The following is a 56,200-nucleotide window of genomic DNA, read 5'->3' on the forward strand; positions in this document are numbered from 1 at the left end:
ACTGGAGCGGGCGGAATCGCGGACGTGGAGAGTGCGGAGTCGTTCCGCGAGACCGTCGCGAACAACGAACAGGTCGTCGTCGACTACTTCGCAGACTGGTGTGGCCCCTGTAAGCAGCAGACGCCCATCCTCGAAGAGCTCGCAGGTACCATCGACGCGCCGGTGCTCGGCGTTGACACCGACGAGCACAACGACCTCGCCGCGGAGGCGGGCGTCCGGTCGATTCCCACGGTCGCGATCTATCGCGACGGCGAGGAAGTCGAGCGGTTCGTCGGCGTGACGGGCGCCGACGAGATCCGGGCCGTACTGGAATAGATCGAGACGGCGCCGAATCGACGTCCTCCCCGTTCCGAAGCACGTCGAGAGGGATCCGCCGAGTCGGGGGACGAATTCCAGAAAGCGGTCCCGCCAAGGGGGGCTGACCGCCGCCCCCAACCGTCGAGGCTTCGGCTCGCTACCGTCGGGGTCGACCGACGACGCCGGCGGCCGCCGGTCGGGGACTACTTCCCCATCCCTAACGGGTTCTTACAGTTCTTACACAGGAACAGGTCTCTGTTCCTGAAAAGCGAGAACGAACCGTCGTCCTCGACTTCGATTTCGGGCACTTCGTGACCCTCTTCAAGTTGCTCGACCGAATCGACTTCCTCACCGCACTCGGGGCAGGTAATGGTATCAGACATTGGTAAACGTTAAATAAACAATAATAAAAAAGTATCGTGGACGTGTGACACTAACGCATTGTCAAGCGGCTGTCGCGACGACGCCCGCATCTGGACAGGTTTCGAGTTCGCAGACGAGTCCGACACCGACCTACGCGGGACGGTGACCGGCTGATACGAGTCTCACGTCAAACGACCGTCACGCCCATCGCATTCCCTTCCGGTCGCGGAATCGTTAAGAGACGGCGACCGGCATCGGACACTATGCCCACACACGTGGCGGTCGTCGGTGCGTACGGAAGCGCAGGCGCGGCTGTGGCCGAGCGGCTCGCGGACGACCCGGAGATCACGTTGACGCTTATTGACGACGGCGAGCCGGGCGGCGGCCTCTGTATCCTCCGCGGTTGTATGCCCTCGAAGGAGGTTCTCTCCGCCGCTGAGCATCGGTTCGCCGCCCGTCACGACGACCGACTCACGGGAGCGATGCCGGACGTCGACCTCGAGGCCGTCGTCAGCCGCAAGAACGAACACACGTCGAACTTCGCGGCGCATCGTCGCGCTGCGGTCGAAAGACTCACCGAACGCGACGGCGTCAGCTTCGTTCACGACACCGCGCGGTTCGTCGACGACGGTCGGCTCGCCGTCGGCGAGCGGACGATCGATCCGGATTACGTGGTGATCGCCACCGGCTCGACGACGAGGCTCCCCTCGCTCCCCGGAATCGACGACGTCGAGGTGCTGACGAGCGCGGACGTGCTCGACGCCACGTCGTTCGGCGACTCGGGCGTCGTCATGGGGTTCGGCTACGTCGGCATGGAGCTCGTGCCGTACCTCAGCGAGGCCGCGGGGATGGACCTGACCGTGATCGAACACGACGAGCGACCGCTCGACGAGGCGGACGCCCCGTTCGGCGACGCGCTCCTCGAGTATTACCGGGACGCCTTCGACATCGACGTGCTCACGCGGACCGACGAACAGCGGGTCGAACCCACCGAATCAGGCGGCGTCAGGCTTCACGTTACGCGTGACGGCGTCGAAGAGACGGTCGAGGCCGACCAGCTGTTCGCGTTCACCGGTCGTCGCCCGACGCTCGATCGGCTGGGGCTCGACGAGACGGGCCTCGGCCCCGGTCGGGGATGGGTCGAGGCGACAATGCAGGCCCGCGACGACGACCGAGTCTTCGTCGCGGGCGACGCCAACGGCAGGGAGCCGATCCTCCACGTCGCGAAAGAGCAGGGGTTCGTTACCGCGACGAACGTTCGAAACCACCGCGACGGGGAGCCACTCGAGGAGTACGCCAACGTCCATCACCACGTGGTGTTCTCGGGACTGGGCGTCCTGCCGTTCGCTCGGGTCGGTCACTCGGCGGCCTCGGCCGAGGCGGCGGACCTCGATCACCTGGTCGTCACCCGCGACGCGTCGAGTGACGGCGTGTTCAAGACGAAGAACGTCCCGGAGGGTCTCGCCCGGCTCGTCGTCGGGACCGACGGGACCGTCCTCGGCTATCAGGGCCTCCACTACCACGCCGACGCGATGGCCAAGACGATGCAGGTGATCGTCGAGACGGGACTGGACGTGCGGGAGGTTCCCGACCGAGCGTATCACCCGACGACGCCCGAGATACTCGACGGACTGTTCCGGGAGGCGGTAACTGCCCTCTCGGAGGAGTAAACCGGGTCGTTTCGCCGCTGTCACCCTCGCGATTCCGCGGAAAAATAATAACTCGTCGTTACTTAGTTGTGATACGGTGACAAACGACACATCAGACGAACCGTACGTTTGTGCGATCTGTGACGAACCGTTCGAGACCGAGTCCGAACTGACGCGTCACGTCCGTGACGTCGGTATCGTCGACTGAGCGAGGCTCTTCAGTCGGTCGCGATGGGATCGATACGAGAGACGAGATACACCGGCGTGCCGACGCGACCGACTGACGTTCACGGCGGGACCGACTCAGCCCTCGTGGGGCCCGTTATCGTCGATCTGCGTGGCGTACTCGCCGACCAGCCGCGCGTACGCCTCGGCGTTCCGCACGAGCGCCTCAACCGTCGTGTACTCGTCGGCCGCGTGGGCGGTATCCGTCCCGAAGCCGAACTCCACGGTCGGAATCCCGTCGTGACGGAGGTCCTTGGCGTCGCCGCCGCCGGTCGCGCTCCGACGGTACACCCGCCCGTCGACAACGGACGCCGCCGCGGCCGCAGTCGCTTCCACCAGCGGCGAGTCGACGGGCTCGTGGCTCCCGCGACTCCACGAGACGTCGGCGATCGAGACTCCCTCGATACCCCCGAGACAGTCCCGGATCGAGCGGAGCGCGTCGCGGGTCTCGACGGTCGCGGTCAGCCGCACATCGACCTCGGCGCGCGCCGACGCCGGGACGGCGTTGACCGCGCTGCCGCCCTCGATGGTCCCGAGGTTGATCGTCGGGTACCGGAACAGGTCGCGGACGGTCTCCGCGTCGAGCTCTCCCGCGTGGAAGCCGACCGACTCCTCGACGATCGGGGCGATCTCGGGGGCGACTTCCAGCTCGCGCGTCCCGAACTCGCGTTTCAGCCGGTCGACTGCGGCCGTCAGTCGGTCGATCGCGTTGACGCCGAGCATCGGCCGCGAGCCGTGTGCCGCCTCGCCGGTCGCCTCCAGCGTCAGCCAGATCGCGCCTCGGTCGGCGATAGACACCGCGCAACGCCCGTTCCGCGAAGTTGTCTCGCCGATGACGCAGGCGTCCGGCGCGAACTCGATCGACTCCCTGACGCTCGGCAGCCCGGCGTCGCCGTCGGTCTCCTCGTCGCTCACGAACGCGAACCGGAGGTCGACGGGCGGTTCCGCGTCGGTCCCCGCGTACGCGAGCGCGACGTGGACCATCGCGGTGACGGCGCCTTTCATGTCGGTCGCCCCCCGGCCGTAGAGCCGGTCGCCGTCGCGCTCGCCGAGCGGGTCGCGCGACCACTCGGACGCGTCGTACGGGACCGTGTCGAGGTGGCCGACGAAACACAGCGTCCCGTCCGTCTCTCCCGGCAGCGTCGCGACGAGGTTCGGCTTCTCCGGGTCGACCGCAATCTGTTCGACGTCGACGCCGGCGTCGGTCAGCCGCGACGCGATACACGAAGCGACCGCCGCGGTGTGACCCGGCGGGTTCGCGGTGTCGTGACTTATCAGCCTCTCCGCGGTCGAGACGAGTTCCTCTCGGTTCGCGTCGAGGTGCGTCTCGACGGCGTCAGGGAGACGTGACGACGGCATCGGCTCAGGGCACCTCCCCGTCCATCGAGCCCTCGTACCACCGTCCGGTCTCGGCCCCGCACTCGACGCACTCTGCGACGACGGCGTCCCGGCCGTTCTCGTCTCCGTCACCGTCCTCGTCCGAGACGGCGCGCAGGTCCGCGTCCGTCTCGGCGTCGCAGTCCGGACAGTACCGGAGCTTGACTTGGGTCCCGTACTCCAGCGGCGCGCCGATAGCGAGCGCCCGAACGGGCTCGTCGCCGCGGTTCCACCCGCGCTGGAACTCCCCGCGGTCGAACCGCACGATCTCGTTCGCTCCGACATCGACCGGGCCGTCCGCCGTCTCGAACGTCGCGACGCCCGAGACGACGAAAAACGCCTCCTCTTGAACTTCGTGGCTGTGGTACGCGAACGCGAAGCTGTCGCCCGGTTCCAGCTCGTAGTAGTTGACCGCGACGTCGGTCAGCCCTAACGCGTCGGTGAGCGGTCGCATCGTCGCGGCGGGCTGAACCGAGTTCTCGACATTGTCGACGCTGACGCGTTTCATGATCGGTCCTTCGTAGCCGGCCGACTAAACGGGGCGGGACGGACTGCGGGATCGGAGGGCCCCCTGCCGCCGGTCGTCCTCGACCGGTGGAGGTCGGTCACCGCCGACTCCCGCCACGTCCGACGCCCGCGTATTCGACCCCCGTCAGATCGGCGACGTCGCGCTTCCACGTCGTCAGGTCGCGGCGTTCGAAGCCGGCGAGGTCGTCGTGGCCGCACGCCCGGGCCATCACCTTCATGAGCTTGACCGTGGCGGCGAAGTAGTTCGCGAGCCCCTCCGCGGCAGAGTCGATCACGAGTCGACTTCGGAGGTCCTCCCGCTGGCTCGCGATCCCGACCGGGCAGTTGTTCGAGTCGCACGCACGCATCCCGAGACAGCCGATCGCCTGCATCGCGGCGTTCGCGACCGCGACGCCGTCCGCGCCGAGCGCGAGCGCCTTGATGAAGTCCGACTCGGTCCGGAGTCCACCCGTCGCGATCAGCGTCACGTCGGTCGCGTCGCGGGCGTCGAGGTGCCTGCGGGCCCGCGGGATCGCCGCGATCGTCGGCACAGAGATGTTGTTCTTGAACACGTCCGGCGCCGCGCCCGTCCCGCCGCCGCGGCCGTCGAGGATGAGGTAGTCCGCGCCCGCCTCTAACGCGAAGTCGATGTCGTCCTCAACGTGTTGAGCGGAGAGCTTGAACCCGACCGGGATGCCGCCGCCGACCTCGCGGACGCGGTCCGCCATCGCCGCGAAGTCCGCGGGCGTCTCTAAGTCGTCGAACCGCGAGGGGCTGACGGCGTCGGTACCCGGTTCGAGATCGCGCACCTCGGCGATCTTCCCTTGGACCTTCTCGCCCGGCAGGTGGCCGCCGGTCCCCGTCTTCGCGCCCTGGCCGGCCTTGAAGTGGAACGCCTGCACGTCGGCGACCTTCTCGATGTCCCAGCCGAACTTCCCCGTGGCGTACTCGTAGAAGTACCGCGAGTTGACCGCCTGCTCCTCGGGAAGCATTCCCCCCTCGCCGGAGCAGACCCCCGTCCCCGCGGCGTCCGCGCCCTTCGAGATAGCGACCTTCGCCTCCTCGCTGAGCGCGCCGAAGCTCATGTCGCTGACGAACACCGGGATCTCGAGTTCGAGCGGATTCTCCGCGTTCGGGCCGATCACCAGCCCGGAGTTGACGGGGTGGTCGTCGATCAGGGGTGTGCGGTCGAGCTGTGCGGTGAGGATCTGGAGGTCGTCCCAGCTCGGCAGCTCCGCCAGCGGGACGCCCATCGCGGAGACGCTCCCGTGCTCGCCGATCCCCTCGGGTCCCTCGCGGGCGAGCTTCTGGATGTGGTGGGTGTACGGCTCGGTCTCCGCCTCCGGCTCCCCGTAGAACTCGGGGTCGACGGACCCACCGTCAACGTCATCCGCCGCCCCCCGCATCGCGCCGTCGACTGCCTCGCCGGCTTCGGGGTCGCCGTACGACTGTGGGTTCTCCTCGGCCCACGCCGCCACTTCGTCGGCGTCGACGTAGACGGCGTCCTCGCTCTCGTCGACCCACGCCGTGAACGTCGCCAACACCTCCGAGTTGTCGTACTCGCTGACGCCCGTGTCGACCCGGTAGTCCCAGCCGTGAACGCCGCAGATGAGGTCGTCGCCCTCGACGTGGCCGTCTCCGAGGAGCACGCCGCGGTGGAGACACCGGCCGTACAGCACGGACACCTCGCCGTCGTACCGGACCACCACGAGGTCGACGCCCTCGACGCGCGCGTGGGCCGGATCGCGGTCGTCGAGGTCGCTCCAGGCGGCCACCCGGCTCGGGGACCCGACGTCGGCCGGCATCCCAGTCATCGGCCGATCACCCGAGTCCGGATTCCCCGCGCAGCCGGCCGAATCCTCCCGCGATAGGACCGTCGTTCCTCAGTCCTTCCGTTCGTCGACGTACTCACTATTGACACGGTCGAATCGAACGCCCCTGGGATTGTAGACGTTCCGGCGGTCGTGTAACCCGATTTCACACCCGAGGGGGAGATATATCCCGACGCGAGGTACTGACGTTCATGGCATCCACGTACCCGGACCGCCTGTCCATCGACGAGATAGAATCGACGGTCGGCTCGATCAAGACGATGCTGAAGGTCGGCGCCGTCTTCGCGGCGGTCGGCTACCTGCTGGTCGGCGCGGCGCTGTTCTTCGAGCTGACGGAGTTTCACCCGCTGTTAGAGAGCTTCTTCAGCACCTACGCGGACACGAGCCTTGCAGGCGGGAGCGGTGGCACTCGAGACGCCGCCGTCAACGGCGCCTTGACCAGCATCCACAAGTGGCCGTCGACGCTGATGTGGCTCAAGCTCGGCGGCGTCGCGCACGTCCTGGTCGGGATCTTCGTCTCCCTGGCCGCCATCGTCCGCGCCCTGAGCGTCATGCCCCACCGCCTGAGCTACGAGATGGAGCGCGCACAGGAGTAACGCCGAACAGAGATTCAAAGTGATGGCGCTGACCGCTCCCCCCCCCGAGACCGCGCCCCGGAGCGTGTCGTTCGTGAACGATCTCGACCGCGACGAGACGGGTGGCGGAGCGCTCGTTGTCGGCTATTCGATCGTGCTCGTCGCGGTCTATCGAACCCCGGCGAGTGCGTTCGAAACCACAACGGGGAGCCTCGGGGCCGCGCTGTATTTCCTCGTGCTCCCGGCCGCCGGAATCCTCGGGAGAATATACGCGTACCGCGGCGGCCCGTTCGGCGCGGTACCCCTGTTCGTCCTCGGGAGCTACCTCGGCTTCTTCGGGATCGCGTTGAGTTTCGGGGCGCTGCTGTCCGCCGCTCCGGTCGGTATCCCGCTCGTCGGCGGCCTCCTCGGTGTGCTGTGTGCGACCCTGGCACTGGTGACGGGGCTCCTACAAGTGACTAGGTTCCTTCCCTTCAGAGCGCTCCGCGTCGATGCCGACTGAACTATTTTGATGGAGAGGCGTAATGAAGGAGACGCAGTACCGCATGATGACGCCATACTCATATTCTCGATCCGGGGTGACCTCTTCTCGTGAATCTGTGTGATCATCGGTACGGAGACGACGGGGCCGAACGGTCGTGTTCGCGTCCGGTTGTCACGGATCGAGATCGGTGTGTGTTCCACCTCACGCCGGCGGAGCGCCGGACCGCCGACGTCACGTCGGCGACGTTGCGGGCGGCCTTCCTCGCGGACGTCGACGCGGACGACCCCTCCCGGAAGGAGTACGTCGACGTCCACCTAAAGGAGTTGGACCTCTCTCAACTCGTCGTCGACGGAAGCGACGTCGCCCACGTCACGTTCCGCGAGGTGACCATCGACGGGACGCTCGACCTCTCGGAATCGGTGGTCAGCCAGCCCGTGGCCATCGAGGGATGTCACATCGACCGTGTGGACGTGACTGACGCGGTCTTCGAGCGGACGGTCGACGTCAGGGGGACGGAGTTCGGGACGCCCTCCGCGTCGGCGACGTGTCTCCGCGCTCGCCGCGGCTCGTTCGAGCGAACGCTCCGAATCAGCGACACCCGGTTCCACGGGAGCGTGGAGTTCGCCCACTGTAGCGTCCGGGAGTGGCTGAACGTCGATAGCGTCACCGTCGGGGGACGGGCGCACTTCCCGAACGTCTCGTTCGGGACGGCGCAGTTCGTGTCCACGACGTTCCGAGATGACGTCGAGTTCGTCGGTGCTACTGGCGAATACGCGATCTTCGACGATATCGGCGTCGACGAGAGCGTGACGGGAATCGATCTGTCCGAGGGATCGTTCGAACGTCTCCGAGTGTATCCAGCGACCGACCTCGAGTGTCGTCTCAGAGACGCGACTATCTCGGCGGGCGATCTCGACCAACCCGACACGGGCGTTGCGACGTACGACCTCACGGACGCAACTGTCGGTGACGTCGACCTCGAGTGTGAACCGGACACGTTCGACCGGTACCGATTCTACCGAACGCGATTCGACGGCTTCCACTTCGCGGCCTATCGTGACCTGTTGCGATCGAACCGCTGGCGGATCCACGAGTATCTCGGCGACTCTGACGAGTCCGAGAGCGTCGAAGGGCTCGAACACACGTATCTGGAGGCCAAGCAGGGCGCGTCGGATGCCGGCGACAGCGAGACGGCGTCGATGTTCTTCGTCCGGGAGCTGCGATATCGGCGGCGCCGCTACGCCGCCCACGCCGGATCGACGGACCACTCGCTGACACACCGTCTCCATGCAGCGGTGCGCTGGATGACGAACGGCTTTCTCGATGCGGTCGCCGGATACGGCGAGCGACCGGGCCGGACCGCCGCGCTGGCGCTGGCCGTCATGGTCGGCAGCGCGTTCGTCTATCCGGCGTCGGGCGGCCTCTCCACCGGAGGCGAAATCGTGAACTACGGCAGTCACGGAGCCGACGCCGTGTTGAACGGTCTCTACTTCAGCGTCGTGACGTTCGCGACGCTCGGTCTCGGGGACGTGTACCCGGTCAGCGACGTCGGCCGGTTCGTCGCCGCGTCGGAAGGGCTTGCGGGCGCGTTTCTGACCGCCGTCTTCGTCTTCTCGCTGGCCCGGCGCGTGACCCGTTGATCCGTTGCCTCGCAGTGTGGACCGGGAGCGTAACGAAACCGATGCTTACGGTCCCATCTTGCTGCGAAGGGCCGTTATCCCACCCCGTCAGCGAGCTTGCTCGCGTCCGGGTGACGGCGCAGGAGTATCATCGAGATCGTTCCCAAGAGGGGTCCAACGACCAGCGGCGCGAAGGCCCACCGCCAGCCCACGATCTCGGCCACGGCCGGCGTCAGCTGGATCGATCCGATCGTCAGTAGAAACCCCAACGCCGTCTGTAGCGTGAGCGCTGACCCGACGTAATTCGGGTCTGCCAGTTCGGTGACTGCCGCGGAGAACTGTGCCGAATCAGCGACGATGACGAACCCCCACAACAGGACGAACGGTGTGACCAGCCATACGGGAGCACCGAAAACGATCCCGGCGAGTACGGTCGCCGAGCCGCTAATGACCATGCTCGTGGCAGTGACCGTCGTCCGTCCCCACCGGTCGGCTGCTGAGCCGACGAGCCACGCGCCGACGCCGCCGATAGCGATCGTTCCGAAGGTTAGTGCTGACGCGAGTTCTTCCGGGTTGCTCATCCCTCGATGGGCGAAACTGGCCGTCAGGTAGACTGGGATCCACGTCCAGACGGCGTACAGTTCCCACATGTGCCCGAAGTACCCGCCGTTGGCGAGGGCAACACCCCGGTCACGCAGGATGCGCCCGACTGCTCGCGGGTCGAACGGGGCCGGCTCGGACTGATAGGGCCCCTCCCTGTACAGCAGTGAGAGGGCGGCACCGACCAGCGCGATGACCATTGCCCCGTCCAGGACGAGTCGAGGGTTGCCGACGCCCCCCACGACACGTAGCAGGTGTGGGGTAGCCGATCCGACCGTCAATGCACCGACGAGAACGCCGATGGAGAGTCCGCGTCCCGCGTCGAACCAGCCGGCCATCATCTTCATTCCGGTTGGATACACGCCAGCGAGCGCAACCCCCGTCACGAACCGCAAGACGATCGCCGGGAGCGCGCTACTGACGAACGCCGCGATGGCCCCGGTTGCAGCCGCACCGAGAACGGTCGATCCGGCGAACACGTACCGAGGCTGATAGGTATCTGATATCGTCAGAGTGGCAGACAGCAACGCACCGACGACGAAGCCCAGTTGGACGGCGTTCGTCAGCCACGCCTGTTCCGCTTCCGAAAGCTCCCACAGCTGTGCCAGTTCCGGCGAGACGGCCGACGCACTGAACCAGAGTGTCATCGCGAACAGTTCGGCAACGCCGACTAACACGAGCATTCGCCACCGATCGTCGGTCGGTTGCTCCGTCATCGTGTCACTCTCCGCTCGCGTCACCGATCCCCAGTCGGGTCAGCACTCCCGGCAGCAGTAGTCCCTGAACCACGATACTGAGGATAGCCACGCCGAACACCATCACCTGTAGCTCCTCTCGGAACGGGAACTGTGCGGGGAGCGACAGCGCCAGCGCGACGGGGACGACGGTGTGGAGGCCGCCCCAGACCATGACGTGCTGGCAATACGCGGGGACCGGTCGTTCACCGGCGAGGTTGGTGACCGAAACCAGCGGATAGATAGTCACCGCACGGGCGAGGAAGACCAGTACTGCGGCCGCGATCACCAGTTCGGCGTATTCGAAAAACGCCCCGATCCGAACCTCGGCGCCGATGAGGAGGTACAGGATCGTCGAGACGAGAAACGCCGCCATCGTCCAGATCTCCTGGACGTGGGCCACGTTCGTACTCATCTTGTGATGCGTTTCCTCGTGTGCGCCCATCAACAGCCCGGCGCCGGCGACGGCGAGGATCCCGCTCAGGCCGAGCGCGTGTTCGGCGAGCAGAAAGCTCCCGTACGCCACGAGGACCGTGAGCAGCAGGACGCTCATCTCGTCTTCGAGGCGCCGCATCACGACGTGTGCGAGGTAGCCGATAACTCCGCCCAGCACGAGACCCCCGCCCCCGACGAGTGCGATGTCACCCGCGATAGCGAGCAGTCCGTTCGGCGTCCCGAGCGACGCCGTCGATCCGGACGACTCGTGGGCGGCCATGAGCGTCGAGAAGATCACGACCGCGACGCCGTCGGTCATGAGGCTCTCCCCCTCGATCGTGATCGCGAGCCGCTCGTCGACGTCCAGTCCCTCGAAGATGGACAGGACCGCGGCGGGATCGGTCGGGAGGATGATCGCGGCGAAGACCAGCGCCACGATCAGGGGGAAATCGAACGCGACCGTTCCGACGGCTCCGAGGAGGACGACCGATAGCGGTAAGCCGACCCCCGTGAGAACCGCGATCAGGCCGACGTTCCGCCACAGCTGACGGACGTTGAGGGTCGTCGTCCCGTGGAAGATGATGGTCGGTAGGAACACCAGCAGAATCAGATCGCTCGTCAGGTCGAGACCGAAGGAGAGCCCGAGCGCCGAGACGGCGACACCGATAGCCACGAGGACGCTCGCGAACGCGAGGCGATCCCGGTTTCGAACGAGGAGCCGAACGACCAGCGCCAGGGCGAACACTCCAAGGAGACTCGTCAACAGTGCGGTGAGATCTGTCATTTGTTATCGAGACGCCGTGAGAGTAGTGTAGTATAGTGGCGTTCGTCGTCGCGTTGCGATCGGAGCGACTCAGATGGGGTCGGCGTCGGTGCTGATCTCGACGAGCGCCGGGCCGTCGTGGGCGATGGCCGCTTCGAGTTCGTCGTCGAGGTCTGCGGCGTCGTCGACGTAGGCCCCGTACCCGCCGCAGTTCTCCGCGAACTCGGCGAACGCCGGATTCACGAGATCGGTCTGCCAGACGTCCCACCCGCCGGTGCGCTGCTCCTTGCTGATCTTCCCGAGCTCGTCGTCGTTCAACAGGACGTGCGTGAGGTCCATGTCGTACTTGACGGCGGTCGTGAACTCGCTCATGTACTGCCCGAAGCCGCCGTCGCTGGACACCGAGACGACCGGACGGCCGGCGAACCGCGACTCGGACTCCTGCGTGGCGGCCCACGCGCCGAGCGCCGCCGGGAACGCGAACCCGATCGAGCCGAGGTACCCCGACATCAGCACCGACTGATGCTCCGGCTCGAAGTACCGGCCGAACGCGTAGGTGTTGTTCCCCACGTCGACCGGGATGATCGCGTCGTCGGGGACAAGTCGGCTCATCGCCTCGAACACGGTCGCGTAGTTGACACCGCGCTCGGGCGTCCCCGCACGCCGGGTCGCCTTCTCGTCGCGCCAGATCTCCCACCGGTCGGCGAGTTCTTCGCGCTGGCTCTCGGCGGCGACGTCGGTGCCGTCGAGCCGATCGTTCAGTTCATCGACGGTGACCCCGATCTCGCCCCACACCGGCACGTCGACGCTGTGGTGTTTCCCCAGCGTCATCGCGTCGAAGTCGACGTGGATGATCGGCTTGTACTCCGCGATACCGGTGTGGTTCGAGAAGCTCGCGCCGAACACCGCGAGCAGGTCCGACTCGTTCATGAAGTGGCTCGCGATGGGCGTGCCCGATCGGCCGAGGACGCCCCCCGCGAGCGGGTGGGAATCGGGGATCTGACCTTTGGCCTTGAACGTCGTCAGGACCGGGCAGTCCAAGCGCTCGGCCAGCTCGACGATGGGATCCATGTGGAAGCGGGCGCCGTGGCCGACGACGATGACCGGTCGTTCCGCCTCCGCCAGCAGCTCCTCGGCGTCGTCTACCGCGTCCGCGGGCGGACTGATGTCTCGGTCGGTAATACGACCCTCCGGGTCGCCCGGCTCGACGCCCTCGGCGGACTGGGTCTGTATCTCGTCGGGGAAGACCAGATGGGAGACGCCGCGTTCGAGGACGGCGGTCTTCGCAGCCCGCGTGGCGAGCTCGGCGGAATCCGAGTCGTGCAGCACCGTCGCCTCGAACGCGGCGACGTCGCCGTAGGCAGCCTCGAGGTCGACCTCCTGGAAGTTGCCCGTCCCGAGTACCTGCGACTCGACCTGCCCGGTGAGCGCGATCGTCGGCGAGCGGTCGACGTTGGCGTCCCAAAGCCCGGTGAGCATGTTCGTCGCCCCCGGGCCGGCGATGGAGAAGCAGGCCGCCGGCCGGCCGGTAAGCTTTCCGTACGCCGACGCCGCGAAGGCGGCTGCGCCCTCGTGACGGACGCCGTAATAAGTGAGGTTCCCCGTCTCGGCCTCGCGGCGCAGCGCGTCGGCTAGCCCGAGGTTCGAGTGCCCGACGATCCCCCAGACCTGACGGACGCCCCAGTTGACCAGCGTCTCGGCAATGACATCGGATACCGTTCGCTCGTGGGGCTCCTCTTCGGGAAACCCGACGTAGATCCCGTCCTCGCGTTCCTCGACCGGGAATGTCTCCACGGAGTCGTCGTGCGATCCGGGAGTCTCGCCGGTCAGCGGGTCGAAGTCCCACCCGTGCCAAGGGCAGCGGAGGCAGCCGGTCTCGATCGACCCCTCGCCGAGGGGGCCACCCTGGTGTGGACAACTGTTATCGAGCGCGGCGTACTCTCCGTCGTAATGCGTCACCGCGACGGTGGTGTCGCCGCAGCTCACCGCTTTGACCCGGCCCTCGGGTAACTCGTCTGCCGAGAGCGCTCTATACCACGTGATCCCCTCCATCGATGGACCGGAGGAGGTGTCCGTTCCCATGGAAATCGACTTACGGGGAGCGGATTTAATTACACGGCACGTATGCGCGCTCGTCGTATACTCCCGCTGTTTTTATATACGGGCAATCCTGCCGATCGCGCTCGCTCGATCAGGAGACGCTACGGGACGACAATCAGGTGGCCGGTCGCGGCCTTGACGACGAGCAGATAGAACGCCGTCCCGAACGCGGCACTGGTGACGACGACGCCGTCAGGATCCCGGCGAGGAAGCGCGTGACGGACGACGGGAATGTCGGTCAGCTCCGGCCGCGTCAGGATGCGGTTCATCGCGATCCCGAATAGGCCCACGATGAGCGGACCGACGACGATACTGTTCACCAGTCGGAATAGCCAGCGGGTAGTGTCATCCCCGAGCGCGGCCGTCGCGACGGGACCGAGAACAGTCGCCGGATTCGGAAGCCACGGCGCTATCTCACCGTAGCTCGCGTAGAGGAACACGACACCACCGAGCACGAGCGCGAGAAACTTGACGTGGTTCCGACGAGTGATCGGCAGCAGTCTGGGAGCGAGAAACACGCCGACGAGGAAGACCGCGTTCATCCCGACCCACGGTCCGATATTCTGTATCGCGAGCGGAAGCCCCGTCGTCAGTATCCCCACGCTGAACCAGTCGAGACTCATCAATCGGGTGTTCGGACACGACCCCGAGAGAACCTGCTTCCGATGTACGGGGTGGATAAGGTGTACGACGATCCGCGCGAGGAGGAACGTCGGCACGACCAAGAGATACGCGAGCAGGCGTACCTGAAGGCCTGCCGGCGTTGCGACCGCACCGATGGCGATCGCAGTCGAAAAGTCGAGAATGCCGTTCACGAACCAGAACGCGAGCAGTGACGGCGCGAACAGACAGCCGTTGAGTATCGCCGTCATGTGGCCCGTCGAGTAAGAGAACTCCTGTGAGAGGAGATCCCGGAGCGCTGCTCGAACGCCATTTCCGATTTTGAAAAGGCGTGTTCGTAGGGTGTGTATTCGGTATCGACTCACTTGTCGCGAAACGACTCCCAGAACAGTTCGGGGAGTTCCTGATCCGGGTTCTCGTCGAGATAGTCCTGTTTGGTCACGTTTGCGTCCTCGATGAGGGCGGCAGCCTCGCCCGCCCAGACGTAGAAGCCGATCAGCGTCTCGCGTCGCATCCGTTCGAGGTCGACCGAGTGATAGACGTTGACCACACCGCCCTCTTCGCGGTTCAGTTCGGAGCGCCGTAGCAGTCCCATATCGACGAGCGTATTGAGGTATCGCGTGATCGTGCTCCGATCGTAGCCGAGCGACTCGGCGACCTCGTTCGCTGACAGGGGACCTTCACCGATGACGCACAGACAGATATCGAGCCCCGCCTTCGGCAGCCCGAAGGCCTGAAGCAGTACCTGCTTGACGTCCGGCGGTTTGACGCTCATCTCCACGTCGGTCACGCGCTCCATCGGCTTATCGTGACAGGACATCGGTGGTTCGTCCCGCCCCAGCGCGAGGACGACGTTATCACACTCGGGGCATTCGAAGAGATCGTAGCGGCTGGACATCGGATCGTACTGTACTTCATCGGGCTGTGCTTCCTCGGACTGACTCGCCTCGTGGTCTGCCATTAGTTATTCATCTCCGTTTGAGTGCCAATTACGTGGAGTGCGGTTAAACATCATCCCTCTCAGTACTCTCGCTGTGGCGTAGAGGCGTCGACAATCACTGCCTCGTCGGTATCGAGTTCGAGGAGTTGCTCGCCGGTGATCGTCACTCTCACGCGCCCACCGGTCTCGCTTCGAGCTAGCTCGCAGGCTTCTAATCCGTTCAAGTGTGATTCGACGGTGGACGCCTCGATCCCGAGAGCTGCTGTAAGTGCTTCGATAGACGTCGTTTCTTTCCGCTCTGCGTCGCTTGTGGCGGCCAGTTGCTGTAGAACGGCCCGTCTCGTGACGTTCATCTCACGCGGCCTATTCCTCCACCGTATTACTGATGTCGAGCGTATAGGCTTCGAGGACGTCTCGACCGAGCAGGACAGGATAGGTCATCTCCGTCCGATCGGTGATACTGGCCGTGACGGTCCGCCATCGCCCGTTCAGGCACAGATCCACGTCGACCAACGGGCGGGTTTCCGTCTCGCTTCCCGTCCCCGACCGAACCTGTGTCGTTCCGACGAGCGGCCCGGCACCGATTCGACCGGCGAGGTCCGTGTCGATACTGGTGCGTTCGGCCCCGGTATCGGACTTCGCGACCGCCTCTTCCGCTCCGTCACGGCCGTTGATCCGTATCCGAGAGGTGTAACCGAGCACGCCGTCGTCGCCGCCCCTCTGCACGAGCGGCGGTTTGCAATCCGGCACCGAATCGTCTAATGTCGATTCCAATTCGACGATCTGCGACTGATCAACGCCACCGCCAACTCGCTCGATAGCCAGGCGAGCGATATGCGGGGCCGCAGAGACCCCGGTCGCCGAGAACAGGCCTTTGAATCCTGCCGTCGCGTTGACCTCGAGAATGAACCACTCGCCGTCGACGGGCATCAGATCGACCCCGGCCAGATCCAACCCCAGAACGTCCGTTGCCTCTTTCGCTATCTGACGAGGCCGTACACCGAGTTCGTTCGTGATTCCTTCGACCTCACCGCCGAGGGCGACGTTGGTTCGCCAGTCCCCTGCGGGAGCGTGGCGTCGCATCGCGCCGACGATTTCCCCACCGACCACATAGACACGCACGTCTGAGGGCCGATTGTCACTGTCTTCTAAAAATTCCTGGACGAACGACTGTTCGTCGTCGATCTTGGGACCGATCGGGTCCGTCGGCGAGACGACCGACATCTGCTGGCCGTTCGTCCCGATCGTGTGCTTGTGTGCGGCGTTGGCAGGAAGGTACTCGGGCCACTCCTCGAAGGTTCGCGGAGACCGTCCGAAGTAGGCGTCCGGAACCGGGAGGCCGGCCGCCGCGAGCTTCGCCCCCGCTCGATACTTGTGTAGCGTGTCCGTCACGGCCTGCGAAGCGTTGACGACGGGTGTCGTCTCCTCGTAGAGCGCGGCCAGTTGGAGGTCTTCGAGTTGGTGATCGCTTTTTGTGAACAGCATCCGATTCACGAGGACGTCGACGCGCGGCGAGAAGTGGACCGTCCCGTCCTCGATCCACGAAGTGACGTTCTCGTTCCGGATCCAGACGGGCTCGTGTCCCAGCGCCCGAACGGCGTTGAGGATCGCCTTCGTCTCCTTGCTGTTGTGCGTGCTCAAGACGCCGACGCGAATTGCCCCGCTGGCGGTCTGTGACTCGTCGGCGCTCACGGATCGACCCGCTTCAGTCGTGTTTTTTCGGCCGGGTGAATCTGAGGAGGCAGTCATATGTGATGCTCACGTCTCTATTGGAAACGTCGGTCATTACGGGTTCTGGGAGCGTGTAACACGATTACACGCCCTCTGTAGGTTTACCCCGAACGGGGTCGCTATCTTCGTGATGATGACCGATCAAGAGGCTGAAGCGTTCACGTTCGATGGTGGTCGTGTCGATCCGGGAGAGACGGAGGAGTTCCGCTATCCGGTAACCGAAACGTATCTCGGTGATCCGGTTCGCATCCCAGTCACGATTATCAACGGACCACGACCGGGGCCGACAATATTTTTATCAGCTGCGATTCACGGCGACGAACTCAACGGCATCGAAGTCGTTCGGGAAGTCGCTCAGGAGTGGGACCACTCGGATATCTGTGGAACGCTCGTCTGTTTGCCCGTCCTGAACGTCCAGGGTTTCGTCACCCAAGAACGGTATCTCCCCATCTACGAGCGCGACCTCAATCGTGCCTTCCCGGGGAAACAAAACAGTACGGGGTCGAACCGAATCGCCTACCAAATATACCACAATTTTATCGAACCCTGTGATTTCGGCCTCGATTTCCACACATCGACGCGCGGCCGGACAAATATGCTTCACGTTCGTACAGACATGGACGACGAGGGTGCTGCCCGACTCGCGCGAGCGTTCGGGACCAACCTCATCATGGCCGGCGAAGGCTCCTCGGGAATGCTTCGTCGCGAAGCGACAGACGAGGGGATTCCAACGATCACCTTGGAGATGGGCGAGGCGCACCGCTTCGAACGGGAGCTGATCGACCACGCGCTCGAGGGCGTCCGGAGCGTCTTCGCTGAATACGGTATCTATCAACAGGAGACGGTTCGGTGGCCGGGGTGGCGAACCGTTATCGGCGACTGGAGCGAAAAGACGTGGCTCCGGGCCGATTCCGGGGGAATTGTCGAGATGTACTACGAACAGGGCGAGTTAGTTCACGAGGGCGAGGTGATCTGTCGGATTACCAATCCGTTCAAGTCGGACGCGACGGTCGTCAAGGCGCCGTTCACCGGGCTCCTCGTGGGTGTCCTCGAAAATCCGGTCGTCTATCCGGGGAACCCCCTCTGTCACTTCATCAAGATCGAGGAGACACAGGAGCGTATCATCGAAGCGGGCTCCGGCGCACACGGGTAGCCGTGGACGTCGTTCGCTGGGACCGGGTCGGCGAGTGGAACCGGACGTGGCCGCTCGCGGCGGTGTTCGGCGCGGCCTCGGTGCCGTGGACGTACGCGTTCGTGGCGGGCCTACAGATTCCCCTGTGGCCGTCGTTCATCGCCTCCGCGACCTTCTACGCCGCCGGGGAGGGACTGGACGGACTCGCACGCGGCTACGCGAGCAACGCCGCGGGGATCGCCTACGCCGCGCTCACGCTCGCCGTCGTGGAGGGACTCCTCGGCGGCGGCGGCGTCGCGCTCAGCCTCGTCGTCGGCGCGTTCATGTTCCTCGCGAGCCTCCACGAGTTCGTTCCGCTGCTGTCGTTCACGCCGGGCGCGTTCTTCGGGTACGCGACGCTGTTCAGCGTCCACGCCGCCGGAGCGACGGCGCTCGGTCTCACCGGACTGCTCGGCGAAACGGTCGCCGCAGCGGTATCGATGCTCATTGGAGCCGTTATCGGCCTCGTCACCGCCGAAGCGAGTTCGGCGCTCGACGAACGGTGACAGCGCACTTTCGATCCGGCGCGCGGTCCCGGTGAGGTCGACGGGTTTCGACGACCCCCTGCGAGCCGGCATCGACGTCCTCTCCCGCGGAAGTACAGCGAGACGCGACTACCCCGCGGGCCGTTCGCGTCGAACTCGACGTACCCGCCGGACCGCGTACATCGCGGTTGACGGCGAGGGCTTCGAGCCGGTTTCGGAGCGCCTCCGACGCGTACTAACAAAAACCGGCCGGCGTCACGGGCGTACGGCGGTCCGACGTCAGTCTAGGGTGTCCGTCCGTCCGGGGACGCCGCGACCCTCGTAGAAGTCACCGCTCCACTGGCTGATCCAGATCTCCTGGTTCGAGAGGTACAGCGCCATCTCGGTGTCGAAGGTGTCGTCCGTGACCGACCACTCGTCGGCCTCGGTGTCGTACTCGACCTCCCGGTTGTAGACGGCCGCCTGCCCGAACTCGCCGCCGGCCATCGGCGGCAGCGGGAGCGTGAACTCGGCGTTCTCGTCCCGAGAGTTGGGTCGTTCGGCCCGCTGGAGCCGCCCGCGGTTGAACGTCTGGTTGAAGAAGGACGCGTACTGCGACTGGACCTCCGGTCGGTCAAGCAGCACGTCGGCGGCATTCAGTCCGCCAGTGATGTCGCCCGCGTCTCGGGCGGTGATCGTGTACGTCGAGTCGTCCGGCCCGGATGCGAAGGTACCGGCCTCGTCGTCGTACAGCTCCTCGGTGAGGTAGCCGAGCACGTCGTCCGCCGTGCCCGCGTGGTCGACGCCGTCAATCTGTGAGGCCCACAGCAGTCCCTGGCCGACGACGCCCTGCGTCGCGGCCTGGTTTTCGGCGCCGTTGTCGACGCGACCGTTGCCGTCGAGGTTCGACTCGATGCGACCGGCGAGGCCGTCGGCGTAGTCCGCGGCCGCGCTCCGGAGCTGGTCTTTGTTCGTCTGCGTCCCGAACCAGCCGATCGCGCCGAGCAGCTCGCCGGCCAGCCGCGTGTTCCCGATGTCGGCGGGATCGACGGCGTTCATCGTTGTCTGTCCCATCCCGTTTGTGAGCATCTGGATGTTCTCCGCGGGGATCAGCGGCTCGGGGTTCTCGTAGCCGAACCAGCCGCCCTGTGCGAAGCTGTTGAGGTTCGAGAGGAACCACAGCATCGCGGAGTGATGGCGCGGGCGCGGCGTCTCGTCGACCAGTCCCTCGCCCGGTCGGAACGCGGAGCCGAGTAGGAGGTTCTCGTCGTTCAGCCGGAAGTTGCCTCCCTGCTCGGGGACGAGCGAGAAGGCGGTCCCGACCTGCGCCATCGTCGAGAGCACCATCGCCCGGAACAGCGGAGCGAGGGCGGGCGGGAGGACCTCCGCGTGGTCCTCGAAGTTCTTCGCCCAGGTGATCCCCTTAAGGTGGGTCCATCCCAGCGAGGAGGGGCTGACCGTCATCGACGACCGCGAGCGGTCCCACGTCAGCGTCCGGGCGTCCGGTCGCCCGCCGTCGCCGTCGAAGACCGGTTGCTCGGTGAAGTGGGGGTCGCCCTCGGTGAACGGCGCCATGTTGAGGTTCGGCTCGATGACCGGCGGCCGGTCGGCGTCGGCGGCCCCGACGATTGCCGGGAACCGCTGCTCGAACTGCTCCTGCTGCTGGTCGTTGGCAGGGAAGATGATCCCGTTGCCCGACAGCGTGATCGTCGTGCTCATGTTGTACAGCGAGTACCAGTACGAGTCCCACGTGCCGTCGGTCCAGCCGTAGCTCGCCGTCGGTGCCTCGACCTCGACGCCGGCCAGCTCTAGCAGGTCGGCCAGCCCGTTACCCTCGGCGCTGTCGAGGTCCTCGATCGGGGCCGTCCCCGGTCCGGTCGTCGCCTCACCGACGATCACCAGTCCGACCATCCCCAGCCCGCGGTGCGGTCGACAGTAGTAGTCGTAGACGCCCGGCGTCTCGAAGGTGTGCTCGAAGGTTCCCTCGGACATCGTTCCGGAGTCGAACGGTTCGGCCGCCTCGGGAATTCGCAGCACGGCGTCCGTCTCCGGGTGATACGCGGTCGCCGAGTGGCTGCCGCTCGCGATCTCCCACGTGACCGTCGCACCCTCTTCGACCCACACGACTGCGGGCGAGAAGACGTTCTGACCCGCTCCCTGGTCGGCATCGAGCGACAGCGCCTCGACCGTCGCCGACCCCTGGAGGTCGTCGGGACCGCCGAGCACGTCCGCACCCGGCACCGACTCGTCGTCGGCGTCGTCCATCCCGTCGCCGCCGTCCGACCCGTCCGTCTCGTCATCACCGTCCGACCCGTCGGCGCCGTCGGCACCGTCGTTGTTGCCGCCACACCCGGCCAACCCGACCGCCGCGCCCGCACCGAGTATTTGTAACAGCCTTCGCCTGTCAGTGTCTCGTATGGTCCGTGTCATACGATAACAACTTCGGGAACTGGGCGTATGATGCTGTGTTCGTCGTGTACCCTCACCGCCTATCGGCGATAGAACTATTAACACGAAACGGACAGCGGTGTCGTCTCGACCACGATCGACGATGAGTTCTACCGTCGTGCTCGGCTCCCGGTCGTGGCCGACCCGAGAGTTCGGTCGTTTCCACCGACCCGATGCTGCGTCTCGGATGAACGGCCGCCAAACACTCTTTATAATATCGCGTCTGTAATCGGTAGATGACCGACCCCGACTCACTGCGGTCCGAGCGGCTCTACATCGACGGCCAGTGGCGCGAGGGCGCCGACAGTATCACAGTTCGTGACCTCGCAGACGGCGGCGAGTTCGCGCGCGTCGCGGCCGCCAGCAGCGAGCAGGCCGAGGACGCCCTCGCCGCCGCGGCCGACGCCCAAGCGGCGTTACGGGAGACGACGCCGGTCCAGCGAGCCGGATGGCTGGAGGCCATCGCCGACGAACTCGAATCGCGGGCGGACGAGTTCACCGACTCGATCGTTCGCGAGGCAGGGAAGCCCGTCTCCTCGACCTGGGGTGCCCCGACGAGCGCGGCGCGTCGATTCCGGTTGGCGGCCGGCGAGGCCCGCGACCTGGCGCGGACGTACGGCGAGTACCGCGAAGGTGCGACCCCGGGACACGAGGACTGGACTGCGATCGTCAGGCCCGAACCGATCGGCACCGTGCTCTGTATCGCGCCGTACAACTACCCGCTTCAGACGACCGTACTTCAGATCGCGCCGGCGCTCGCCGCGGGCAACGCCGTCGTCGTCAAGCCGTCGAGCAAGACCCCGGCGACGGCGGCGCTCCTCACCGACGTCGTCGTCTCCGCCGCCGACCTGCCCGACGGCGCGTTCAATTTCGTCCCCGGTCAGAGTCGAGAGATCGGCGACACACTGGCGGGGGACGACCGCGTCGACACCGTCGCCATGACGGGGTCCTCAGGCGCAGGAAAACACGTCGCCTCGGAGTCCGGCATCACCAACCTCGTGATGGAACTGGGCGGGAACGCGCCCGCGCTCATCTTCCCGGACGCCGACCTCTCGGACGCGGCGGGCGCCTGCGCGACCGGCTCGTTCAAGCTCAGCGGCCAGCGCTGCTCGGCCGTCTCGCGGGTACTCGCCCACGAGTCGGTCCACGACGACCTCGTGGAGCGGTTGGCGGCGACCATGGACTCGTGGGTCGCCGGCGACCTGTTCGACGAGTCGACGAACTTCGGGCCGCTCATCGACGAGTCTCATGCCGAGGAGGTCGCGGGGCTCGTTGACGCCGCAGTCGAGGACGGCGCGGACCTGGTCGTGGGCGGTGAGCGCGACGGTGCGTTCCACGAGCCGACACTGCTCGCGAACGTCCCGCAGGACGCCGATATCATCCACCGGGAACAGTTCGGCCCCGTGGCCGCCGTGACCACCTTTGAGACGGAGGAAGAGGCGATCGAACTGGCCAACGACGACGAGCTCGCCCTCGACGCCTCCGTGTTCACGACCGACCACGACCGCGCGATGCGCGTCGCCGAGCGCGTCGACGCCGGCAGTGTCCGCCTCAACGGAGCGCCCTCACACGGGCTGGGCGACGTTCCGTTCGGCGGGAACGACGCCTCCGGAATCAACCGCGAGGGCATCCACGCGGCGATAGAGCAGATGATCCGGAAGAAGTCGATCGTGCTCTGAGCGGGCTCCGTATCCGAACGTCCCTCCGGCGAGACCGAAGCCGGTCCGGTTATTTCGATCGACCCATAGTCATGACCGTGAACGTTCGAGATGTCCTCCCACGCGACGCGATCCCGAGCGTCGACGACCCGACGTTCGGGGACGCGTACGACTGGCATCCAGACGACGAGGTCATCGCGGTGACGTTCGCCGACCCGCCCCGCGCGTACCCGGTGCGGTTCCTCCAGTTCCACGAGATCGTGAACGATGTCGTCGGCGGCGTGGTCGACGACGCCGACGGCGCAACCGATACGTCCGGGGAAGACTCGATCGTCGTGACGTGGTGTCCGCTCTGCGGGAGCGGGATCGTGTACGACCGGACCCACGCGGGTCGGACCCTCGAGTTCGGCGTCTCCGGGAAGCTCGCGGACGACGACCTCGTCATGTACGACCGCGAGACCGGAAGCGAGTGGAAACAGTCGACCGGCGAGTGTCTCGCCGGCGCGTTCGAGGGGGACTCGCTCGCCGTCCGACCGGCAGGGATGCTGTCCCTACGGGAGTTCCGCGAGTCGTACCCGAACGGCGTCGTCCTCCAACCGCCGGGCGGCGAGAGCGAGGCCGCGAGCCCCGACGACGAGCCCGTTCCGATCGACTATGACGCGTCGCCGTACGAGGAGTACGCCTCGGGCGAGGGGTTCGGCCTCGCGGCCCACCGGGGAACGGACGACCGGAGGGAGTGGGACCGTACCGACGATCTGCGTCCGAAGACCGTAGTGTTGGGCGTCGAGGTCGACGACGACGCGCTCGGGTACCCCGTTCCCCGCGTCCGGGCTGCCGGCGGCGTCGTCCGGACGACCGTCGGGGACCGCGACGTCGTCGTGTTCGCGACGGACGAGGGCGAAGCTCACGCGTACGCCGATCCCGGGTACGACTTCGCCGTGACCGACTCGGGTGTCGCTGCCGACGGGACGACGTGGGACCCCGCGACCGGCGTCGCCGCCGACGGTCGTCAGCTCGAACGACTGCCGACGCGCCGACTGTACGCGTTCGCGTGGCGGGACGACCACGGTCCAGACGCCTTCTATCGGGCAGACTGATCTCGTCTCCGACGCGTCACGCCCTCGACAGCGGGACAGCGAACTCGTCCCCGAACGGTGCCTCGTACTCGACGCCGACACGGTCGTACACCGTCGCCGGGATCGAGAGATCGACGAGCAGGAGGTCACCGCTGACCGCCGCGAGCCCGGTCTTCGGGAGCGCGAGCGTGGCGATGAGGTCGGGATCGACCGCGGCACCCGGGGCCTCGCCCGTCGTCGCGTCCACGCCGGAGGGAACGTCGAGCGAAACGACCGTCCCCGCCGCGTCGCTCGCGGCGTCGACCAGTTCTGCGACGGGGCCGCGCGGCGCGCCGGACAGTCCGTAGCCGATCAGCGCGTCGACTACGACGCCGTCGAGGGGGGCGTCGACGTCGAAGCTGGAACCGCCCCCGCCGGTCTCGATCGGCACGTCGGTTGCCTTCAGGATCCGGAGCTGTTCCGCCGTGACGCCGTCGATATCGGCGGGATCTCGGTCGAGGACGATCCGGACGGGTAGGTCTCGGTTTGCGAGGTGACGGGCGCACGCGAGCCCGCCGCCGCCGTTCCCACCGTTGCTGGCGAGGATCGTGACGGGACCATTCTCCCGGCGGTCGAGCACCGCCTCGGCGAGTCCGCGCCCGGCGTGTTCCATCATCCGCGGGAGGTCGAGACCGACCTCCTCGACGGCGACCCGGTCGACCGCGCGCATCTCTTCGGCGGTGACAGCTGGGACCCTTCGGCCCGTCGGCCCGACGAACAGCATCTCGTCCATGTTGACATGTCGGTCTCGACCGATAAAATACTCCCCTAGACCTGCGGACGGTCGAGTCGAGTGGCCTCTGACACCCCGTCCGGCCGGTTTTACTCCGGCGTGACGACCTCGCCGCACTCCGGGCAATCCGCGAACCGCCGTCGATCGCCGTTCGCACGTTCGTACTCGACGAGCGTCCGACCGCTCGAGATCGCCGTTCCGCAGGTCGGACAGCGACCGAGCGGCGAGTCACTCGACATGGGGAAAGCGGGAGCGTGTGCCGTCTCCCGTCGACGAATACGTCCGAGGTTCATTTAAAAACGTCGCGTCCGTGTAACGCGCTTACCGATCCGCCCGTCAGAACGTGATAATCTCGTAGTCGTCGTCGACAAGCGAGCGGATGCTCGGGTGCCCGTCGTACTCGTCGAGGGTGACGAGGCCGGCGTCAGCGACCGCCTCTTCGACGCCGAACGCTCCGGAACAGAAATCACAGACTGCGGCGTTGTCACGGACTGCCTGGTACAGCTCGTGGTAGTCGCTCTCCTCGTCTTCGAGCTCGGGGATCCACTGGGTCCCCGCGCCGTCGAAGATGAGTTCGAGCTCGTCGTCGTCGTTCTCGGCAAACTCCTTCGCCGCCTCCAGCGCGTTCGCGAGGCGACCGTAGTCCGAGTGCGATTCGTTGCCGGCGAGAATCACGATTGCTGCTTTTGCCATCGTGTTAAGACACAGGCCCCACTCACACATAACCCGTGTGCGGGTGTGTGTTCTGAACGTCGACTCGTCATGTGATGACGTGGCACGTATCTCTTGTCCCGTCACGACGCCCGGATATCACGGTGCCCGCATATCATGACACCCACGCGTCACGGACAGTCGCTCGCGTCGAACGAGCGCGGGTCGGCTCCCTGATCGACTCGTCGGACTGCGGCGTCGTCGACGTCGACCACGGCGGCGACCCCGCCGTACTCGTGCGTCTCGTCGTGGCCGCGAACGACGACACAAGACGCGTCGTCGGGAACGTTGACGGTCTCGGAGCGCGTGAACGGCTGCTCGGAGTGCGCGTGTAGCAGCTCTCGGCGAGCGAGCCGCGTCCCGTCGAGCCGCTCGACCTGCCACCAGTTCGCGTACCCCTCCTCGCCGTCGTCGTCGTGGTGGAGGCTCACATCGAACGCGTACCCCTCGTCAGTCACCTCGAACGCGACCTCGACGACGTTCGCTTCTCGGAGGTCGAGGTCCGGGACGTCCGCCTCATCCGCTTCGTCGTCCCCCTCGTCCGCTTCGTCGTCCGCGTCGTCCGCTTCGCTGTCCGTATTGCCTGTCTCGCCGTCGCCGTCGACACACCCGGCCATCGACGCGAGCGCGACTCCGGCGGCACCGGCGAGGAACCGTCGACGGGAGGGACTTCGGTGCCGGACCATGCGCGTCGTTCGGCGGCGAGCGTGAAAACGTCTCTCCCGCGGGGCGTCGACGGCGGTCCGCCGCCGGATCACCCGTGATGATGGTGGTCGTGGTCGCCGCCACGCGAGAACTGCCCCGAGAACGCGCGGTCGACGACCTCCGAGAGCGCCGGATGGATGTGGACCGCCTCACGGATGTCCGCGACGGTACCAGAGCCCGCCGTCATCGCGACGACGACCTCCTCGATCAGGTTCGACGCCTCAGGGCCGACGACGTGGCATCCCAGAATTTCGCCGTCTAGGTCGATGAGCACCTTCACGAACCCGTCGGCGTGCATCGCGCTCCCGCGGGCCGTCTCGTCGTACGCGTACGTGTTCGTGGCGTACTCGCGGTCCGTCTCGCGGAGGTCCTGCTCGCGCGCGCCGACACCGGCCACTTCGGGCGAGCCGAACACCGCGAACGGCATCGCCGAGTAGTCGACCGGCTCGGGTTCATCACCGAGCAAGTTCCGGACCACGGCCTTCGCCTCGTGGTTCGCGCTGTGTTTCAGCAGGTACTCGCCGACCACGTCGCCGAGCGCCCAGACTCCCTCGGCGTCCGTCCGGAGGTACTCGTCCGTCTCGACGAACCCGCGCTCGTCGGTCTCGACGCCGGTCGCGTCGAGGTTCAGCATGTCCGTGTTCGGCCGCCGGCCCGCGGCGACGAGCAGTTCGTCGCCCGTGACGGTCACCTCCTCGGCGTCCTCGGGCGCCCCGATCGTCTCGCCGCCCGCGCGGACGGAGTCTGCCTCGGGGTACGGCCGCGCCTCGACGGTCACCTCGTCGCCGGCCTCCCTGACCGCGACCGCCTCGTAGCCGGTGTACACGTCAAGGCGATCGGCGTAGCGGTCGGTGACGGCCTCGCCGACCTCCGCGTCGGCCTCGGGGAGCAGGTGCTCCCGGCGGCCGACGATCGTCACGTCGCTGCCGAACGTCTCGAAGAAGTGGCCCAGCTCCGCCGCGATATAGCCGCCACCGACGATCACGAGGTGGTCCGGCGCCGTCTCTAAGCGAAGCGCCTCGGTGCTCGTGAGGTAGTCGACGTCGTCGACTCCGTCGATCGGCGGGATCGAGGGGCGCGTGCCGGTGGCGACGAGGACGGTGTCGGCCCGCAATGTGGCGCCCTCGTCGTCGCCGTCGACGATCTCGACGGTCCGGTCGTCGACGAACTGACCGGTCCCCGAGAACAGGTCGTGGGCGTCCGACGACTCCAGGCCCCGTCGGATCGACTCGGAGCTCCCGGCGACGTCGTCGGTGACCTTCCGGACAATCTCCGCGAAGTCCACGTCCCTGACCTCGGCGTCGATCTCGAACTCGCCGGCCCGCTCGACCGTCTCCAGCACGTCGGCGTGATACAGCAGCTGTTTCGACGGGATACAGCCGCGGTTGAGACACGTCCCGCCGAGGCGCCCCTCCTCGACGACGGCGACCGAGTTCCCCCGGCCGGCCATCGCGTTCGCTACGTCCAGCCCTGATCCCGATCCGATCACGAGGAAATCGAACTCCTGCATGACTGGACCGACGGGACCCACGGTCATCAAGACCGGTCCGCCGTGGTGCGAGTCGCACACGACCGCGTCCCAGTCGGAACCGCCCGCATCAGACGCCGAACGTCGTCGCGAGGACGATTCCGCCGACGACCCCGAAGACGACGCCGAGCCCGCGTTCCATAAGACCGCTCGGGATGTGTCTGCCGACGCGAGCGCCGACCGTTCCGCCGACGATCACGCCCGGGATCGACCAGACGACCACGTACCAGACCGGCGTCGCAGCGAGCGCGTGGACGGCGGCGCCGGCGACCGCCGCGATCGCCAGCACGAACACAGACGTGGCGACGGCGACGCGCGGCGGCATCCGGCATCGCGCCACGAGCTGCGTGGTCACGATTTCGGGGAGCCCGGCGCTTATCAGTCCCGTGATCAGCCCGCCGAGGCCCGCGAGCGCGACACCCGGTGGACGCCAGCAGGTCGGGTAGACGAACCGCTCGCCGTCGGCGGCGTCGATGACGGTGGTGCCGCGCTCTGCGTTCTTTTGTTTGAGGAACTCGCCCTCCCTCTCTCCGGGTTCGGTCTCTTCCGGGGAGTCGGAGTACAGCAGGAACCCGCCGAGCGCGAACAGCCCGACTCCGAATCCACCGCGGAGGAGCGTGTCGGGGACGTAGTGGGCTGCGAACGATCCGATCACGATCGCCGGGAGCGCCCCGAGTAGCAGCCACTTTGCCGTCGCGTAGTCGACGACACCTTGCTTGACGTAGGATCGAAGCCCGTTGCCCATTCCGAACACTTCCGTCATGAGCCCCGCACCGACCGCTTGGGCGGGGCTGAGCCCGACGACCAGCAGGAAGAACGGGCTGAAAAACAGCGCGCCCGAGACGCCGGCGGCGATGGCGACCAGCGCGAACAGCACCGACGCGGGAAACACCCACCAGTGGTCCAGAACGCGATCGACCGGCACCGCCGAGAGCGACGGGACCGGATCGAGTCCGGACGTCGCCGCGATCACCTCACTCGTCGCCACGATAGCCCCCGCCATCGTTCACTCCGGGTGGTGGGCGCCGTGCCCGACCCAGAGGAGCAGCAGGTTCGCCGCGATCGCGACCGGTAGCCAGCCGGCCGGCAGGATCGACGAAACGGGCTCCGCGGCCCCGACGACGTACGCGGCCGGGAACGCGATCGCGGTCCAGAACGCGGCACGGCGGACGGTTGCCTCCGCTCCGCGACTGACTGCCGACCCGGCAGCTGCGGTACAGCTACGCACGGGCCGGTCGTCGCGCAGGCAGCGCGGTCGGTGCGCGTCGTCGGCCGTCTCGGTAGACGCGTTCGCCTCCACGGCTTACACCGGGAGTAGGGCAATCCCCGCACCGAGCACGACGCCGTAGACGACGTGGAAGAAGCCGAACGCGCCCATCGTCTTCGGGTCCGGCTCCATCGCGAGGACGATCCGCATCCAGAAGACCATTCCGCCGACCATCAGGACGAGCCCGAAGGCGAGCCCCCAGAGGACGCTTCCGACGAGGGCGCCTGCGCCGACGTCGAGCCCGAGCGCGGTCGCGCCGAGGGCGAACGCGACCCCCGCCCCGATCCCGTACAGCATGTGGAGCAGCATGCCCTGTTTCATGTACGCCTCCGGCCCCTCGTCACCCACGTACTTCGCCCAGAGGGCGGCCGTCGGCGGCGGCGAGTCGTCTCCCATCGCCATCATGAACATCGTCATGACGACAGTCGCAATCAGTCCAGCGATCAGTCCGGTGAGTATGCTTACCATGATGTGTTCTCGCGCCGGCGTGCCGACGTAGGTTACCTCTAGTAACCCAGATGCGAGGATATCAAATAAAGGCGCGCGAACGGACGGGTAACCAAGTTACCGACTGGTTACGGTGACCGGCGAGGGGTCGGCCTCACAGGTACGACTTGCCGTCGGGAAGCGCACACTCGTCGCCGTGACAGCGCGCCGCTCGCTCGACGGCTTCGAGGTCCGCCTCGTCGTCGGGCTCCTCGCTCCGCCAAGCGTACTGAACGGTGCGGTCGGGATCGATCACGAAGACTGCCGAGCGCGCGACACCGCGGTGGTCCTCGATCTCGTCGACGCGCACGCCGTACGCCTCGGCGGCGCTCCCGTCGCTGTCTGCGAGCAGCGGGAAGTCGATCCGGTGTTTCTTGGCGAACGCGCGGTGGCTGTAGACCCCGTCGGTCGAGATCCCGAGGACAACCGTGTTCTCCAATAGCGACAGCGTCTCGCTGTCCCGCAACGTACACATCTGCGTCGTACACACGGGGTGGAAGTCGAACGGGTAGAACACGGCTACGACCGCCCACCCGTTGTCGGTGTACTCGGTCAGCGCGTGCGTGTCAATCCGACCGCCGCCCGCGCCGGGGAGTTCGAACGTCGGCGCTGTCTGTCCAGTCTGAAGCATACGTGAGACTCGGAGGTAAAACGACATGAACCTCGCCCGATCGTGCGAACACATTACACACATCGAGAACGGATCACCGTCTCGGTACCAGCGTCGACGGCTCCCGTCGTTCGTGTCCCCGTACCGCACGCCTTGCGGTGATTTATTAACGGTCCTCCCGTCCCGCCGGTATGACGCTCGCGCTCTCTGCTGGTCTGGTCGCGACGATCGTCGTTGTGGTCGCAGTCGCGGGCGCCGTCAACGGCGTCGCCGGGTTCGGATTCGCCGTCGTCGGGACGATGGTACTCGCGGCGACGCTAGACCCAGCGACCGCCGTCGCGTTCATGATCATTCCGATGTTCGCCGTGAACCTCGCGCTCGTCGGCGATCTCACCCGCAAGGAGCTCCGCACGTGCGGGACCCGGTTCGCGCCGCTGCTCGTCGCCGCGCTTGTCGGCACCGTCGCGGGGATGGCCCTGCTCGACCGACTCCCCGAGGCCCCGGTGCGCGTGCTGCTCGGACTCGTCTCGCTCGGCTTCGTGGCGGCCGCTCAGCGTGCGGTGCCGCTCCCGAACCTGTCGAGCGTGAGCAATCGCGGGACCGCCGAAACGCCGCTCGTCATGGCCGTCGTCGGCGTCGTCTCCGGCGTCCTCTTCGGGGCGACGAACGTCGGCGTCCAGCTCGTCGCGTACGTCCGGAGCTTCGACCTCTCGCATGGGCTGTTCGTCGGAGTCGTGGCGCTGGTGTTCGTCGGGATCAACGGCCTCCGGGTCGTCGCCGCCGGCGCGCTCGGCTTCTACCCGGACATGGCGTTCGCCCTCGCGTCCGTCGCCGCGGCCGTCCCGGCGGTCGGGGGCGTGGCTGTCGGGAAGCGGCTCCGCGATCGGGTGAGCGAACGGCTCCGACGCGGCGTCGTCCTCGGGCTACTGACGGTTATCGGCGTGAGGCTCGTGCTCGGCGGCGCCGGGGTCCTCTAACCGTCTCCTCCACCCGACTCACCGATTCAGCCGCCACCGAATCACGGCGGCCGCGACGAACACCGTCGCGAACGTGACGCCCCCTGAGATCAGCGCGCCGCGAGCGCTCGACGCGCCCGTGGTGAGGACGGTCGCGGAGGCGCCGCCGCCGGCGAGGACCGCACCGCCCGCGATCCCGCCGACGCCGATACAACAGAGGCTCAAGAGCCCGACCACCGACAACGAGCCCAGCAGCCCGTCGTCGCTCATTGACCTTCCCCGCCGTCGCGGAACGCGTCGAGCGCGAGCGACCAGTCGTACTCTCGGTACCGGACCCGCGACACGGCGTCGGGGTCGACGACGTCGTACTCGCGCAGGACGCGTCGTATTCCGCTCCCGCCACCGAAGTCGCCCCGGTACCAGAGCAGGAGCCGCGGCACGTACGCGGTCCCCTCCTCGACGACGGTCTCGCTCCGGAGATAGTTCTCGGTCGCCGCGTCGAGGTCCGCGTCGATCATCTCGGCGTCGTAGGCGGCGACCGCCGGACAGGAGGCGGCGCCGCAGTTGAGCGCGAAGTGGATCCGGAAGTCCGGCTCAGCGACCCGGTGACGCCGAACGAAACTCGAGGCGAGGGGGTTCGGGACGTATCCGAGTCCGTACTTCCACTGCGAGCCGCGGAGGATCCCGTGTTCGATCGCATCGAGACTCAGGTCCTCGCCGGCCACGGTGACGATCAGCTCCGAAAAGAACCGGCGACGGCTCTCGAACCGGTCCGGTTCCGACAGTAGCGCGTCGCCCGTCGCAGCGTTGTACGCGTTCAGCCAGAAGGCGAGCCGCTCGTCCGGACCGAGGGCGTCCAAGTCGCTCTCCGAGAGATAGGCGAGACGAGTGCGCGCGTCCTCGCGCGCTGGATCGTGTTCCGAGCCGGCACGGACCGCGCGGAGGAACCGCTGCGAAGTCTCGACGGGGGCGGAATCGATCTCCGACGGCGGACCGGGGGCCGGCGTCGACTCGGACGCTGTCATAGTCGGATCTCTCGGGCGGGGAGCGAAAAGCCGCTGCGGTTGGGCGCGGCACGCGGCAGACCGACCGAGCGTTATGCCGCGGGACCGCGTGTGTACGGTATGACCAACACGGCCGCCTCCTCCGAACCGGTTCCCGACTTCGAACTGCCGAACGCCGGCGCCGGCCCCGACCCGTTCTCGCTGTCCGCGGCCGCCGCCGACCCGGACCTCGACGCCATCGTCCTGCTGTTCCAGCGAGACTACCACTGCGGGAACTGCCGGAAACAGGTAGAGGCGATCGCCGACCGGTACGACGAGTTCGAGGCGCTGAACGCGTCGGTCGTCTCGATCCTTCCGGAGCCTGTGGAGCGGGCCGCCGAGTGGCAGGACTCCTACGACCTCCCGTTCGCGCTGCTCGCGGACCCGAACACCGACGTGAGCGACGCCTACGGCCAGCCGGTGCGGTTCGGCGTCCTCGGCTCGCTCCACGACCTCGTCGGGCGGATGCCGGTCGCGATGGTCCTCGGCGTCCGGTCCGGCGAGCCGGTCGTCGCGTACACGTACGAGGGACGGATGCCCGCCGACCGCCCGGAGGTCGACGACCTGCTCGATGAGGTCCGGGCGCTGCGCGCCGACTGACGGATGAGCGAGTCCGACCGCCGCACCGTCCTCGTCGCGCTCTGGCGGATGTCTCGTCCCGCACAGATCGCGCTGATCGCGCTCGTGTACGCCCTCGGCGTCGCGATAGCGCTCGGCCGCGGCGCGACGGTCGACCCCGCGGACGTGGGTATCGGTCTGGCCGTGCTCGTCCCGGTCGCCGCGAGCGTCCACTACGCGAATGAGTACGCGGACGCCGAGACCGACGCGCTCACGGACCGCACGCCCTTCTCCGGCGGGAGCGGCGCGCTCGCCGAGACCGGTCTCCCGCGTCGCCTCGCGCTGCGTGCCGCGGTCGGGTCCGCCGCGATCGGTCTGCTACTGCTCGCCTGGGCCGCGGGTCCGCTCGGCCGACGACCGCTGTCGGCAGTTCACGCCGTCCTGCTCGGCGGAATCCTCCTCGTCGGCTGGCAGTACTCGGTCGGGCCGCTCCGGCTCGCGTGGCGCGGGCTCGGGGAGGTGACGAACGCCGCGCTCGGCGGGATCGCACTGCCGCTGTACGGGTTCGCGGTCGTCACCGGTGAACTGACACTCGACGCCGTACTCGCGACCGCTCCGTTCGCGCTCGTTGTGTTCGTGAACCTCCTAGAGACGCAGTGGCCGGACCGCCGGGCGGACGCCGCGGTCGGGAAGCAGACGCTCGCGACGCGGTGATCGCCCCGTCGACTTCGAGCGGTGTACGGGCTCGCGAGCCTCGCCGCCGCGGGGTCAGTCGTCGCGCTCGTCGGTCGCGTGCTTCCGTCGGTCGTTGTGGTCGGAACGCTCGTTCCGATGGTCGGTCTAGTTCCCGGGTACCGGCGGTTCACGCGGCGGGAGGAGCCGCTGCCCGCGGTCGCGACGATGGTGGTCGTCGCCGCGACGACGACGGTCGCGTGGGGCGCGGTCGCCGCCGGACTCGTCGGCTGACTCGGCCGTCGTCGGCCGAACGTCCACTTGCTCGACGACTCAGGGGAGTTTTCGACCGACCGCGGTCGACAGCCGGTTCCGAACGGCCTGCCGGTCGGGGAGCGACGGGAGCGTCGCCGAGAGCGCGCCGACGAGTCCACCCCACAGGAGGTGACCGACGAGCGAGGCCGCGTTCAGGTTCGGGAGCGGCGTCGCGATCCCAACGGCGTTCAGCCAGAGGCTCATGACAACGCCGGCCATGACGAACCACAGGAAGAGCCCGTAGGCGACCCCCGCGGCGACGGTAGCGCCGACGGAGTTGCCAAGGAAACCGTCCGGTGCCTCCGACCGGGCGACGGTCAACACCGTCGCGAACACGGCGCTGTGGAACAGGTGCGCGACCCATCCGACCGACGAGACGGAAGCCCCGTACAGCGCGCCGATCACAGGTAGCGTTCCGGTCGTCGCCTGGAAGAAGACCCCCATCGCGACGCCGGCCGCCAGCCCGATACCGAGCGTCCGCCACAGCGTCCCGCTCGCGAGCCCCGGGGCGTCCCCGCTCGCCGCGTTCCGACTGCTCCGCGGGAGCAACACCCGGACCGTCGTTTCCTCGTCGGTCGCGTCGACGACCACCTCGCCGCCGTATCTGGCTACGAGGAGCCGCAGGACCGGGACGCCGTAGTCCACGTCGTTCCGCTCCTGTTCGGGAATTCCCTCGACGAGCACGTCCTGTTCGCGGTCGCTGAGCCACGCTCCGGGGGCGGTGACGGACAGCGCCACGTGTCGGTCCCGGACGTCGACCGCGAGGGGATTGGCATCCGCGTCCGCCCAGTCGGGGAGCGCCGCGAGCTCGTCGAGCAGCCGATCCAGGTATCGGTCGGCCCTGACGGTCGCCGACGGGACCGACTCCATCGACTCGACGCGGCCGGTCCGTTCCGCGTGTCGCCGTATTGCCTCGTCGATCCGCACCGGACCGAGCGTGCTGCCGCCGTCGACGGTCCCAACGGTGAGGAATCGCGTCTCGTCGACCGCCCGGTCGATCCGAGCGATCGCGTCGGTAATCGCCGTCTTGCTTCGGTCTTGGGTTTGCGTTTGGCCTTCGAACAGGAGATCCGTGTGCCCTTGGAGAATCGTGACGGAGTTCCGGACCTCGTGTCTGAGGATCCGGTTGAGGAGCCGCGCCTGCTCGATCTGGCGGTCCACGACGGCCTGCCGGCGGTCCGCCTCCGCCCCCCTGATTCCGACGAGCAGTCCCGCGCCGCCGCCCACGATCCCGACGGCGGCCGCCGCCGCGGTGGCGTCACCCGGTGACGATGTCATCGCCAACGGTCCGATCGCGACCCCGACCGCCGCGGCGCCGGCGACGAACCACCCGAGGATGCTCCGGGCGTACGCACGGTCCCGAGCGCTGACCGCGAGGTTGACGCCGTACAGGACGACACCGAACCCCACCACCAGAACGAACATCGCGCTCGCCTCCATCGCCAGTCCCGTGTCCGTCACCAACAGGTCGGCGACCGTTCCGCGTGTCAGCAGGAAGGCGACAACCGCGATCACGACGCCTGCCGGCTTGAACGCGAGACGATCGCTCGGTGACGGTTTGTCCATATGCCTACTTATTATTGGTTCTTAAAGAAGTACACCGGTCGTGTGGCTCGGCCGCTACATCCCGTCGCAGATTTTATTCCGCAGCCGCCAGCCGCTCGACGACATCGTCCGTTTCAGCGGTCTCGTGGGCGATGAACCCGTAGTTCGTGAGCGCGGCCTGAAGGGCCTCCTCGCCGGCGGCCGCCGTGGCGTCGGTCACGGTCAGCACCTCGAAACCGTTCTCGACGGCGTCGCGTAGGTGCGACTCGACGCAGAGGTTCGCGCTCATCCCGGCGAGCACGAGCGTGTCGATCCCGCGCTGGCGGAGCTGGATCTGGACGTCGTTGCTCCAGAAGCCGGAGAGCTGCTTGTGCGGCGAGAGGACGACCGTGTTGTCATCCGGTTCGAGTTCCGGGACGAAGTCGGCACCGTCGCCGGCGACGTCGAACATCCGCGTGTCGAACATGATCTGGTCGATCGTGTTCAGGTGCTCCCAGCTCTCGTACTCCGCGTCGCCGTACTCGTGCGGGGAGTAGAAGACGGGCACGTCGCCCTCCCGGGCGGCGTCGCGGAGGCGTCGGATCTTGTCGACGACGGCGTTCTCCTCGACGGTCTCGCCCACCTTGTCCCACACCACGCTCTCGGGCTTCAGAAAGTCGATCTGCGGGTCGGTGACCAGTAGGGCCGTGCTGTCGGCGTCTATTTCGAGTTCGCTCATGGTTACCTTCAGTAACTCGGTACGGGTGGGTAACTGATAAGCCCGCGCGAACCTGATGGTAACCGAGTTACCGACCGGTGAGTCCCAGAGTGGCGGACGAAACTCTCGGAGATGTGAGCGACCGGATCGACACGGCCTTTCGATACGATAGTCGGTTTCGTCTCCTCACCTACTTACTAAACGTATCTTTATTTTTGTGGCGGCCGTAGAACGTATATGAGTACGGACTCGGAGCTGCTGGAGGTATGGTGTGCCGGCAGCGAGTGGTGTCCGATCACGACGACGGCGACGCTGATCGGCAAGAAGTGGCATCCGGTCGTTATCCACCGCCTCCTCGAAAATGGTCCCCTAGGGTTCAACGCGCTCAAAGAGGACGTCGACGGGATCTCGGCGAAGGTGCAGTCCGATGTCCTCGAAGACTTAGAGGAACACGGTTTCGTCGATCGGACGATCGTCAGCGAAAAACCGTTCCGCGTGGAGTACTCGTTGACGGACCGCGGGCGGTCGTTAGAGCCTGTGATCGTTGCCATGCGCGACTGGGGTAAAGAACACCTCACGGCTCCCGACGACCAGTGAGCGATTCGCTCGACTCGGACGATCCGAGCGAGTCGCCCGCGAACGTCGTCTCCGTCCTCCCGAAGGACGCGATCCCAAGCATCGATGACCCGACGTTCGGAGACGACTACTTCGGCGATCCGGATGACGATGTTCTGGTCGTCGAGCCGGCCGACGACGCGACGGAGGTGTCGGTCGATTCGCTGGCTCCCGGCGATCGGATCCTCGTCCGCGAGGGCGAACGCATTCCGGTCGACGGGACGCTGGTCGGCGACGACTGTAGCGTCAAGGAGGCGGTCGTCACCGGCGAGGCGCTCCCCGTCGCGAAGCGAACGGGCGACGAGATCGTCGGCGGCGCGGTCGTCACTGACGGCGCGGCGATCGTCGAGGTCGGCGACCCGGTGACGAGCAGCGTCGACCGCATCACCGACTCCCTGTGGTCGATCCAGAGCGCCGATCACGGGATCCAGCGCCGCGCCGACGAACTCGCGTATCGCATCGTCGGCCTCGTCGCCGCCGTCGCGGCCGCGGTCGGCGTCTGGACCGTCGCCGCCGGGAGACCGCTGTCTGCGGGCGCTATGGGCGTGCTGCTCGCGCTGCTCGTCGCTAGCCCCTGGGCGCTCGGACTCGCGACGCCGCTTTCGGTCGCCACGAGTATCCGCGACGCGATGAAGCGCGGCATCGTCGTGCTCGACGACACGATCTTCGAGCGGCTCCGCGATATCGACGTGGTCGTGTTCGACAAGACCGGGACGCTCACGACGGGCGAGATGGAGGTCGTCGACGTCGACGCATCGGACGAGGCGCTCGCCGATGCGGCCGCGCTCGAACGGCGCGCCGCACATCCGGCTGCGGTCGCGATCGTCTCTGCGGTCAAGTCGAAGGCTGACGACGCGGAGGCGGCTCAAACCGACGGTGGTCGTATCGACGACACCGGAACGACGCCTGCCGGCCGCGACGTGCGCGACTTCCGGACGCACGCGACGGGCGTCTCCGGAACCGTCGACGGCCGCGACGTGCTCGTCGGAAACCTCGATCTGTTCGCCGAACGAGGCTGGACGGTCACGTCCGAGATCCAGGAAAAAGCACGTGAAGCCCGTGGGTTCGGCCGGCTCCCGGTCGTGATCGGCCGCGACGGACGAGCGGACGGGATCGTCGTGGTCGGCGACAATCCCCGGCAGGGATGGCTGGACACGGTCACCGCCCTCCACGAGCGCGGAATCGAGGTCGCCGTTCTCACGGGCGACGACGAGGAGGCGACGGACTTCTTCGCGGAACAGGACGCGGTCTCATACGTGTTCGCGGACGTGCCGCCCGAGGGGAAGACGGAGGCTATCCGCCGATTCCAGCGCGATCGGCGCGTCGCGATGGTCGGTGACGGCACCAACGACGCGCCTGCCCTCGCACAGGCCGATCTCGGGATCTCGTTGGGAAGCGGGACGGCACTTGCCGCGGACGCCGCCGACATCGCGATCGTCGACGACGACCTCTCGCTCGTCGAGACCACGTTCGAACTCGCGCGGGCGGCGCGGCGTCGCGTCCGGCAGAACGTCGGACTCGCCTTCGCGTACAACGCGATCGCGATCCCCGTCGCACTCGTCGGTCTGTTCAACCCCGTGACCGCGGCGATCGCGGTCGCTATCTGCGGCGGGCTCCTCGCCGTGAACTCGTCGCGAGACCTCTTCGGGGAGTAATTGGTTGGCTATGCCGGGTCGGACTCACCGGAGACGGTCGGTCGCGTACTGCTACCGGCCTGTACCGCGTTCGTCGCGTAGACGAGACTTCCGGTGAACAGCACGATTCCGCCGACGAGGAACGCTGACGCGAACGGCGATGACGGGTCAACGAAGAGCCAGTATAGCGGTGCGGCGACCGACGGTCCCGCGGCGAGGATCGCCACTTTCGCCACGAGCGGCCCACAGCATCCGCACGCACACGCACCGATGACTGCGGTCGGTCCCGCGGTTCCCTGTACCGTCGCTCCCTCTGCGACGCCCCAGCTTCGCCACTGAAATCCGATCAGCAGCGCGTTCAACCCGACCAGTAGACTCACGGTACCGACGAGGATGGCGACGCCGATCGACATGGCCGCGAACACGGGGACATCCGGGAGGTACACTTCCAGCGTTTGCCACGTCACGAGCGGATAGACGACCGAAAGGACATCGACGACGGTCTCCGGCGGTACGTCCTCATCCGGGAAAAACGAGAGGTAGTTCGATGCAGAAACGAAGAACAGCGCCGTGACGATCGTAATGCCGAGCGCAAAGCGACGCGCGACCGTGTCTCGAACGGCCGCGGCGATCGCGTGTCGAGCGTCCGTCCAGACGATGTATCCGATGAGGACGGGGAGACTCACGACGAGCGCGTAGCCGACCGGGTGGGTGTCGCTCGCGGTGCCCGGGATCAGACTCGGGTAGGCGATCCAGAGTCCGACAAACATTCCGAGGAACGTGTACCGCGGGCGGGTCGGCCATCGGAGCCAGCCGGCGACGAAACTGAACAGCGTCACTGAGAGTCCGACACCGAGCGAGAGGGGGACATACCACGATCGGGGGAACGGCATCGAACTTGCCGTGTACGCCGGATCCGGAGTCACCCCCTCGAACAGGATCACGCCGAGCGTCGCAACGGAGATGCCGAACAGCGCCGTGTAAAGCGCCGATCTGGGGGATATCCGCTCGGATCGCTTCCCGGCGACGGCGAGACCGGTGATAAGGATGCCACCGAGTGCGATCACGATCGCGCTCCCCTCGGTCAAGAACGGCGAGGAGCTCTCGCCGTGTGCGGAGACGAGTGGAACTTGGGTGAGAAACGCCCCGAACACAGCGAGTCGGAGCACGTGACGGTTCATACTACGGAGATGCTATCTCCATACACTTTCCCGTTACGAATGTCGTCACTCCGATCGACACGGCTCTCGGTCCGTCTACAGGTCAAATAGGATTCTCCCGCCGATTTCAACAGGGTCTTTCTTCTCCGAGTCAGAGTGGACGCAACCGTATCTCTTTCTCCCCACGTATGACATTAATCTCGAAAAAGTGGATTCAGCACAATCAAGTCGCGATCTATGCTGTTGCCGTCCTCCTCGCGATTGGGGTCGGGCTTGGGACTCCGAGCGCGAGTCCGGTGTTAGAACCGCTCATCAACCCCGTCCTCGCGGTGCTATTATACGTGACATTCCTCGAAATCCCGTTCGCCCGGATTCGGCGAGCCTTCCGAAACGGCCGGTTCATGGCCGCAGCGCTCGGGATGAACTTCGTGGTTGTCCCGATCGTCGTGTTCGGTCTCACGCGATTTCTCCCGCAGGAACCAGTCATCCTCGTGGGGGCATTCATGGTGTTGTTGACGCCGTGTATCGACTACGTCATCACGTTCACCGAACTCGCAGGTGGCGATTCCGAGCAGATCACGGCCGCGACGCCGGCGCTGATGCTCGTTCAGCTCCTGTTACTCCCGCTGTATCTCTGGCTGTTCATGGGACAGCAGGTCGCCGAGTTCATCGAGGCCGGGCCGTTCGTCGAGGCGTTCGTCGTTATCATCGCACTCCCGCTGACGTTCGCGTGGGCCACCCAACACGTGGCGGAGCGCTCCAGTCGAGCCGCACGGTGGCAGGGCGCAATGGGTTGGTTGCCGGTTCCGATGATGGGGGTGACGCTGTTCGTCGTCATCGCCTCCCAACTTCCTCGCGTTCAGGATTCGATCGGACAGATCGTCGCAGTGGTCCCGATCTATGTCACCTTTCTGGTGGTGATGCCGCTGCTCGGACGGCTCGCGGCGGGACTCTTCAGGATGGACGTCGGCGAGAGCCGAGCGCTGGTGTTCACCTCTGTCACACGGAACTCACTGGTCATCCTGCCGCTTGCGCTCGCGTTACCTGCGGGGTACGAGCTCGCGCCGGCGGTCGTTGTCACGCAGACGCTCGTCGAGCTGACCGGAATGGTCGTCCTCACGCGAGTTGTCCCGGATCGGCTCGTCCCCGAACCACCCGACGTCGTTCCCTTCTGGGACGCGATTCGAAACGACTGACATCCCGGCGCGCTACAGATAGATGATGTTCTCCGGGAGTCCGGGACGAGCGGTTAGACGGCTGCCTCAACACTCGTCGAATCGGACTCACTCACATTGAACATCGAGAGTAGTTCGCGCAACCGCTTCGCCCGGCTGCTAAGGGATTCGACGTTGTCTCTGACCTGTGACATCGATACCCTCCACTGCTGAGCGGCGGCGGAAGCACTGTCGCTCTCGTCCGCTGTCTTCCGACCGATGTCCGACACTTCTTCGATCATCGTGACCATCAAAACAGAACTTCGAGGAATTGTAAGACGGATCCCCATCAACGATCTACACCACAAGTGCGTTTGAGGAGTACATTTTGCCCGCTACTCGGCAGTGATGGTCACATCCTCCATTCCACCCATAAGGCCGCCAAAGGCCGTCTCATATCCCTCGTGTCTCGCGGTCTGTGGCTGGACGGTTGTTTGTAACAGGAGCTTGTCGCCTGGCTCAACACCAGTAACAACTGCGCCGTAGTGGTAGTTCAGATCCGGATCGAGCGTCCGCACGAATTCACCCTCGTAAACTGTCTCGCCTCCCCTCGAAAGCGTTCCTTCCAGTCCCATCGCAGGGAGAATCATTCGATTGTACCGGGACCGTGCGGACACGGCGACGTACTGCCCGTCACCATCGATACCAGCTGGCGGCGTATCAAGGACGGTCACAACGAACTTCGCGTCGTTGCTCATCCCGGAGCCGATGACCCTGCCCGGGAGGTCGTCTTCGGCCGGCGCTGTCGAACTGGGCATCATTTCCATCTTCATCGGGTCAACAGCCCCAGGGGTTCCGGACTCGTCTTCCATTTGCTTGACCATGATTTCCTCTTTCGCCTGCTGGCTGTACTCAAACGGGATTTCGACGGTCGTTGGCTCGGAGAATCGCCCCTGGAATGCTCCCGACCGGCGGGTAGGGAGAGCGCCGACGCTCAGACGGACTGTGTATTCCCCGTCTCCATCCAGTCCGAAGTTCGCTCCGTAGTGAAATCCCATCGGCTGGGAGAGCATCGGATAAATAGCTTCTTGCGACACCAGCGAGTCGTCTCGGTATATCTCGACGGAGAGTCCGGTTTCCGGAAGCACCGTCATCGTCTCGGGGTCCCATACAGTCGCCATCAGGTGAACGTCGTCACCGTTCTGAATTTCGGTCTTCGAAACTGAGTCGCCGTTGACGTTCCAGAAGCGGTGGGCGTAGCTATACATCAGCCCGAACGCGTAGTCGCCCTGCTTGCCCGTTCCGGACATCTCCATTCCCTCAATGTGACTTGGGACGTAGATCGCATCTGGCCGATCCTCCGGGACTGACGGCTCCCCCGTCGCCGGCACTTCGAACAGTCCTGTACAGCCGGCGAGAGCGGTTGATCCGGTGAGAACGCCACCAGCCTGGAGAAACGCACGTCGATTCACATCTGATGTTGAGACCCGTACAGAAAGACGATTGTGGTTCGGTTGTCGAATCGTTTCGGGGTTTTCAATGCCCAAGACTACGATTCAGGTTGTGGCGTCGGTACCTCCCGATGTCGACGAGGCGGAACGAGAAAGTTCCCGCGACGGCGGACGAAAATATATTCGAGAATACCGTTGTTGACACGTTGTCGGATTGCCGGCGTCACTTTGGTGAGATCTGTGCCGTTCATCGCCCGACGGACGTCCTCAAAGTCGGTGATACGGCGCTGGAGCGAAGGAAAGTGGAGGCTCGCTACCTTCTGGTCGGACCCGATATCGTCTGTCGACTCGAAGTGTCGGCGGAGGAGCTTCACGTTCCCGTCTGCGTCGCGGTTCGCACGGGCAGCCTTCTGCGCGTGGCCAACACGGTTGTGCGCTTTCGCATCTGATTCGATATCGCCAATAAACTGGTCAATACCGCTATCAGAGCCGAGGTTCGATCCGACACCCTTGACAAGACCCTTGTCGGCGTGACCAGGGCTGAACATCTCCGTTACTCGTTCCTCGAAGGACTGCTCGTCGTACCAGTCGTCAAGTCGCTGACGAAGGTTGGCGATAACTTTCGTCGTTGCGCCCGCGAATGGACCGTTTTGAATAGTGACATAGTCCTCGGTCGCTTGGTTCCCCTTGAATCCGGCCTCAAATCCCATAAACAGGGGCGAGGCTTCCGGAACCGGATTCGAGTCGGGGATACCAGCCGCATCTTGGTGCTGTGCCGGAAGCCCAGCACCGACAAACCCGGTCCGTCGCGAATCGATCGTCGCGACATCGGTAAGTCGGGCTTCGACGGATACGCCATTCACTTGGTCCTGCTCACCTCGAAGAGCCTGCTCGGCTTCGAGCACAACGTCGGCTCGGTCGCTCGCGAGGTGAATAACTGCGTCCTGTGTATCGAACGTAGGGGATTCGAACGGTGAGAGCGCCGTTGGTCGGGGGAGATCCACGTTCTCAGGAAGAGATTGATCGAACCGTTCGAAGTACGACGGCGAGTACGCGATCGAGTGAAGTAGGCCCTTATGACTCCACTCGTAGGCTCGATCGAGACCCGTCAGTGCTTGTTCAAGTATTAAACGAGTGTCAGCCGACGGCTGCCCATCCTCATCGAAGATAATATATAGGAGTATCTGGTGCTTCGGGAGTTGGGAGTTCCCGTGCTCATCGTGGCGGATATACTCCCGCCAAGCGTGTTGGCGTGAGGGTTTCGCGTTCGGATCGCCGGTCGGGACCGGTTCCGAGCTAGCCATATCCAAACAGGCACTCAGTGCGCTTACACCCCCAGCCGCCACTGCTGCTTTGAGAACCTGCCGCCGGGGGAGATTGTCGTCAAGCGGGTCCATCAGTTTCGCAACTCTTGGCGGTCTACAGTAAGTAAGATTGTGGTTGAGTACCAGTTCCCGCACTATGGGTTAATTCTCCTCGCGAATAAGCAGGGGATCGTCCAGCGTGCGTACCCGAGAGGGACACAAACGGTCATTGAACGGCTCGTGAATGATGTCGAACGAGTTGCCACAGCATGAAGCGCCGGCCTCTTCACGTCTGGAAACGTGCCGGAGATCCTCAGTAGTGGAGACACGCCTGAACCTAGTATTGATTCATGTTGAGCGGTTCTGAATAGAAGGCACGCATCAAAATCATCCTCCGAGGTTGTGCCAATCCACAGTTTCGGAGGATAGGCCAGTTTCAGATCGAATTAGCATCTATTTGTGGCGCATCTCATCGATCAATCACCAATCAAATCCCTGCTGGCCGTATCTACCGGACGAACGGGCGAAATTGCGTGAATTTTGTCGCTCCTGAATAGGGTTGCCACTCCCAAACGGTGAGCTTAGTGGGGGATCAGCCGGTTAGTCGTGTGGAATCAACGCCGAGGCAACGAGTTCAACACACTCACCTGCGGTAAGTACGGGTGCGTAGTCCATCTCGCCGTCGACGTCCGCTTTCAGCANCCGAGGCAACGAGTTCAACACACTCACCTGCGGTAAGTACGGGTGCGTAGTCCATCTCGCCGTCGACGTCCGCTTTCAGCAAGAAGTCGGTGAGCCGCCAGATATTGTACAGGAGGACCGCGAACACGAAGTAGAACAGGCGAACGCGGTAGTCTTTCGAGGAGGTCTTGGCGAGAAAGTCACCTTTGATTGATTTGTACTCACTCTCGATCTGCCACCGGCGACTGTACCGTTTACAGAACGCCTCGGCCTCGTCGGGTCCCACTTGGAGATTCGTCGCGAAGACGGCTGTCCCCTCCCCACTCGTCGACGGCACGTACAGCAGCCGCATTGGATGCGATCCAGATTCCACATGGACAGAAGCTGACTCAACAGCCACCTCTTGGTCGTCTTCCTCCATTTGTTCGAGTACATCCCGTTCGGAGCTGGAGACCCGCTTCGGAATGAGGTAGTTCACATCCAGGTTTGAGAGTGTCTGGAACACTTGTGTCGAGTCAAACTCTCGATCACACAGCACTGTCTCGATTGGAACATGCTCCTTCGCTCGTCGAACGAGCTGTCGCACAGTACGATGAATCTGATTCGACGGGTTTCCATCCCACTCGGAGCTCTCTCGGACCGGCTCAACGGCGAGAACGAGCGGGATATTCTGTCCAATGATTGAGAGTGTGGCGAATTTGAACGCTCGACCGTCTTTGTCTTTTGTCCCGCTGACCATCGGCATTCCCTCGACCTCTCCGTAATAGGGAATGGTGGTGATGTCGATCGCGGCAGTGACTGGTCGCCGGAACGATGCTTCAGAGGCGATCACGGAAAGCAAGCGATCTATCGTCTCGTTAAAACTATTCACGAGCTCTTCGGGATCAAACTGCTTGACTGCTCAGAGGTGGGTATCTCCGTGGGGACCGTACTCTTTGCCCCGCCGATACTGGAAGCGAGTCGCTCCTTGGGCGGTGCCACAGCGGACCATTCCCATGAACGTCTGTAACTCGAAGAATTGTGTGTCCTCATAAGAGGCGTTTGAGGCCCGGCCAGAGTCGAAGTGACCGAAGGCGTGGTCGCGTGCGAGGCGCGTCATCTGGCCGATTTTCTCCTGTGAGAAGGATTCGTCTTCTACTGAGTCTGCGGATTCCTCAGTATCGTCGACGATCTCTGCCTTTGGCCGAACCTCGGGCGCTAGGATGTTGCGATCGTGGACCTCTTTGACAACGAAGTTGGCGGTGGCGTGGACATATTCGTGGGTCGTGTCGTTGAACCGGTTCCGCCACGCCCGCGAGAAGGCTGATTCGTCTGGCACTCGGCTGAAGCCGAGAATACTGGCTACTTCTGGTTGCCGTGTAAGTCGTCGAGTGAACTCGGCGTACGAATCGCCCGTGATCTCCATGAACACAGACGAAAAGACCATCGCACGAAAGGAGAGTGGCGCAGGATGCCACGCTGGATACTCGTCTTCGATCGCGTCAATCGAGTGGTCGAGGCTCTCGAACGCAGTGACGAGGTCCGATCCTCCGAGTTCGTTCCGGATGGCGATCCCGAATTTGTACGCTTCGCACAAAGAGCGCATTTGCGGATGCTCATCACAAGCTTGGCTATCAAAACCGTTCATAGGATTGCTGAGGTGGAGATCGGGGTGAAGAGGCAGACCTACTTCATCCCAGTCATTTGGATCCCCTCAACGAGTGATCTGTCAATATCGTCGTACCCGAGAGTGCGCCCACCGTGATTATTCGCGAACGTTTCGGCTTCATCACTGTCAGAGAACGGCAGTAGGTCCGGACCCATTCCCCCCATCACGTCCGTTTCGACGGCGTAGGTGAGATCAGTCGCATCCGCAAAGGTCTCCGGTGCGGTCGGCGCTGGCATCTTCTTCCGTTCAGTTCCTTCAGGGATCTCCCAGTTTACGCGAGAGTAGTCCGTAACGTAGATTGCGGTCGCCTCCGCACCGTCATCCACCATGTCGAAGTGATACGGAAAGAGCCCGTGTGCGAGCGTGTGGAACCAAGCGAGGTACGCTGTCTCTTCAGCGTCCTCGGCAGGTCCCTGTTTGGGTTCCGGCTGTGTGTCGGCGTAGAAGATCTGTCCGTTCGGTCCACCGTGGTCTCCGATCACCATTCCGCCTTGGTAGTCCGTTTTTTGTCCCGACAGATCTACCGGTTCGGGAGTCGACTCGGCAGAGCTACCGAGACAACCGGCGAGACCCATCGTAGCTCCTAGACCGATCGCGTGAACAGCGTGTCGACGCGACACTGACCGCTGATTGAACTCGAGATCCATACGTTACCGTTCGCCCACGTACCGAATACCATTCTGGTGCGGCCGTCGAACGCCGTCTCCCCAGTAGAGCGAGCGACCCGCAGAACGTGTCAGTGTCACATCCCGCCGAGCGGCTGGTAGTGGGGGAACATCGGGTGCGGGAGATGGACGCCGAGCGCCATCAGTCCGTGTGCGAACAGGACGTACCCTAAGACGACGAACACGACACCGAGCAGGCGATGGACGCGACGCCGGTGGGCGACGTCGATAGACTGGATGACGGTTCCGTAGAGGAAGACGGCCGGGATCGTTCCGACACCGAGGGCACCGAGAGCGATCCCGCCGGTCGTCGGGGAACCGCTCGCGAAGGCGAACAGGTACGCGGGATACAGCATCGGACAGGGGAGAAACGCGTGGACGGCACCGAGACCGACGATACTCGGGCTGTTCACGTGACGGTGAACTCGCGCCGCGAGCCACGACGTCACGCGCTGGACGCCCGGTATGCGAATATCGCCGCCACTCCCCCCGATAACGTACCGAACTCCCGTCGCCACGATGAATCCGCCCACCGCGAGGCCGACGGTACCGCGCAGGAGGTCGGCGACCGGCGTCAGCTGGTCGGCGGTAACGAACACGACGCTCCCGAGCGCACCGAAGCCCGCCCCGAGAATCGCGTACGTCGTCGCTCGGCCGACGTTGAACAGGAAGTGCTGTCGAACTTCGTAGGTCGTGAGATGCCCGGCCCGTCCGTCGTTGACCGTCGCGGTTCCGCCGTCCGGCTGCGGCGTCATCTGTTTCGAGTACATCGTGACGAGCGGACCGCACATCCCGATGCAGTGTGCGCCGCCGAGGACGCCGATGAGAACGAACAGCGCGACGTCGATCCGGAACAGCGATTCGATCATAGGTGGTGTTAGTCGCCGACCGGTTTGTGTCGTCTGGTGCGATCCTCGACAAACAGACCTCGTCGAGTGTCGCGACGATATCCGAGAATTGTCACCCTGTGGAGCCCGCGATTGTGCGCGTTAGGTCTGTGAAATCCGTTACAGAGACAATTCTTGACCCGGTTCCGGTCAATACGGATGGCCTGACGCCGGGTCGACTCGGACGTACCGAGAGACTGGTGGCCGATTCCGAGTTATTCAAGCCGGCTGTCAGACTATTCGGTAGTATGGACGAAGATAGCTCTCACACGAACGTCGTCCCTGGGAGTGATGAGGAACTCGACACGGCGAACGTTCGCGGCTACGATTTCCGTGGGGAATTTGATTTTGGCGAGATGCTCGACGCCTACGCGACGACGGGGTTCCAGGCAACGCAACTCGCGGAGGCCATCGACATCGCCGAACGCATACAGGAGGCGGACGCCACCGTCTACCTCACGTTCACGTCGAACATCATCTCGTCGGGGCTGCGCGAGACCGTCGCGTACCTCGTTCGAGAGGGGTACGTGGACGTACTTATCACGACGTCCGGATCGCTGACCGAGGACGTGATCAAAACGGCGAAGCCGTTCAAGATGGGGAAATGGGACGCAGACGAGGCGTCGCTCCGTGAGCGCGGAATCAATCGGCTCGGCAATCTCTTCGTCCCCTCCGACCGGTACGTCTGGCTGGAGGAGTATCTCTACGACTTCTTCGACGACTTCTTCGCAGAAGAGAAGATCAGGACGCCGACGGCGTTCGCACGCGAGTTAGGCGAAACCCTCGACGATGAGGACTCGGTCCTGAAGCAGGCGGCAGACAACGACGTGCCGGTGTACTGTCCGGCACTGACGGACGCCGAAGTCGGCAACTTCCTCTACTACTACCGTCAGGGGTACGACTCAGACGTCGGTATCGAGATACTGGACGACTACGACTCGCTCATTGAGGATGGGTTGTTGGCGGACACGACGGGCCTCATCGCGGTCGGTGGTGGCGTGCCGAAACACCACGCGATCATGACGAACCTCTTCCGCGGAGGAGCGGATTACGTCGTCTACATTTCGACGGGGATGGAGGGCGACGGATCGTTATCGGGTGCACCGCCGAACGAGGCGGTCTCTTGGGGAAAAATCAAGGAGAAACAGACGAACTACACACAGGTCGAAGCGGAGGCGACGCTCGTCTTCCCGCTGCTCGTGGCGGAGGCATTCAAACGTTGACACCCTCCCCGCGCTGAAGCGCGAGGCCCTCTCCTCGATTCTCCGTAACACTCCCGGTACAGTACCCTCTCGGGGGTGAATCTCGCAGTTGACCCGAACTACGCGTTCGAGAGTCGCACCAGATCCGATAAGTCGGTGTAAGCCGAAACCACCGTGTGGCAGTTTTCGCTCCTGATGACGACCGGTCGCGACGCGTTCGTCTCGCGGTCGCCGCGGTCGTGGCTCTCGCTATGGTCGTAACTGCGGGCGCGTTCGTCGCCGATCCGGCCAAGTCGGTTCCCGATCCGGTGGCGTACGACGACACCACCGAACTGGGGCTCTCGTCGGAGACCGACGAGCTGATGGCCGAAAACGCGACGCTCCCGCGGACGCAGGTGTTCTACTCGCAGCTACAGTACGTTGTCGGATACAACGGGATCGGCTCGTTCGTGACATCTCTGTCGGATGGACGGACCGAGCGCCAGTTCGGCTACCCGCTCGTCGCGTACGTCGAGACCTTCGATCACCAGAATCCGGACACGACCAGCGACGGGCTGTTCACGGCGACCGGAGCCGGCGGGTGGACTCCGGCCGAGGAAGCGCACTACGTCGTCGACAGCGACGCCCGCACGCCGGCCGGCGAGGCCGTGATCCCCTTCCGAAGTCGAGAGGCGGCCGAGTCGTTCGCGGCTGACCACGACGGATCGGCGGTCGGCTGGGAATCAGTCCGGAACCGCTCGTTCGACGTCGACTCCGCGGCAACGGTGCGGTCGCTCGCACCGGATCGGTGGCAGGCGGCCGACGATCGGATCGCGAGGGCGGAACGGACTGCGGACCGCCCCGTTTCGGTGGTCGTTGGCGAGGACGCGCCGACGATCGACGCAGCGGTTGAGGTGGCACCGTCGAACACGACGGTCGTCGTCCCAGAGGGAGTGTATCGTGAGACGGTGACGGTCAACGAATCCGTAACTATCGCGGGTGACGGCGCGCGGATCACCGGCGACGGCAACGGATCGGTCGTCACCGTTCGCGCGGCCGATGTCGCCATACGGGGACTCCGGATCGACGGTGTCGGAAACCGGACGCGAGACCCGGAGGCGGCGCGTGCCTCCAGAGACGAGGAGATCGAGCCGTGGGACGCGAACATCCAGAGCGGGTACGGCCACGGCGACGCCGGGATCCGAGCGATCGCCGCACCGGGGCTCGTCGTCGACGACGTCGTGATCGAAACGAACGCGAGCGGACTCCTGTTGCGTGAAGGATCGCACGCGGTCGTCCGCGACCTCCGCGTCGACGGGTCCGAAACCTGGCGGAACGGATTCATGGGGATCACGGGGATGGAGTCGCGCGTGACCGTGACTGACAGCCGGTTCGAGGGCGGTCGTGACGGGATCTACCTCCATCGCGCGGACGGCTCGATCATCCGGAACTCGACGTTCACTGACAACCGGTACGGCGTCCATCTCATGTACACCGGCGACGCGCTGGTCGCGGACAACACCGCCCGCAACGAGCTGTTCGCGGGGATCACCGTGATGACCCGTCCGTCCGGAAACGCGATCGTCGGCAACGACGTGCGGAACTCCAGTGCGGGGATCCAGTCGTCGGGGACGCGGACGTACATCGCGTACAACACGCTGGTCGACAACGAACTCGGGTTCTCGACGAGTGCGCGCAGATCGCTGTACGAACGCAACGTGGTCGTCGACAACGAATTCGGCGCGCGTGCGACGACGGTCGTCCCGTCGAGTCGCGTCGTCGCGAACGACTTCGTCGGCAACGACGACCACGCCGCCGCCGGTGCGGGCGCGCTCCGCGTCTGGGCCGACGGCGATCGCGGTAACTACTGGGAGGGAGCGAACGTCGGACCGCGGCCGTCCGGAGAGCGGGCGTACCGTCCGACCTCGCCGGTCGACGCCGCGCTCCACCGCGAGGCATCGGCCGTTACCGTGCGCGAGTCGCCCGCGGCGGCTCTACTCGATCAACTCCGCGGCACCGTCCCCGGTGCCCGCTCCGGAAGCATCATCGATCCGATACCGGCGTCTGAGCCCTACGATCCCGAACGAATCGACGCGGTGACCGGTTCCGACGCCGAACGTGAGGGACCGATCCACGCGGACTGGCGAGCCGAACTCGGCTCGCTCACCGACGAGCAGGACACGACTCATGAGAACACGACGGATCAGAGTATGACAAATCGGAACAGTGCCAGAGCCGTGGGTGACTACAGATGAGTGAGCGCGCGCACGCTGAAGTCGTCGACCTGACTCGGACCTACGGCGGGGTCCGGGTTCTCGACGAGGTCTCGCTCTCGATTACCCCCGGTATCACCACGGTCGTCGGTCCGAACGGCTCCGGGAAGTCGACGCTGCTCGGCGTCCTCGCGGGAGCAGTTGAGCCGACTGCCGGAGCGGTACGGTACGCTCACGAGGGTAGTGCTGACGACGGGAGTGACAAGCGGATCGGCTACCTCCCGCAACGGGTCCCGTTCCGTGGTGAGTTCACGGCCCGAGAGACCCTCGGCTTCTACGCGGCGCTCGTCGGTGACGATCCCGATGCGGCGCTGGCGGACGTGGGACTTGCCGACGCAGGCGACAAGCGCGTCTCGGCGCTCTCGGGCGGGATGCGACGCCTCCTCGGGATCGCACAGGCGACGCTCGGGAATCCGACGATCGCGGTGCTCGACGAGCCGACGAGCGGGCTCGATCCGGAGATGCGCGAGCGAGCATTCCGAGCCGCAGCGGCCCGTGCGAGCGACGACACTGCCGTCGTTGTCAGCTCTCACGACCTCGACCTCGTCGACGCGTACGCCGACGACGTCGTCGTACTCGACCGGGGTCGCGTGGCCGCGGCGGGCTCCCGCGATCGTCTGATCAACGACTACGGGGTTGACGACGTGAAGGGGCTGTACCGCGCGGTCGTCAACGATAGCGTGAGCGCCGAGAGCGATATCGGTACCGGTGACACGGACGGCGACGACGGCTCTACGGATGCGGATGAGACCGTGTCGGAGTCCGTCCACGTCACGGGGGTGTCGGACCGATGAGTCGGTTGCTCGCGGACATCGGGACCGTGTTCCGTCGCGAACTGGTAACCGTTCGACGGACTCCCGGCTACGCCGTCCTCGCAGCAGGACTTCTCGTCGTACTCGGCGGACTCGTCGCGGTCGGCGGGGGCGGGGGGACCGGGTTCGTGCCGGCAGTCGTTGACCTGCTGCTCCCGACAGAGCTACTCGTCCCGCTTCTCGCGATAGTGCTCGGGTACCGTGCGCTGCTCACGGACGCCGCGAGCGGCGAGTTCGCCGTAATCAAGACCTATCCCGTGAGTACCGTCGGCTACGTTCTCGGCGTGTTATTGGCGCGTATCGCGGTGCTCGTCGCGATCGTGGGCCTTCCCTTCGCGCTGGTCGGGCTATACATCTGGATAACTGCGACGCCGGACACAGGAATCTTCGCGACGCACAGCGGAGTCGACTCGCCGCTTCTGTTCGTGCGGTTCCTCGCGTTCGTCCTCCTCTTCGGGACCGCGTACCTGTCGCTGGCGGCAGCGGTCTCGGCGCTGGCGTCGAGCCGACGGAGCGCGATCGCGCTCGGTCTCCTCGCACTGCTCGTCGGCGTCCTCGGCGGTGACCTCGCGATCCTCCGGTCGCTGGCAGGCGGTGCCTCTCCGGACAGTATCGCCGGATCGCTCGGGCTGACGCCGAACGGGGCGTTTCGCGGACTGGTCTTCGAACACGTTATCGGCGTCGCTTTCACCCCTGACGGCAGGTTCGTTCAGACCGGTCGCGCAGTCGGCTCACTCGTCGGCTGGATCCTCGCCGGGATCGCGGTCGCTGTCACGACGCTCACGTACGCCGCTCGGGTTGACGTCGTCGTCGAGCGGGCCCGCGAGCGGTTCGGAGAATACTGAGACAAAATTCGATTCCCAATCGCTTCGGCAAATATCGGTGTTCAGTCTGAGACGGTGTCGTTCCCGACTGATCCCGGCGCATGTGTGTACACCGTGTAGAGAATGATCGCTGCGATCAAAAAGTCGAGACCATGTCCGAGGAAGTGGTGGATCGGCATCGGCACGATACCGAGGATCGTTCCAGTGCCCACAATCGATCGGAACAACAGCATGCTGACCGCGACGGCGATCAGCTGGTACTGTGCTCCTTGACGACGACGATACGCGACGACGCTGACGACGAAGAGGATACCCGTACCCATTCCGGCGACGAGTGCAGCCGCGAGCAGCAGTAGTGATCCCTCCACGGACCACCCATCGATCGCGGACAACAGGAGGGCGATTGGCTGCGTCACAACGGGCTTTGAACGGGGACGAATAAGAAAACGACCCTTCGATCGGGACTCCTGTGTCGTTCTGAGCCGATTTGTCGGCTAACGTCCCGGTTTCGTCCGTTCCCAAGCAGAGATAACGAACGCACACGTTTTACTCGGGTAACGGTTAGGTCGGCTGACCACAGATGCCGGACACCCGGACGCAGATCCGACGCCACGTTTGCGACACACCCGGTGTCCACTTCAACCAGGTCGGCCGCGATCTCGATATCGCGACCGGGCAAGTCCAGTACCATCTCCGCCGTCTCGTCCGTAACGACGAACTCGCCGTCGAGCGGATCGGCGGCCGCACACACTACTTCGACCCGTCGTTCGATCCGTGGGAACGACAGGCTCTTGCGTTTCTCAGACGAGAGACCCCCCGGGAGATCCTCATCCGGCTTCATGCCGACGGCCCGAAGCGACCGAAAACGCTCGCGAGCGATCTCGATCTCGCACGAAGTACGATCTCGTGGCACGTCTCGACGCTCGCGGAAAACGGGATCGTTGAGAAGTCCGACGATCGGCCGATGACACTCACATTGAACCGTCCGGACCGCACGGCCGAACTCATCGAGATCGTGTCGCCGTCGCTACCGGACCGGCTCGTCGATCGGTTCGTCCGGACCGTCGACGAGTTCTTTTGAGTGATCACCGCCTCGCCGAGTTGATTATACGCACAGATCGGATACGGGAACACGCATTCGAGGATCACACCAGATACCTCAAGTCCTCAGATCGACCACGATCGAGTATGGATCGACGAACGTTTTGTAAATCGACTGGAGCAATAGGTGCGACTATCGGTACCGCTGGTTGTCTCGGCGTGCTCGGTAACGAAGGTGCTGAGGGAACTGTCCTCGGTCCCCCAGAACAGGACCTAAGCGAGGCCGTTCACCCGAGCTACGGCGATGAGATGCCACATTTCACCGTTCCGGACCCGATCACGAACGAAGAGATCTCAATTAGTGAGTATGAGGGTGAGCGTGCCATCCTCTGGACGTCGTTCTACACGAACTGCCCGGACGGGGTGTGTCCCGCGCTCATCCTCCGCCTTCGTCGGGCACAGGAGGCTGCTTCCGAGGAGGAATACAGTGACAGGATAATGTCTCTTGCGATCACATTCGATCCTGAACGCGACACTGCCGAGACGCTCCATGAGTACGCCGGTCAGCAGGGAGTGAATCTTGATGCGAGCAACTGGCACTTCCTCCGCCCAGAAAGCTACGAACGGGGCCAGGAACTGCTAGACGAGAAGTTTGGGCTCGTGATCGAGAAGATTTCGGCCGATGAGCACGACGACGAGCACGAGAACGATGGGCACGACGATGAGCACGGGACTCTGGAGTACCAATTCCCGCACTATGGGCTGATCCTCCTCGCAAATAAGCAGGGGATCGTGGAGCGTGCGTACCCGAGAGGGCCGCAAACGGACATCGAACGGCTCGTGAACGATGTCGAACGGGTTGCCACGACATGAAGCGCCGGTCTAGCGTACTCGGGCTCGGTGTCTTTGGTGGAAGGGTATGCGCTGGTAGAGTCGGGCTGTGTCGTGCTCGTCTTCCTCGCAGTTATTGCCCATGCTGCCACACTGACGATAGAGACCGCCGCGCTCGTAGTGAGAATCCACGCTGGGGTCGTCGCAATCCTAAGCCGCGACTGCGGTTGCGACAGGTGTCGACCTCCTGAGCAGCGCTACTCGTGAGGGCTCGCGTCGGGGCGTTAAAACAACCTGCTGGCGTCGTAATTATCGTCACAGGCGCCAGCTAACTCTATCTCGCTCTCGTCGTTTATTTTTGACATCCTCCCCGCGCTGAAGCGTGAGGCTTTCTCCTCGATTCCGCATAAGTTCCGACACAGAAGCAGGAAGTTCCGTCCCCAACAAGTGAGAGCCGGGTAGGCCCGAGCGCGGTAGGACAGAGCAGTTCACTTGTGTATTTGTTTGTGTTGTCTAGATCGAGCTACGATAATTGGGATAGCCTAGACAACAATCTTTAATAAATAAGAACCGCTATCTTGTTATATGAGCGTCGTCAGCGTTTCAATGCCGGAAGAGTTGCTTGAGCGGATCGACCAATTCGCAGATGACCACGGGTATACCGGTCGCAGCGAAGTGGTCCGTGAGGGGAGCCGGAATTTGCTCGGCGAGTTCGAGGACAAGAAGCTCGAAGGTCGCGACTTGATGGGTGTTGTCACAGTGCTTTTCGATTACGAGACGACAAGCGTTGAGGAGAAAATGATGCATCTCCGTCACGAACACGAAGACATCGTCGCCTCGAACTTCCACAGTCACGTGGGGGGTCACCACTGTATGGAACTGTTCGTATTAGAAGGATCACTCGAAGACATTTCGACGTTCGTCGGAAAGATTCGAGCGACACAAGATACGATCACGATCGACTACTCTGTATCGCCGGTAGACGACTTCGGCCCGCTGGCAGACATAAATTAATTCTTCCGCACTTCTCGCGGAAATTATGTCTCTCTAGCAACTCCTACGTCAAGAGTATCTAATATGTTAACTATATCTTCTCAAATCACAGGAATTATTATAATTCAGATTAGTGTTAGCAACACTGATGAATCAGATCTCGCGCCGAAAACTGCTACAGAGTGCAGGCGCAACCACAGTCGCTGCGACGGGAATAGCCGGTTGCCTCGGTCAGGGTGGCAACTCACTCGACTCGGTTACCATCGCGTACGTCCCGATCTATCCGAATATGCAACACTATGTGATGGAACGGGAGGGCTACTACGAGGATATCCCGGCAGAGGTCGCGATAGAACGGTTCAAATCTGGCCCTAGCGTTGTCAAGGCGTTCGCCAGCGGTGAAGTAGACGTCGCGCTCTTCGGCATTACTCCTGCGATGGTTCTCGCCGACAAAGGTACCGACGCCGGTATCCTCGCGGCGAATTCGAGGAACGGGTTCAAGATCATGGGGGCGACCGAACTCGTCGATCGCTACGAGCAGGAAGGTAAAGCGGCGTTCGAGCACTTCGAGCAGGAGCGCGGCCGCAAGGTCCGGTTCGGTGCGCCGCCCGACGGGAGTGTGCCCGACATCGTCCTTCGATACTGGATCCAGGAGGATCTCGACCTCGGAGAGATGGAATCGGTCATTGCCAAATCGAAAGTCCCACCGGCGAAGGCGGTCCAGACGATCCAGTCGGGCGATATCGACGCGACGATCATCCAAGAGCCGTTCGCGACGATTATCAGTCAGAATGATAACTTTGGGGAGCTCGCGTGGTCCGGGAACATACTCGAAAACCATCCAGTCACGGTACTGTTCGCGAACCGGAAAATCCTCGACGACACCGAAGTTTCCCAATCACTCGCTGAACAACACACTGCTGCGACCGAGTTCACGACAGGCTCGCCGGATCGAGCTGCTGCCCACGCCGCATCGGTGATCGGCTCCGGTGTGAGCGAGGACCTCGCGAAAGCCGCTATGGAGTCCAAGGCGTCAGATTTCCTCTCGGATCCGCACGCGATTACCGACCAAGCCACGACGATGGGGGAATTCGTCGCGAACGTCGGCAACATCGAGAAACCGGTCGCGACTGAGAACCTATTTGCGTTCGATCCCTACGACACCATTCAAGAATGAGCACGCGTACTGACACCAGATCCGACACGCCGGTCGCCTACGGTTTTGAGGGGAATCTGCGGCGGTATCTCCGCGGACTGGGCGGACTCATTGTGTTCCTTCTCGTCTGGTGGGTCGGCGCGATGCTGACTCAACCGTCATACCTGGTGCCGAGCCCGCTCGACTCGGTCCGCGCGTTCATCGATCTGTTCGCGACCACGACCGCGATTGTCGTCCCCGTCTCGGGATCGAGTCTAGTGCTGCCGACCGGGCTCGCGCACCTCACGGAGACGCTGTTCCACTACGTTCCTGGCCTTCTTTTCGGAGCTGGCGGTGGCATTGGACTCGGACTATTA

57 protein-coding genes and 2 pseudogenes (2 of these 59 only partly in view) are annotated in these 56,200 nt (G+C 64.8%); 26 read left to right on the top strand and 33 right to left on the bottom strand.

All coding sequences use genetic code 11. The annotated features are described in order from the left end of the window. Window positions 1–315: the 3' portion of a thioredoxin family protein gene (locus C472_RS14365; RefSeq protein WP_241432986.1), read on the top strand. Its footprint begins 30 nt before the window's first position; only the last 315 of its 345 coding nucleotides appear in the window; its start codon lies off the left edge, out of view; its stop codon occupies window positions 313–315. A 185-nt stretch (window positions 316–500) separates the two neighbouring features. Here the strand turns inward: C472_RS14365 and C472_RS14370 are convergent, their stop codons facing one another. Further along, window positions 501–680, bottom strand: coding sequence for a hypothetical protein (locus tag C472_RS14370; RefSeq protein ID WP_049906709.1), 180 nt, complete (start codon window positions 678–680; stop codon window positions 501–503). Between the two features lie 243 nt (window positions 681–923). Here C472_RS14370 and C472_RS14375 point away from each other — a divergent pair, with 243 nt between their 5' ends. Beyond that, entirely contained in the window at window positions 924–2,330 is a 1,407-nt protein-coding gene (locus C472_RS14375) for an FAD-dependent oxidoreductase (RefSeq protein ID WP_049906710.1), read from the top strand. Window positions 2,331–2,612: 282 nt separating this feature from the next. Here the strand turns inward: C472_RS14375 and C472_RS14380 are convergent, their stop codons facing one another. The 3 genes from C472_RS14380 to C472_RS14390 all read right to left on the bottom strand — a co-directional run bounded on the left by C472_RS14380 (window position 2,613) and on the right by C472_RS14390 (window position 6,232). Beyond that, window positions 2,613–3,893 (bottom strand): M20 family metallopeptidase, encoded by a 1,281-nt coding sequence (locus tag C472_RS14380; RefSeq protein ID WP_006630577.1) that lies wholly within the window; start codon window positions 3,891–3,893, stop codon window positions 2,613–2,615. 4 nt (window positions 3,894–3,897) lie between these two features. After that, window positions 3,898–4,419 (bottom strand): cupin domain-containing protein, encoded by a 522-nt coding sequence (locus C472_RS14385; protein ID WP_006630578.1) that lies wholly within the window; start codon window positions 4,417–4,419, stop codon window positions 3,898–3,900. Window positions 4,420–4,516: 97 nt separating this feature from the next. After that, window positions 4,517–6,232, bottom strand: a complete 1,716-nt coding sequence (locus C472_RS14390; protein ID WP_206536585.1) for a glutamate synthase-related protein — start codon at window positions 6,230–6,232, stop codon at window positions 4,517–4,519. Between the two features lie 209 nt (window positions 6,233–6,441). On the opposite strand from C472_RS14390, the gene C472_RS14395 reads away from it, so the two are divergent. The 3 genes from C472_RS14395 to C472_RS14405 all read left to right on the top strand — a co-directional run bounded on the left by C472_RS14395 (window position 6,442) and on the right by C472_RS14405 (window position 8,949). Then, window positions 6,442–6,846 carry a hypothetical protein gene (locus C472_RS14395; RefSeq protein WP_006630580.1) on the top strand — a complete coding sequence of 135 codons (405 nt, stop codon included), beginning with the start codon at window positions 6,442–6,444 and terminating at the stop codon, window positions 6,844–6,846. Between the two features lie 73 nt (window positions 6,847–6,919). Next, complete coding sequence (locus tag C472_RS14400) at window positions 6,920–7,327, top strand: hypothetical protein (RefSeq protein WP_152420656.1); 408 nt, start codon at window positions 6,920–6,922, stop codon at window positions 7,325–7,327. 173 nt (window positions 7,328–7,500) lie between these two features. Next, window positions 7,501–8,949, top strand: coding sequence for a potassium channel family protein (locus C472_RS14405; protein WP_006630582.1), 1,449 nt, complete (start codon window positions 7,501–7,503; stop codon window positions 8,947–8,949). A gap of 74 nt (window positions 8,950–9,023) precedes the next feature. Here C472_RS14405 and C472_RS14410 read toward each other — a convergent pair whose 3' ends face one another. The 7 genes from C472_RS14410 to C472_RS14440 form a co-directional block, all read right to left on the bottom strand. Then, window positions 9,024–10,244: an MFS transporter gene (locus C472_RS14410; protein ID WP_049906765.1), complete on the bottom strand. Its 1,221-nt coding sequence runs from the start codon at window positions 10,242–10,244 to the stop codon at window positions 9,024–9,026. A 4-nt stretch (window positions 10,245–10,248) separates the two neighbouring features. Further along, entirely contained in the window at window positions 10,249–11,481 is a 1,233-nt protein-coding gene (locus tag C472_RS14415) for a cation:proton antiporter (protein ID WP_049906712.1), read from the bottom strand. 69 nt (window positions 11,482–11,550) lie between these two features. Beyond that, a complete protein-coding gene (locus C472_RS14420; protein WP_206536586.1) occupies window positions 11,551–13,542 on the bottom strand; it encodes a thiamine pyrophosphate-binding protein in 1,992 nt (663 codons plus the stop codon). A gap of 119 nt (window positions 13,543–13,661) precedes the next feature. Further along, on the bottom strand, window positions 13,662–14,432 hold the full coding sequence (locus C472_RS14425; RefSeq protein WP_006630586.1) for a hypothetical protein: 771 nt from the start codon (window positions 14,430–14,432) through the stop codon (window positions 13,662–13,664). Window positions 14,433–14,542: 110 nt separating this feature from the next. Beyond that, complete coding sequence (locus tag C472_RS14430) at window positions 14,543–15,142, bottom strand: helix-turn-helix domain-containing protein (protein ID WP_049906713.1); 600 nt, start codon at window positions 15,140–15,142, stop codon at window positions 14,543–14,545. A 59-nt stretch (window positions 15,143–15,201) separates the two neighbouring features. Continuing rightward, complete coding sequence (locus C472_RS14435) at window positions 15,202–15,474, bottom strand: hypothetical protein (RefSeq protein ID WP_049906715.1); 273 nt, start codon at window positions 15,472–15,474, stop codon at window positions 15,202–15,204. Between the two features lie 10 nt (window positions 15,475–15,484). Next, window positions 15,485–16,813, bottom strand: coding sequence for a putative ATP-dependent zinc protease (locus C472_RS14440; protein ID WP_006630588.1), 1,329 nt, complete (start codon window positions 16,811–16,813; stop codon window positions 15,485–15,487). A 172-nt stretch (window positions 16,814–16,985) separates the two neighbouring features. On the opposite strand from C472_RS14440, the gene C472_RS14445 reads away from it, so the two are divergent. Both C472_RS14445 and C472_RS14450 read left to right on the top strand, forming a co-directional pair. Beyond that, the gene (locus tag C472_RS14445; RefSeq protein ID WP_049906768.1) at window positions 16,986–18,005 is read left to right on the top strand and encodes a succinylglutamate desuccinylase/aspartoacylase family protein; all 1,020 of its coding nucleotides are present in this window, start codon (window positions 16,986–16,988) and stop codon (window positions 18,003–18,005) included. 2 nt (window positions 18,006–18,007) lie between these two features. Next, window positions 18,008–18,529 carry a DUF1097 domain-containing protein gene (locus tag C472_RS14450; protein WP_006630591.1) on the top strand — a complete coding sequence of 174 codons (522 nt, stop codon included), beginning with the start codon at window positions 18,008–18,010 and terminating at the stop codon, window positions 18,527–18,529. Window positions 18,530–18,787: 258 nt separating this feature from the next. Here C472_RS14450 and C472_RS14455 read toward each other — a convergent pair whose 3' ends face one another. Next, window positions 18,788–20,917, bottom strand: coding sequence for a plastocyanin/azurin family copper-binding protein (locus C472_RS14455; protein ID WP_082238269.1), 2,130 nt, complete (start codon window positions 20,915–20,917; stop codon window positions 18,788–18,790). Window positions 20,918–21,171: 254 nt separating this feature from the next. Between C472_RS14455 and C472_RS14460 the strand changes: the two genes are divergently transcribed. Together C472_RS14460 and C472_RS14465 are read left to right on the top strand one after the other, a co-directional pair. Continuing rightward, window positions 21,172–22,614 (top strand): aldehyde dehydrogenase family protein, encoded by a 1,443-nt coding sequence (locus tag C472_RS14460; RefSeq protein ID WP_006630593.1) that lies wholly within the window; start codon window positions 21,172–21,174, stop codon window positions 22,612–22,614. A gap of 71 nt (window positions 22,615–22,685) precedes the next feature. Next, window positions 22,686–23,690, top strand: a complete 1,005-nt coding sequence (locus C472_RS14465) for a DUF3179 domain-containing protein (protein WP_006630594.1) — start codon at window positions 22,686–22,688, stop codon at window positions 23,688–23,690. Window positions 23,691–23,706: 16 nt separating this feature from the next. Here the strand turns inward: C472_RS14465 and C472_RS14470 are convergent, their stop codons facing one another. The 9 genes from C472_RS14470 to C472_RS14505 all read right to left on the bottom strand — a co-directional run bounded on the left by C472_RS14470 (window position 23,707) and on the right by C472_RS14505 (window position 29,769). Next, window positions 23,707–24,441: an NAD(P)H-hydrate epimerase gene (locus tag C472_RS14470; RefSeq protein WP_006630595.1), complete on the bottom strand. Its 735-nt coding sequence runs from the start codon at window positions 24,439–24,441 to the stop codon at window positions 23,707–23,709. Between the two features lie 89 nt (window positions 24,442–24,530). Further along, a complete protein-coding gene (locus C472_RS18190) occupies window positions 24,531–24,734 on the bottom strand; it encodes a DUF7837 family putative zinc-binding protein (protein ID WP_449271989.1) in 204 nt (67 codons plus the stop codon). Between the two features lie 43 nt (window positions 24,735–24,777). Continuing rightward, on the bottom strand, window positions 24,778–25,134 hold the full coding sequence (locus C472_RS14475) for a DsrE family protein (RefSeq protein WP_006630597.1): 357 nt from the start codon (window positions 25,132–25,134) through the stop codon (window positions 24,778–24,780). A gap of 149 nt (window positions 25,135–25,283) precedes the next feature. Further along, window positions 25,284–25,838 (bottom strand): hypothetical protein, encoded by a 555-nt coding sequence (locus C472_RS14480; RefSeq protein WP_006630598.1) that lies wholly within the window; start codon window positions 25,836–25,838, stop codon window positions 25,284–25,286. 68 nt (window positions 25,839–25,906) lie between these two features. Continuing rightward, window positions 25,907–27,367: a dihydrolipoyl dehydrogenase gene (locus C472_RS14485; RefSeq protein WP_006630599.1), complete on the bottom strand. Its 1,461-nt coding sequence runs from the start codon at window positions 27,365–27,367 to the stop codon at window positions 25,907–25,909. Between the two features lie 88 nt (window positions 27,368–27,455). Further along, the gene (locus C472_RS14490; RefSeq protein ID WP_006630600.1) at window positions 27,456–28,373 is read right to left on the bottom strand and encodes a sulfite exporter TauE/SafE family protein; all 918 of its coding nucleotides are present in this window, start codon (window positions 28,371–28,373) and stop codon (window positions 27,456–27,458) included. Between the two features lie 18 nt (window positions 28,374–28,391). Beyond that, complete coding sequence (locus tag C472_RS14495) at window positions 28,392–28,613, bottom strand: hypothetical protein (RefSeq protein WP_152420657.1); 222 nt, start codon at window positions 28,611–28,613, stop codon at window positions 28,392–28,394. A 75-nt stretch (window positions 28,614–28,688) separates the two neighbouring features. After that, window positions 28,689–29,120, bottom strand: a complete 432-nt coding sequence (locus C472_RS14500; protein WP_049906719.1) for a hypothetical protein — start codon at window positions 29,118–29,120, stop codon at window positions 28,689–28,691. 133 nt (window positions 29,121–29,253) lie between these two features. Beyond that, entirely contained in the window at window positions 29,254–29,769 is a 516-nt protein-coding gene (locus C472_RS14505; protein WP_006630603.1) for a redoxin domain-containing protein, read from the bottom strand. A gap of 170 nt (window positions 29,770–29,939) precedes the next feature. Here C472_RS14505 and C472_RS14510 point away from each other — a divergent pair, with 170 nt between their 5' ends. Further along, entirely contained in the window at window positions 29,940–30,725 is a 786-nt protein-coding gene (locus C472_RS14510; RefSeq protein WP_006630604.1) for a TSUP family transporter, read from the top strand. Between the two features lie 18 nt (window positions 30,726–30,743). Here the strand turns inward: C472_RS14510 and C472_RS14515 are convergent, their stop codons facing one another. Continuing rightward, entirely contained in the window at window positions 30,744–30,974 is a 231-nt protein-coding gene (locus tag C472_RS14515) for a hypothetical protein (protein WP_006630605.1), read from the bottom strand. Further along, on the bottom strand, window positions 30,971–31,729 hold the full coding sequence (locus C472_RS14520) for a DUF547 domain-containing protein (protein ID WP_006630606.1): 759 nt from the start codon (window positions 31,727–31,729) through the stop codon (window positions 30,971–30,973). Before C472_RS14520 ends, C472_RS14515 begins: the two co-directional genes overlap by 4 nt. A gap of 99 nt (window positions 31,730–31,828) precedes the next feature. On the opposite strand from C472_RS14520, the gene C472_RS14525 reads away from it, so the two are divergent. From C472_RS14525 to C472_RS17860, 3 genes are read left to right on the top strand one after another with little or no spacing between them, the layout of a single operon-like run. Further along, window positions 31,829–32,347, top strand: coding sequence for a peroxiredoxin family protein (locus C472_RS14525; protein ID WP_049906721.1), 519 nt, complete (start codon window positions 31,829–31,831; stop codon window positions 32,345–32,347). A gap of 3 nt (window positions 32,348–32,350) precedes the next feature. Beyond that, window positions 32,351–33,019 (top strand): prenyltransferase, encoded by a 669-nt coding sequence (locus tag C472_RS14530; protein WP_006630608.1) that lies wholly within the window; start codon window positions 32,351–32,353, stop codon window positions 33,017–33,019. A 21-nt stretch (window positions 33,020–33,040) separates the two neighbouring features. Continuing rightward, a complete protein-coding gene (locus tag C472_RS17860) occupies window positions 33,041–33,271 on the top strand; it encodes a hypothetical protein (protein ID WP_006630609.1) in 231 nt (76 codons plus the stop codon). Between the two features lie 39 nt (window positions 33,272–33,310). On the opposite strand, the gene C472_RS14535 is transcribed toward C472_RS17860, so the two are convergent. Both C472_RS14535 and C472_RS14540 read right to left on the bottom strand, forming a co-directional pair. Then, the gene (locus C472_RS14535; protein ID WP_006630610.1) at window positions 33,311–34,858 is read right to left on the bottom strand and encodes a hypothetical protein; all 1,548 of its coding nucleotides are present in this window, start codon (window positions 34,856–34,858) and stop codon (window positions 33,311–33,313) included. A 73-nt stretch (window positions 34,859–34,931) separates the two neighbouring features. Beyond that, entirely contained in the window at window positions 34,932–35,555 is a 624-nt protein-coding gene (locus C472_RS14540) for a cysteine hydrolase family protein (protein WP_006630611.1), read from the bottom strand. Window positions 35,556–35,771: 216 nt separating this feature from the next. Here C472_RS14540 and C472_RS14545 point away from each other — a divergent pair, with 216 nt between their 5' ends. After that, window positions 35,772–36,131: a winged helix-turn-helix transcriptional regulator gene (locus tag C472_RS14545; RefSeq protein WP_006630612.1), complete on the top strand. Its 360-nt coding sequence runs from the start codon at window positions 35,772–35,774 to the stop codon at window positions 36,129–36,131. After that, window positions 36,128–37,804, top strand: coding sequence for a heavy metal translocating P-type ATPase (locus tag C472_RS14550; RefSeq protein ID WP_006630613.1), 1,677 nt, complete (start codon window positions 36,128–36,130; stop codon window positions 37,802–37,804). Before C472_RS14545 ends, C472_RS14550 begins: the two co-directional genes overlap by 4 nt. 8 nt (window positions 37,805–37,812) lie before the next feature. Here the strand turns inward: C472_RS14550 and C472_RS14555 are convergent, their stop codons facing one another. Further along, the gene (locus C472_RS14555; protein WP_006630614.1) at window positions 37,813–38,964 is read right to left on the bottom strand and encodes a hypothetical protein; all 1,152 of its coding nucleotides are present in this window, start codon (window positions 38,962–38,964) and stop codon (window positions 37,813–37,815) included. Window positions 38,965–39,131: 167 nt separating this feature from the next. On the opposite strand from C472_RS14555, the gene C472_RS14560 reads away from it, so the two are divergent. Beyond that, on the top strand, window positions 39,132–40,139 hold the full coding sequence (locus C472_RS14560; RefSeq protein WP_006630615.1) for an arsenic resistance protein: 1,008 nt from the start codon (window positions 39,132–39,134) through the stop codon (window positions 40,137–40,139). Between the two features lie 53 nt (window positions 40,140–40,192). Here C472_RS14560 and C472_RS14565 read toward each other — a convergent pair whose 3' ends face one another. The 3 genes from C472_RS14565 to C472_RS16475 form a co-directional block, all read right to left on the bottom strand. Next, window positions 40,193–40,408, bottom strand: a complete 216-nt coding sequence (locus tag C472_RS14565) for a hypothetical protein (RefSeq protein WP_006630616.1) — start codon at window positions 40,406–40,408, stop codon at window positions 40,193–40,195. An 84-nt stretch (window positions 40,409–40,492) separates the two neighbouring features. After that, window positions 40,493–41,569 carry a DUF7350 domain-containing protein gene (locus tag C472_RS14570; RefSeq protein ID WP_049906722.1) on the bottom strand — a complete coding sequence of 359 codons (1,077 nt, stop codon included), beginning with the start codon at window positions 41,567–41,569 and terminating at the stop codon, window positions 40,493–40,495. A gap of 77 nt (window positions 41,570–41,646) precedes the next feature. Further along, window positions 41,647–42,945 carry a DUF7405 family protein gene (locus tag C472_RS16475; RefSeq protein WP_082238270.1) on the bottom strand — a complete coding sequence of 433 codons (1,299 nt, stop codon included), beginning with the start codon at window positions 42,943–42,945 and terminating at the stop codon, window positions 41,647–41,649. Between the two features lie 42 nt (window positions 42,946–42,987). On the opposite strand from C472_RS16475, the pseudogene C472_RS17865 reads away from it, so the two are divergent. Then, window positions 42,988–43,125, top strand: a pseudogene (locus C472_RS17865) (SCO family protein); the annotation flags it as partial. 370 nt (window positions 43,126–43,495) lie between these two features. On the opposite strand, the pseudogene C472_RS14585 reads toward C472_RS17865, so the two are convergent. From C472_RS14585 to C472_RS14595, 3 genes and pseudogenes are all read right to left on the bottom strand, one after another. Next, a pseudogene (locus tag C472_RS14585) lies at window positions 43,496–45,118 on the bottom strand (transposase). A gap of 80 nt (window positions 45,119–45,198) precedes the next feature. Next, complete coding sequence (locus tag C472_RS14590) at window positions 45,199–45,828, bottom strand: nitrous oxide reductase accessory protein NosL (RefSeq protein WP_049906726.1); 630 nt, start codon at window positions 45,826–45,828, stop codon at window positions 45,199–45,201. 95 nt (window positions 45,829–45,923) lie between these two features. Further along, window positions 45,924–46,715 (bottom strand): sulfite exporter TauE/SafE family protein, encoded by a 792-nt coding sequence (locus tag C472_RS14595; protein ID WP_006630620.1) that lies wholly within the window; start codon window positions 46,713–46,715, stop codon window positions 45,924–45,926. A gap of 266 nt (window positions 46,716–46,981) precedes the next feature. Here C472_RS14595 and C472_RS14600 point away from each other — a divergent pair, with 266 nt between their 5' ends. The 4 genes from C472_RS14600 (at window position 46,982) to C472_RS14615 (ending at window position 51,844) form a co-directional block, all read left to right on the top strand. Then, window positions 46,982–47,956 carry a deoxyhypusine synthase gene (locus C472_RS14600; RefSeq protein ID WP_049906728.1) on the top strand — a complete coding sequence of 325 codons (975 nt, stop codon included), beginning with the start codon at window positions 46,982–46,984 and terminating at the stop codon, window positions 47,954–47,956. Between the two features lie 155 nt (window positions 47,957–48,111). Further along, on the top strand, window positions 48,112–50,169 hold the full coding sequence (locus C472_RS14605) for a NosD domain-containing protein (RefSeq protein WP_049906730.1): 2,058 nt from the start codon (window positions 48,112–48,114) through the stop codon (window positions 50,167–50,169). Next, window positions 50,166–50,981 carry an ABC transporter ATP-binding protein gene (locus C472_RS14610; RefSeq protein ID WP_006630623.1) on the top strand — a complete coding sequence of 272 codons (816 nt, stop codon included), beginning with the start codon at window positions 50,166–50,168 and terminating at the stop codon, window positions 50,979–50,981. The genes C472_RS14605 and C472_RS14610 overlap by 4 nt, the downstream gene beginning before the upstream one ends. Continuing rightward, window positions 50,978–51,844: an ABC transporter permease subunit gene (locus C472_RS14615; protein ID WP_006630624.1), complete on the top strand. Its 867-nt coding sequence runs from the start codon at window positions 50,978–50,980 to the stop codon at window positions 51,842–51,844. The genes C472_RS14610 and C472_RS14615 overlap by 4 nt, the downstream gene beginning before the upstream one ends. Before the next feature lie 41 nt (window positions 51,845–51,885). On the opposite strand, the gene C472_RS14620 is transcribed toward C472_RS14615, so the two are convergent. Continuing rightward, window positions 51,886–52,239, bottom strand: a complete 354-nt coding sequence (locus tag C472_RS14620; RefSeq protein WP_006630625.1) for a DUF7471 family protein — start codon at window positions 52,237–52,239, stop codon at window positions 51,886–51,888. Window positions 52,240–52,403: 164 nt separating this feature from the next. Between C472_RS14620 and C472_RS14625 the strand changes: the two genes are divergently transcribed. The 5 genes from C472_RS14625 to C472_RS14645 form a co-directional block, all read left to right on the top strand. Further along, the gene (locus C472_RS14625; RefSeq protein ID WP_006630626.1) at window positions 52,404–52,904 is read left to right on the top strand and encodes a winged helix-turn-helix transcriptional regulator; all 501 of its coding nucleotides are present in this window, start codon (window positions 52,404–52,406) and stop codon (window positions 52,902–52,904) included. A gap of 107 nt (window positions 52,905–53,011) precedes the next feature. Next, entirely contained in the window at window positions 53,012–53,737 is a 726-nt protein-coding gene (locus C472_RS14630; RefSeq protein ID WP_049906732.1) for an SCO family protein, read from the top strand. A 543-nt stretch (window positions 53,738–54,280) separates the two neighbouring features. Next, complete coding sequence (locus C472_RS14635) at window positions 54,281–54,709, top strand: CopG family ribbon-helix-helix protein (protein WP_006630628.1); 429 nt, start codon at window positions 54,281–54,283, stop codon at window positions 54,707–54,709. A gap of 127 nt (window positions 54,710–54,836) precedes the next feature. Continuing rightward, on the top strand, window positions 54,837–55,865 hold the full coding sequence (locus C472_RS14640; RefSeq protein ID WP_082238271.1) for an ABC transporter substrate-binding protein: 1,029 nt from the start codon (window positions 54,837–54,839) through the stop codon (window positions 55,863–55,865). Next, window positions 55,862–56,200 carry the beginning of an ABC transporter permease gene (locus tag C472_RS14645; protein WP_006630630.1) on the top strand. 504 nt of this gene lie beyond the right edge of the window, so 339 of the gene's 843 nt are visible here — the first part of the coding sequence; the start codon lies at window positions 55,862–55,864; its stop codon lies beyond the right edge, outside the window. Before C472_RS14640 ends, C472_RS14645 begins: the two co-directional genes overlap by 4 nt.

Origin of the sequence: Halorubrum tebenquichense DSM 14210 (genome assembly GCF_000337415.1) — an archaeon.
GTDB lineage: Archaea > Halobacteriota > Halobacteria > Halobacteriales > Haloferacaceae > Halorubrum > Halorubrum tebenquichense.

What these genes read in the sequence shown, in the direction of transcription:
- C472_RS14370 (WP_049906709.1), bottom strand. Translation starts at nt 680, where the DNA reads ATGTCTGATACCATTACCTGCCCCGAGTGCGGTGAGGAAGTCGATTCG.
- C472_RS14375 (WP_049906710.1), top strand. Translation starts at nt 924, where the DNA reads ATGCCCACACACGTGGCGGTCGTCGGTGCGTACGGAAGCGCAGGCGCG.
- C472_RS14380 (WP_006630577.1), bottom strand. Translation starts at nt 3,893, where the DNA reads ATGCCGTCGTCACGTCTCCCTGACGCCGTCGAGACGCACCTCGACGCG.
- C472_RS14385 (WP_006630578.1), bottom strand. Translation starts at nt 4,419, where the DNA reads ATGAAACGCGTCAGCGTCGACAATGTCGAGAACTCGGTTCAGCCCGCC.
- C472_RS14390 (WP_206536585.1), bottom strand. Translation starts at nt 6,232, where the DNA reads ATGACTGGGATGCCGGCCGACGTCGGGTCCCCGAGCCGGGTGGCCGCC.
- C472_RS14395 (WP_006630580.1), top strand. Translation starts at nt 6,442, where the DNA reads ATGGCATCCACGTACCCGGACCGCCTGTCCATCGACGAGATAGAATCG.
- C472_RS14410 (WP_049906765.1), bottom strand. Translation starts at nt 10,244, where the DNA reads ATGACGGAGCAACCGACCGACGATCGGTGGCGAATGCTCGTGTTAGTC.
- C472_RS14415 (WP_049906712.1), bottom strand. Translation starts at nt 11,481, where the DNA reads ATGACAGATCTCACCGCACTGTTGACGAGTCTCCTTGGAGTGTTCGCC.
- C472_RS14420 (WP_206536586.1), bottom strand. Translation starts at nt 13,542, where the DNA reads ATGGGAACGGACACCTCCTCCGGTCCATCGATGGAGGGGATCACGTGG.
- C472_RS14425 (WP_006630586.1), bottom strand. Translation starts at nt 14,432, where the DNA reads ATGACGGCGATACTCAACGGCTGTCTGTTCGCGCCGTCACTGCTCGCG.
- C472_RS14430 (WP_049906713.1), bottom strand. Translation starts at nt 15,142, where the DNA reads ATGGCAGACCACGAGGCGAGTCAGTCCGAGGAAGCACAGCCCGATGAA.
- C472_RS14435 (WP_049906715.1), bottom strand. Translation starts at nt 15,474, where the DNA reads ATGAACGTCACGAGACGGGCCGTTCTACAGCAACTGGCCGCCACAAGC.
- C472_RS14445 (WP_049906768.1), top strand. Translation starts at nt 16,986, where the DNA reads ATGACCGATCAAGAGGCTGAAGCGTTCACGTTCGATGGTGGTCGTGTC.
- C472_RS14455 (WP_082238269.1), bottom strand. Translation starts at nt 20,917, where the DNA reads ATGACACGGACCATACGAGACACTGACAGGCGAAGGCTGTTACAAATA.
- C472_RS14460 (WP_006630593.1), top strand. Translation starts at nt 21,172, where the DNA reads ATGACCGACCCCGACTCACTGCGGTCCGAGCGGCTCTACATCGACGGC.
- C472_RS14465 (WP_006630594.1), top strand. Translation starts at nt 22,686, where the DNA reads ATGACCGTGAACGTTCGAGATGTCCTCCCACGCGACGCGATCCCGAGC.
- C472_RS14470 (WP_006630595.1), bottom strand. Translation starts at nt 24,441, where the DNA reads ATGGACGAGATGCTGTTCGTCGGGCCGACGGGCCGAAGGGTCCCAGCT.
- C472_RS18190 (WP_449271989.1), bottom strand. Translation starts at nt 24,734, where the DNA reads ATGAACCTCGGACGTATTCGTCGACGGGAGACGGCACACGCTCCCGCT.
- C472_RS14475 (WP_006630597.1), bottom strand. Translation starts at nt 25,134, where the DNA reads ATGGCAAAAGCAGCAATCGTGATTCTCGCCGGCAACGAATCGCACTCG.
- C472_RS14480 (WP_006630598.1), bottom strand. Translation starts at nt 25,838, where the DNA reads ATGGTCCGGCACCGAAGTCCCTCCCGTCGACGGTTCCTCGCCGGTGCC.
- C472_RS14485 (WP_006630599.1), bottom strand. Translation starts at nt 27,367, where the DNA reads ATGCAGGAGTTCGATTTCCTCGTGATCGGATCGGGATCAGGGCTGGAC.
- C472_RS14500 (WP_049906719.1), bottom strand. Translation starts at nt 29,120, where the DNA reads ATGGTAAGCATACTCACCGGACTGATCGCTGGACTGATTGCGACTGTC.
- C472_RS14505 (WP_006630603.1), bottom strand. Translation starts at nt 29,769, where the DNA reads ATGCTTCAGACTGGACAGACAGCGCCGACGTTCGAACTCCCCGGCGCG.
- C472_RS14510 (WP_006630604.1), top strand. Translation starts at nt 29,940, where the DNA reads ATGACGCTCGCGCTCTCTGCTGGTCTGGTCGCGACGATCGTCGTTGTG.
- C472_RS14515 (WP_006630605.1), bottom strand. Translation starts at nt 30,974, where the DNA reads ATGAGCGACGACGGGCTGCTGGGCTCGTTGTCGGTGGTCGGGCTCTTG.
- C472_RS14520 (WP_006630606.1), bottom strand. Translation starts at nt 31,729, where the DNA reads ATGACAGCGTCCGAGTCGACGCCGGCCCCCGGTCCGCCGTCGGAGATC.
- C472_RS14525 (WP_049906721.1), top strand. Translation starts at nt 31,829, where the DNA reads ATGACCAACACGGCCGCCTCCTCCGAACCGGTTCCCGACTTCGAACTG.
- C472_RS14530 (WP_006630608.1), top strand. Translation starts at nt 32,351, where the DNA reads ATGAGCGAGTCCGACCGCCGCACCGTCCTCGTCGCGCTCTGGCGGATG.
- C472_RS14535 (WP_006630610.1), bottom strand. Translation starts at nt 34,858, where the DNA reads ATGGACAAACCGTCACCGAGCGATCGTCTCGCGTTCAAGCCGGCAGGC.
- C472_RS14540 (WP_006630611.1), bottom strand. Translation starts at nt 35,555, where the DNA reads ATGAGCGAACTCGAAATAGACGCCGACAGCACGGCCCTACTGGTCACC.
- C472_RS14545 (WP_006630612.1), top strand. Translation starts at nt 35,772, where the DNA reads ATGAGTACGGACTCGGAGCTGCTGGAGGTATGGTGTGCCGGCAGCGAG.
- C472_RS14555 (WP_006630614.1), bottom strand. Translation starts at nt 38,964, where the DNA reads ATGAACCGTCACGTGCTCCGACTCGCTGTGTTCGGGGCGTTTCTCACC.
- C472_RS14560 (WP_006630615.1), top strand. Translation starts at nt 39,132, where the DNA reads ATGACATTAATCTCGAAAAAGTGGATTCAGCACAATCAAGTCGCGATC.
- C472_RS14565 (WP_006630616.1), bottom strand. Translation starts at nt 40,408, where the DNA reads ATGGTCACGATGATCGAAGAAGTGTCGGACATCGGTCGGAAGACAGCG.
- C472_RS16475 (WP_082238270.1), bottom strand. Translation starts at nt 42,945, where the DNA reads ATGGACCCGCTTGACGACAATCTCCCCCGGCGGCAGGTTCTCAAAGCA.
- C472_RS14590 (WP_049906726.1), bottom strand. Translation starts at nt 45,828, where the DNA reads ATGGATCTCGAGTTCAATCAGCGGTCAGTGTCGCGTCGACACGCTGTT.
- C472_RS14595 (WP_006630620.1), bottom strand. Translation starts at nt 46,715, where the DNA reads ATGATCGAATCGCTGTTCCGGATCGACGTCGCGCTGTTCGTTCTCATC.
- C472_RS14600 (WP_049906728.1), top strand. Translation starts at nt 46,982, where the DNA reads ATGGACGAAGATAGCTCTCACACGAACGTCGTCCCTGGGAGTGATGAG.
- C472_RS14610 (WP_006630623.1), top strand. Translation starts at nt 50,166, where the DNA reads ATGAGTGAGCGCGCGCACGCTGAAGTCGTCGACCTGACTCGGACCTAC.
- C472_RS14615 (WP_006630624.1), top strand. Translation starts at nt 50,978, where the DNA reads ATGAGTCGGTTGCTCGCGGACATCGGGACCGTGTTCCGTCGCGAACTG.
- C472_RS14625 (WP_006630626.1), top strand. Translation starts at nt 52,404, where the DNA reads ATGCCGGACACCCGGACGCAGATCCGACGCCACGTTTGCGACACACCC.
- C472_RS14630 (WP_049906732.1), top strand. Translation starts at nt 53,012, where the DNA reads ATGGATCGACGAACGTTTTGTAAATCGACTGGAGCAATAGGTGCGACT.
- C472_RS14635 (WP_006630628.1), top strand. Translation starts at nt 54,281, where the DNA reads ATGAGCGTCGTCAGCGTTTCAATGCCGGAAGAGTTGCTTGAGCGGATC.
- C472_RS14640 (WP_082238271.1), top strand. Translation starts at nt 54,837, where the DNA reads ATGAATCAGATCTCGCGCCGAAAACTGCTACAGAGTGCAGGCGCAACC.